Source organism: Flavivirga sp. 57AJ16, from assembly GCF_028736925.1.
Taxonomy (GTDB): domain Bacteria; phylum Bacteroidota; class Bacteroidia; order Flavobacteriales; family Flavobacteriaceae; genus Flavivirga.
In genome coordinates this window covers 1-57,671 of record NZ_JAQZAT010000021.1, presented here as the reverse complement: position 1 = coordinate 57,671, position 57,671 = coordinate 1, and the positions used below count along the sequence as shown (strand labels likewise).

Sequence of the window (57,671 nt, the reverse complement as noted above, 5' to 3'; positions counted from 1 at the left end):
CATATCTTGGATGCCAATGATGCAAATGCCAACCATGCAACACACTTGTCCAAAATCTGCAATTGTAAAAGTTACAGATAAAAACACACTCTACGAGGGCTTTATAATATATCAAATGACTAATACCGATGGTTCAGGTTGGTCATTAACATTTAATTACACAATAAATAATGAAGATTACACTGCTACAGATACCATTTCTGTAATACAATCCGAAAAGCAAAATGTAACAAGCTTTATGGGGAGTGATGATACAAAATACATCGCAGCGCTTATTGAACCAAAAGACCCTATAATTGGTATTAATAATCTTATGGTTGGGCTATATAAAATGGAAAACATGATGTCTTTTCCAGTAGTACAAGACTACAAAATACTATTAGACCCAAGAATGCCAGGCATGGGAAATCACAGTTCTCCCAACAATACAGATTTAAGCTACAACACAGCAGATAGTATGTATCATGGTGATTTATCTTTAACAATGACCGGTTATTGGGTGCTTAATTTAAAATTAAAGAATAGTGAAAATACTGTTCTAAAAGGCGAAGATGTCACGGATCAAAATACACAAAGTTCTCTATACTTAGAATTAGAGTTTTAATTATTAAATAGATGATTTAGTATAAGGGTTCAAAAGTGTCATTCAGAGCATTCCGACAGCTGTCGGAGTCGAAGAATCTCGCTATCTCTAAGTTAAACGAAAAACAAAAAGTTTACTTTTAGATGCTTCAGTCGTTCCTCCCTCTGAATGACACTCACCCCTTTTTCATTAAAACACCTTCAACTTGATAACACATCTATCATGAAAAAATGCTTTATAATAGGTATTTGTTTCTTTTGTAGCCATATCCTTTTTTCTCAAGAAAATCGTTTAGAAACAAAAAAAGACACAACAATACTACAAGAAACCATTGTTATTGCTCAGCGCAAATTAAGTAATTACCGTCAAGAAAAAACCTTATCGAGTATCGATGCTTATTTAGAAAAAGCCAACCAAGTTACCATGATAAAACGAGGCAACTATGCTTGGGAACCCTCTTTAAATAATATGGTAAGCGACCGGTTAAACGTTACCATAGATGGGATGCAAATTTTTGGAGCGTGTACCGATAAAATGGATCCTATTACATCGTATGTAGATGTATCTAATTTGGAACAGGTAAGTATCAATTCTGGACAAGAAGGTGCTGAAAATGGACATTGTATTGGAGGTGGTATTGATTTACAAATGGCACCATCAAAATTTCATAATTCTGGACTAAAAACCAGTATCGATTTAGGCTACGAAACCAATGGTAATTATAAAACGACTGGTTTAGACGTGGAATATTCTGGAAATAAATTTTACTTAAATACAGATGGCATATTTCGTAAATCGGATAATTATGATGCTGGTAATGAAAAAGAAGTTATGTATTCTCAATTTCAGAAATATAATTTTTCACTTCAAAGTGGTTATAGCCTGTCCGACAACAATGTGTTAGAAGCCAATATTATATACGATAAAGCTACAGATATTGGCTATCCTGCACTACCAATGGATGTTTCATTGGCCGAAGCTTTAATTATATCTGTAACTCACAGGTATAAAAATGGTTCTGCTCGAATAAAATCATTGGAATCTAGACTATACTTTAATACCATAACCCATATTATGGACGATAGCAACCGTCCTGACGTACCCATTAGAATGGATATGCCCGGATGGAGTGACACCTATGGATTTTATAGTAAAGCGACCTTAAAAGAAAAAAAACATAGTTTACTTATCAACCTCAACGGATTTTACAATAAGTCGTTAGCAGAAATGACCATGTATCCTAATGATCCAAACCAGCCAGATATGTTTATGTATACATGGCCAGATATAAGAACCCTTTACACAGGCTTATATATAAATGATCATATCGCTTTAAACCCCAGTGAATCCGTTTCTACAGCATTAAGACTTGGTATCCATCGCAATAAAATTGCAAAAAGAGCAGGCGTAGAAAGTTTACAAATTTTTCATCCAAATGTAAAGGAGTCAAAAAGCTGCTTTATTTTAAGCCTTTCCGGAGCATATACCATTAAAAAAAATACATTTGATGCAACACTTGGTCTTGGTTATGGGGAAAGAGCCCCTTCTGTAAGTGAAGGCTATGGTTTTTTCTTGTTCAACAGTTTCGATAATTATGATTATATAGGAAACCCTAATTTAAAAAATGAAAAAGCCTTAGAGTTAAATACGAAAGTTAATTTTAAATTCGATGCGTTAAAACTTGGGATCACATCATCTTTCTTTCATATCTCAAATTATATTATTGGAGAAACCGACAATACAGCAAAACCCATGACTATTGGAGCCAATGGCGTAAGATTATATAATGCCTTAAACCATGCCTCCATTTTTGATGTTTACCTTAATACAACTTATAATTTCTCAAAGCAAATCTCATTTAATAGTTCCATCGGGTACAATTATGGCGTAGAAAGCAATAAGCAAAACCTACCTTTAATCCGCCCCCTTTCATATCTGGCCGAAATAAATTATAACACTCAAAAATTTAACGCCGCATTGCAACTAGAAGGCAACGGTAACCAAAGTAAATACAGCAGTTTTTATGGTGAGGACGAAACACCTGCTTATATCGTTTTAAACCTTAATCTGGGGAACATACTTTATCTAAAAAACAACAAATTAGTTTTTAAATATGGAGTTGAAAATATTTTAGATGCTAATTATTCAACTTATGCAGATTGGAATAACATTCCCAGGCAAGGAAGGAATTTTTATCTAAACGCTTCTTATATCCTATTTTAAATATAAAATTAACTGAATGTCCGTAATCATACATAATGATATTTTTGTCATTCTGAACGAAGTGAAGAATCTGTTGATAATCAATGGGATCCCTCGTTGCCTCGGGATGACAAATTCAATATATTTTTAGGTGTATGATAAATTACGGACAATCAATAAAATTATCTTGACTTTTTATGATTTGCCATAAAATGATACCCATTCTAAAACACAAAATGTAACAGTATAGTTAAGTCGATATAAAATGGCATAGAATATTTAGAAATAAAAAATTGAAGCTCAAGGCAAAAAACACAGGCATAGCCTAGTTCAATGTCATTAAGTTAAGGAAATTTGTTCTTTATTTGTCACATTGAGCGCAGTCGAAATGCTAATAAAAACTAGAACTCCAATTGGTCTTCGACTGCGCTCAGACTGACATTACGGCCTTAACTTAATGACATTGAGCCTAGTTACGGCGTGTATTTTTAACGAAGAAATTCGGTTTTTTACTCTAAAGGTCAAGGTATTTTATATTCATTTAGCTATATATAACTAATTTACAATGTCTCTTAAATTTAAAACCCCAGAAAGCAACAAGAATACCTTTCTGGGATTTTTCGGGTTTAACCAAATTGCTGTTCTAATTTAATAGCCTCAGGAAATAAAACATTATTTTCTAAATGAATATGCAAATGCAAATCCTTTTCAAATGCCTCTAGCATGGCATAAGTCACTCTAAAGGTATTGCAAGCATCGGCAGGAGGGGTATAGTCATTTGTTAATTTTGCAATCTCTCTAAAGCGTACCCCTTCATTATCGTGCTCACCCTTCATCATCGCTATGGGATTTTCAACGGTTCCAAAATGAGGTGCTTCTATAGCCGATTGGGAAATAGTAGCATGAATCATTTTTTTAATAAATGGAAACAAAATTAATTCTTCCTTTTTCATATGTGCAGCCAACTCTCCAGCTGACGCTTTAAAATGCGCATCAATTTTTAATAATTCAGGATGTTTCTCACCATGAACTTTACAAAGCTTATCTAAAAACTGAAGTAATACAGGTGTCTTCTCTTCTACATAACGATGATGTTTTTTTTCAATATAATCGATCAACAAATCCAATGGCCACGATTTATAATCTATATTCTGATGAGTGGGAGTACTTAAAACGTTCTGAAGCTTATCTAATAGTTCGGATGGATCTATACCATTTTTATTACACACATCTTCTAACGTTCTATGTCCACGACAACAAAAGTCTATACCATAGTCACTAAAAACTGCAGCAGTTCTAAAATCTTCGGCAACAAATTGTCCGATTTGTTTTTGTGAGCCTTTCACTATTGCTTCCATAAATAATTATTTTAATTTAATTTTTTTTACACTTTCAAAAAAGATACTGCCAACTTAATATTGAGCATTAATCCTTTAAGGTTTGTGTTTTGTAACATATATTTTAATTCTTACCTCACAGATTTAAGCTTATGGTGAACAGGGCACGGATGATTTTCATCACAAGTATCGAGTCCTAAACCACGACCACTATAAATAGCATCTCCATCAATAGCATTCACTCTGCCCGCTAATTTTATTGAAGAAATCAATTCTTTTTCAATTACAAATATAAGTTATTTTTTTAATTAGGACAATCTTATCCTAATTAAAAAATATAAAGCTATAAGGTTACCCGTCCGTGTTAGATAGATTCTTGCCCTAAATGAACAAAAACCTTTAAACATAAAAAGAAAACACTATATGATTTAGAAGCAGGGACCAGCCTTTCAACAAAAATTTTCGATTAATAGTTATTTCTAAACCACACCTTTTGCCATTCGCGCTTAAGGATTAAAAAAGAAACATCTTGAGATAGTTTTAAAATATCGTTCCCTTCTAATGCTTTAACCTGTTTTTCTGAAACATCAATGATATAAAGCAAATTTAAATATTCGGTAAATTTTTCCTGAATTAAATTGTAAACCGTTTCGTGAAGCAAAAGCTTTAAACTTGAAGGGAGTATTTCTTCATGAAAATCTAAATCGATATTGGCCAAAAGAAAATCCTTATTAAGCTGAAGGATTAATTTTTTATACAGATCTAAACGATCGGCTTCTTCAATGAGAGCTTCAAAAGTAACAGGTAACTTCATATTCAAAGATTCCCACCTCCGTGGAAATGGAAAAATTAATTTTTTATACGCTTCTATTCATTAAACCATTACCAAAATCACGTAAAAGTACTTTTTTCTCCTCAGATATATCTAAAGATTCTAAAACCAAAAAGGCTTTGTTCGTATAATTTTTAATTGCTTCCTGAGTAGCATGAGATGCGCCCGAGGCATTAAAAATTTGTTTTACTATATTAATCTTCGCATCATTATCTTCAGAGGTCGTATTAAATAAACCTCTTAACTTAGCCTGATCCTCCTTATTAGAAAACTCTAAGGCCTTTAAATACAGATAGGTTTTTTTGTTTTCGATAATATCGCCCCCAACCTGCTTTCCAAATGTTTTTGGGTCTCCAAAAGCATCCAGATAATCATCCTGTAATTGAAAGGCAATGCCCAAATTCCGTCCAAATTCATAAATATTATTTCGGTCATCGTTAGATGCATTGGCAACAATAGCTCCCATCATCATGGCAGCTCCCACCAAAACAGCCGTTTTGTATTCAATCATTTTTAAATATTCTGGAACGGTAACGTCGTTTCTAGTTTCAAAATCAACATCATATTGCTGTCCCTCACAAACCTCTATAGCTGTTTTGCTAAACAGTTTTGCTAAAGATTGAAAGGTTCCGGCCTCATAATTTTCGAACAATTGGTAGGCCATAATCAACATGGCATCACCAGAAAGAATCCCTGTATTAATGTCCCATTTTTCATGTACGGTTTCTGCTCCGCGACGCAAAGGCGCATCATCCATAATATCATCATGAACCAACGAAAAATTATGAAAAACCTCAATGCTTAATGCTGCATCTAAAGCCTTCTTATAGTCACTGTTAAAAATCTCAGCAGTCATTAAAGTCAAAACTGGCCGTAGCCGTTTGCCTCCTAAACTCAAAATATATTGAATGGGCTCATAAAGATTTTTGGGCTCTTTTAGTGTTGAATATTTTTTTAAATAAGCAACAAATTCTTCTTGATATTTTTCTATTGAAAGCATAAAACAAAAATAAAGTAAATAGTATTACTAAAAAGTTTAGGTGCAAATTATATGTTAAAAAATCATAAAACCTAGGAAACTTTTTTTGTTTTTAAAGTTTCCTGTATATATTTGCAGCCGATTATGAGAGAAAAGATTATACATAAAGCAGCCGAATTATTTCTTACACTAGGCTTTAAAAGTGTGACCATGGACGATATTGCTCAGGAAATAGGCATATCTAAAAAAACCATTTATGTCCATTTTGCCAACAAAACTAAATTGGTTGAAGCGGTAACATTTGAACTATTTGAAAATATTTGTGACGGTATCGATACGATTTGTGAAGCTTCAAAAAATCCTATTGAAGAATTATATGATATTAAAATGTTTGTGATGCATCACTTAAAAAGCCAAAAATCGTCCCCTCAATTTCAGTTGAAAAAATACTACCCACAAATATATGATGTGCTAAAACTTAGACGATTTGAAAAGATGCACGATTCGGTTAAGGAAAGTCTTCAAAAAGGTGTTGATACCGAATTATTTAGATCAAACATTAATGTAGATTTTATATCCAGAATGTATTTTAATGGTATGACCGGTATAAAAGATGCCTCCATTTTTCCGTCAGAGATATATACTTTGAATTACTTAATGGAAAGTTATTTAGAATATCACTTAAGAGCCATCGTTACCCAAAAAGGGCTTAATATATTAAACAAATTTATAACATCAAATCAATCATAAAATGAAGAACAAACTAATTTTAATATTTAGTTTATTATGCTCTATTGTTATGTTTTCTCAAGAAAACACTCAAAGTTTCTCTTTACAAGAGGCCATAGATTATGCATTAGAAAATAACCGAACTGCAAAAAACGCTGCACATGATATTAAAGCAGCAGAAAAACAAAAATGGGAAACCATTGCAACGGGGCTTCCCCAAATAAGTGCCAGTATCGATTATCAAAACTATTTAAAACAACAGGTTTCTGTTATCCCTGCCGAATTTTTTGGTGGTAATCCAGGAGAGTTCGCAGAAGTGGTCTTTGGCACAAAACAAAGTGTCAATGCGTTTGCTAAACTAGATCAGAAAATTTTTGATGGTTCTTATTTAGTTGGTTTGCAATCAGCTAAAGTATTTTTGGAAATCTCTAAAAATGCTAAAGAAAAAACCGATCTTGAAGTTAGAAAAGCAGTTATTAATGCCTATGGAAATGTTTTATTGGCCGAAGAGAGCGTAAAAATTTTAGAACGTAACATAGCTGTTTTAAAGAAAAACCTCAACGAAACGACCAAGATATATGAAAATGGCCTGGGAGAAGAAGAAAGTGTAGAGCAGCTGCAAATTACATTATCTGGTATTGAAAGTAACTTAAATAATACATCTCGTTTAAAAAATTTAGCATATCAAATGCTTAATATGACCCTGGGAACCGAGATCAACTCTAAAACCATATTAACAGATAATTTAGAAAGCTTAACTGCTAAAAATATTGTTCTAGATTTAATTGATACAGAAGATAACATAGAAAATAATATTGATTTTAAAATTGCAGAAAATAATAAAGTTTCAAAAGAATTACTTTTAAAATTAGAAAAGAGTAAAGCTTTACCAACCTTAAATGCTTTTGTTAATGCTGGCTATTCTACTTTTAGTAATGATTTTGTTTTTACAAATAGTGATCAAAAGTGGTTTGGTTCGTCGCTATTTGGTGTTAATATGAATATCCCTATTTTTAGTTCTGGTGGTAGAGGCGCATCAACACAACGTGCAAGAATAAACCTTGAAAAAGCAAAAGAGGATTTAACAGAAACTCAACAAAAATTAAAACTACAAATAGCCTCGGCAAAAAGTGATTATCAATTTGCCATTGAAGATTACGATAACAAAAAACAAAACCTGAACCTGGCAGAACGTATTGAACAAAAAAATCAAACGAAGTTTTTCGAAGGAATTGCTTCAAGTTTCGACTTAAGACAAGCCCAAACACAATTATACAGTTCTCAACAAGAGTTTTTGCAAGCCATGCTCGATGTCATAAATAAAAAAGCTGAATTAGAAACTGTTTTAAACACTATTAACAATTAATCAATCATAAACAATGAAAAATATATTAATCCTATCATTCGTAACACTTGTTTTAACATCTTGTGGAGCTGATAAAAAAATGTCTGTTGAAGATATTATAGCCTCTGGAAATTTAGAACACATAAGAAAAAAGAAAGCAGAATTAGATGTTTCTGCTCAGGAAATTTCTTCACAATTAAGGCAATTAGAATCAGAAATCAAAAAGCTCGATCCACAGGAAAGGATTCCTTTAATCACTACTTTTAAAACAAAGGAAGCTGTGTTTAATCACTTTGTGGAATTGCAAGGAAGTGTAAGTACAAAACAAAACCTTGTAATATATCCAGAATACTCAGGAACTTTAACAAGGGTTTATGTGAAAGAGGGCCAAAAAGTAGCTAAAGGACAAATACTGGCAAAAATTGATGATGGTGGATTAAGTCAGCAAGTAGCGCAACTTCAAATTCAAGCAGATTTAGCCAAAACAACTTTTGAACGTCAAGAACGTTTATGGAATCAAAAAATAGGAAGTGAAATTCAGTATTTACAAGCTAAATCTAATTACGAGGCACAGCAAAGAGCCGTGAATCAATTACAACAACAAGTTGAAAAAACAGCAGTTCGCGCCCCATTTTCTGGTACCATTGACGATGTTATTACAGAACAAGGAAGTGTTGTTGCTCCTGGACAATCCCAGCTTTTTAGAATTGTAAACCTTCAAGACATGTACATAGAAACAGATGTTCCAGAACGCTATATTTCTAATATAACAACAGGGAAAGATGTGCTAGTAGAATTTCCCATACTTGGAAAAAAGATGGATGCAAAAATTCGTCAAGCAGGAAATTTTATAAATCCAGCAAACCGAACATTTAAAATTGAAGTGGCTGTTTCAAATAAAGATAAATCTATAAAGCCCAATTTAACGGCTAAACTTAAAATTAACGATTACAGAAGCGAAAAAGCCATATTAATACCTCAAAGTATTATTTCTGAAAATGCTGAAGGTCAACAATATGTATACACTATAACCGATAAAACTGAAAATAAAGCAAAGGCTAAACGTGTTATTATCGAAACTGGTAAAACACAAGGCGATAACATTGAAGTTCTTTCTGGTTTAGAACATGGTAATGAGATTATCGATGAAGGTGCCAGAAGTGTTAAAGATGGACAAGAAGTAAAAATACTTGTTGTAGAATAATCAAACTAATTTTGAAGACCAATGAGTAAAAATTTAAAACAAAAAAAAGTAGATAAGGAGTTTGGTTTATCATCATGGGCCATTAACAATAAAACAACCATGTATGTTTTAATTGCTTTAATCCTTTTTCTTGGTTCTGGCGCTTACTTTAGTATGGCTAGAGAGAGTTTCCCAGAAATTAAAGAAACCAAAATCTATATTAGTTCTGTATATCCTGGAAATACTGCCGAGGATATTGAAAAACTGATAACAGACCCTATTGAGGACAAGCTTAAAACAGTTAGTAACGTTGTAGAAATCACATCAACGTCTCAAGAAGATTATTCTATTATTATTGTAGAATTCGATGAGAATATTTCTGTTGATGCTGCTAAACAAAAAGTAAAAGACGAAGTAGATACAGAAACTTCGGGTGAAGATTGGCCAACATTTAATGGGGCTAAAGTAGAACCTAATATTTTCGATCTAAGTATGTCTGAGGAAGTTCCAATCCTCAATATTAATATTTCAGGTGATTACCCAGTTGATAAATTAAAGGAATTTGGAGAATATCTGGAAGATGAAATTGAAAGCTTGCAGGAAATTAAGCAGGTTGATATTCGTGGAGCACAGGAGAAAGAAGTAGAAGTTGCTGTAGACATATATAAAATGATGGCTGCTCAGGTAAGTTTTGATGATATCATTAATACCATTAGCAAAGAAAACATGACGATGTCTGCGGGTAATTTAATTACTAGCGGACAGCGGCGTACTATTAGAATTATTGGTGAAATTGACACGCCTGATGCCCTCGAAAACTTTGTAGTAAAATCTGAAAAAGAAAACCCTATTTATCTAAAAGATATTGCTCAGGTTACTTTTAAGGATGAAGACAAAACAACTTATGCCAGAGAATTTGGCGCCCCTGTTGTGATGCTAGACGTTAAAAAACGTGCTGGAAAAAACATGGTGGCTGCGGCAGAGCAAATTGACGTTATTATTAAAGATGCTGTTGACAATGTATTTCCTCCTGATTTAATAATCACAGTAGCAAACGATCAATCTTCAAAAACGATAGGACAAGTTGATGACTTAGTAAACAACATCATATTTGGTATCATTCTCGTGGTAACCGTTTTAATGTTCTTCTTAGGTTTTAAAAATGCCTTATTTGTAGGTTTTGCAATCCCTATGTCTATGTTTATGTCTCTCATGGTTTTAAATATGTTGGGGTATACCATGAATACCATGATTCTTTTCGGACTTATTATGGGACTTGGAATGTTGGTTGATAATGGTATTGTAGTTGTTGAAAATGTATATCGTTTAATGAGCGAAGAAGGCATGAGTCGTATAGAGGCAGCCAAAAAAGGTATTGGAGAAATCGCTTTCCCTATCATTATTTCTACAGCAACAACTGTAGCAGCCTTTATACCTTTAGGTTTATGGCCTGGCGTTATGGGACAATTTATGATCTATTTCCCAATTACCTTGTCGGTTGTATTAGGCTCCTCGTTGTTTGTAGCGATCTTTTTTAACTCCGTTATGGTATCTCAGTTTATGACTACTGAGGATAAAGACATGCCTTTAAAAAATATTATCAAAATTTCTGTAATAGTTGGAGGTATTGGTTTGCTTATTATGCTTGTTGGAGGAAGCTATAGAGGTTTAGGAACTTTAATGATAGTAACTGTTATTTTACTTTGGATTTATCGTTTATTCCTAAGAAGTTGGGCCAACGGATTTCAAAATAAGATATTACCTAAATGGGAACGTTTTTACGAAAAAACACTTCGTACTGCATTAAGCGGAAGAAAACCGGTTATTATTGCTATTGGGACATTTGTTTTACTCATTGTAGCCTTTATGGGCTTTGGGGCCTCTGTTGGAAGCCAGCGTACAAAAGTGGAGTTTTTCCCAGATAATACACCCAATCAAATTATAGTATATATAGAATATCCAGAAGGAACGGATATTAAAAAAACCAATGCTATTACAAAAGATATCGAAGCACGAGTTTATAAAATTATAAACGAGGAAGCTTATATGCATGGTGATTTTAATTTCTTAACTGAAAGTGCTGTATCTCAAGTTGGTGAAGGTGCAGGAAATCCGCAAACAGATGGTGGTTCGCAAGCAGAAATGCCGCATCGTGGTAAAATAACAGCGACCATGCGTGAATATAAATTTAGAGAAGGAGCAGATAGTCAAGAGCTTCTTAAAAAAGTACAGGAAGATTTAAAGGATGTGTATCCTGGTGTTGCTATTTCGGTCGAAAAAGATGCTGTGGGGCCACCTGCAGGTTATCCTATAAATCTTGAATTAGAAGGAAACGATTATTCTGAACTTATAGCCACTGCTGAGAAAATGCGTGATTTTATCAATTCGAAAAATATTCAAGGTATTGACGAATTAAAAATTGATGTAAACAAATCTAAACCTTCCATGCTGGTTCAGGTTGACAGAAAAAAAGCTGGAGAACTAGGTGTCACTTCTGGACAAGTAGGGCAACAATTACGTAACGCTATTTTTGGAGCCAAAGCAGGCGTTTATAAAGAAGATGGTGAAGATTATGATATCTATGTGCGTTTTAATGAAGAAAACAGGTATAATACGAGTGCTATTTTCAACCAGAAAATCACTTTTAGGGATCCTGCTAACGGACAAATAAAAGAAGTTCCCGTTTCTACTGTTGCTAAACAAAATAACACGTCTGGTTTTAGTGCCATAAAACATAGAGATGTTAGGCGTGTGGTAACGTTATATTCTGCTTTAGCACCTGGTTTTACCGATGCCGGGGCCATTGTTTCAAAAATTCAAAATGAAATGCAGGGTTTTACAGAACAACCTGCATCGGTTAAAGTGGATTATACAGGACAAATAGAGGAGCAAAATAAGCAAATGGCATTCTTAATGGGTGCTTTCTTTACAGGTTTAGGCTTGATTTTCTTTATTCTAATTTTCCAATTTAACTCTGTTTCTAAACCGGGCATCATTATGATTGCCATTTTCTTGAGTTTAATAGGCGTGTTTGGTGGTATTGTTGCTACCGGTAGTGCATTCGTAATTATGATGACCATGATGGGAATTATTTCATTGGCAGGTATTGTTGTAAATAATGGTGTGGTACTCTTGGATTATACGCAGCTTTTAATAGACAGAAAGAAAGTAGAGCACGATTTGGAGGATGATCAATATCTTGAAACTCCAGATTTATTAGAAGCTATTATAAGAGGAGGAAAAGCACGTTTACGCCCGGTATTACTAACGGCGATCACCACTATTTTAGGGTTGATCCCTTTAGCAACCGGATTTAACATCAACTTTTTTACTTTATTTAGTGAGTTCAATCCTCACATATATATGGGAGGTGATAATGTTATTTTTTGGGGGCCTCTTGCCTGGACCGTTATTTATGGGTTATTTGTGGCAACGTTCCTAACATTAATAGTGGTTCCTATACTGTTCTTTTTAATAACTAAATTTAAAATGTGGTTGTATAATAATAGAGTGGCTAAATATTCAGAAAATGAACTGAGAGAGGTTTTAAGTACAAATAAACACCCTCAAGAAGTTTTTACGGATAAATGATTGGATTAATATTCTAATTAAACTGAAAACGAATTGTGAAATGCAGTCGTTTAAAAACCCTTTAGTCTGCCTAATATAGGCCTGATTAATAGCAGAAAAGCCTCGACGTCATGTCGAGGCTTTTCATTTTTATTTAATTATAAGTAAATATTATTGGCCTTCATTTTGCGGAATTGGAAATTGAGTCACAATATTATCGCCTGCCCTATCAATAACCAACTCGTCAAGCCTATCAAAACGTCTCATATCTATCCAGCGGTGCCCCTCGGCAAATAAGGAATAACGTCTTTCGTATAAAAGTTGATCTTCATCTACATTTCCAGCACCAATAGGCCCTAAACCAGCAGCATCCCTAACAGCATCGATCGCAGCTTCGGCTTCACTAGGGTTAGATACCATGTTGGCTTCTGCATATAATAATAAAAGTTCTTCATTTCTTATCATGCCAACTGGGTCTGTGCTTGATTGGTACACCCATACATCATGCGTTCCCGGGGTTAAATCTGCAATATTTAATGGATTAGGTTCCAACACCATAGTGTCCTCATCCTCCACTTCTCTAAAAACAGCTTTATTGACCCTAGTATCCCCTGCTTCTGCCGAATTCACAAAATCTGGATGTGCTATTCTGGCATTGGCTCCTGTAGAATTTAATGCAAAAAACAATTGGTTTAATGCATCACCTCCTGCAGACGAAAATTTATAGTATGCTCCTAAACTCATAGGCGCGTTTATGTCCATAAATGAATCTGCCAATGCTGTTAAAACCAATGTATAATCGCCTTGATAAGCAGCTGCTCTTGCTGTAATTGCTCTATTAAACTCTAAATAAGAAATTGGCATTGTTTCGAGACCTAAAGTATTAGGAGACACATTACCACCACCAGTCGTTAAATCTGTTGCAGCTGTATTTAATAGCCCTATAATGGTTGTTAGAGCGCCATCAAAACTTTCAAAAGCGCCTAGATTGTCCGGGTCTGCAACGTCTGTTCGGATCCCATTTTGATATAACATCATTAATACACTTAATAACTCATGTGCCTTAATCGTATTTGCAAAACCTCTAATAGCCGCTTTTTCTGCATCCGTAAAAGTTTCCGTAGTATTTTCCAAGCCCTCTAATAATAAATTACACTCTTTAACAACAGCATAGCGAGCCGAGTAAGGTGTCGTTAAGTAAAAGGCATTATCATCTAAAGTCCCTGTCATTAAATCCCCTACCCATCTAGGGTCAGAACTTTGATGTCTCCAATAATCCCTCCCTAATACAGATATAGCATCTATTTGCGTATGTAAACGGTCTCTCATATCTGCCAATATGCCCGACACCACCTGAGGAAGTTCAGGTCTTGAAAGTCCCTCTGAAATCGATGACGTTTGAGGGCCATTTAAGTCTTGCCCGTCTTCAATATCGCACGAATACCAAAAACAAATAGAAAAGACTAAAATTATTATTTTAAATTTATTTGTGTTCATAATATTTTTTTTTAATTATTAAAGTCCTACCGACAAGTGAAACATAAATCTTTTAGATGATGGAAAGGGTGCAACCTCAATTCCAATGCCTGCCGCAGCAGATCCAAAGTTCGATACTTCTGGATCATAACTGTTATAATCGAAAATATTGATCAGGTTTCTTCCTGAAAGACCAACCTTTACATCTGTTATATTTCCATCAAACCATTTTTCCAGACTCCTACTAGGGATATTGTAATATAGCCCTATTTCCCTTAATTTTAAATAAGAGGCATCTTCAACAAAAGGCTCTGCATTTCCTCCAAGAAAAGCCGCAATTCTATAATCCCCATTTGGCGTCGTGCCAGCAGGGTCAATGTTTATTTCATCATAGTCTGCACTTGTGCCTCCAAAATCTGAAAGTAGTCGACTTAAATTCACATTATCGCCTCCTTTTTTCCAATGCCATAAAAATGAAAGCGTAAAATCTCTATATGTCATGTTATTATTAAAAGACATTTGGAAATCAGGCTCAGCATCACCCAAAACCACCACATTTCCATTAACGTCGTTACCTACAATTTGAGTCGCACTTTTCCCTTCTTCTATTCTAAACGTCCCCAGACCTGTTCCAAACCCTTGAGTGTCAAAAGAGTTAACCTTCAACTCCGTGATCTCAGATTTATTTTTAAACCAAATAATGTTAGCATCCCAAGAGAAATCCTCGTCCTTAAAAATACTTCCATTTAAGCCTATTTCAATACCGTTATTTTCTAACGACCCAGCATTTACCCATCTAAAGGCATATCCAGAAGAAGGCTCATTATCGGCTTGAAGAATTAAATCTTCCACTTGCTTATTATAATAAGTAAACTCCAAGGTTACTCGGTTATTTAAAAAGCCGGCATCAAAACCAACCTCCAGCTCTTTTTGTCTTTCTGGTTGAATGGATGGGTCTCCTAAAGTTGTTGGTGTAATAATCCCCACATTGCCATCAATTAAGGAATTAATATAGGTGGTGAATAAAGCGCCATTGGGAGCAAAGTTTCCTGCCTCACCGTATGCTGCACGAATTTTAAATTGATTGACCGCCTCAAGATTCCAGAACTCAAAATTATGTAAGTTAAACGCTGCCGAAGCTTTAGGGTAATAAAAAAACTTGTTTGCATCGCCATTATTAGAAGACTTATCACCTCTTAACCCTAAAGTAGCAATTATTTTATCTTGATAATTTACTTCCTCCTGCACAAAAAAACCAGCATCTTCTTGCTCCAACCTAAATTGGTCAGCATCTACATTAGCAGCTTGATCGACATTGCTTTCTGAAGCAATAAGACCCGTTGAAGTTACCCTAATGGTATTTTGGGAAAAATGCTCGTTTGTAAGACCTGCCTGTGTTGTAAAACTCAAATGACTATCTGTTATATAGTTATGAACCAAAAAGGCATTAAAATTGGCGTCGGTATTTTGAGTGGTTCCTTCTGAGGACAAACCATCTACGCCTCCAACAGCTGGACTCATAAACTGTAAATTCCTGGGGAAAAACACATCGGTGACCAATGTATAAGTATCTACACCAGCACGTGCAATAAACTTTAAACTTTGTTTTTCATTACTGAACAAATTAATATCCAAAGTACCTCCAGCTATTAAACGCCTTGTAGATTCGCTATTAGTCATAACATCCCTGGTATGTATTTGATTGGATGAGTTCGCAGGGTGATCGGGATAGTTTCCGTCTGCATCTGGTAATAAATAATCCCAAGGTCTTGTGAATAACGTAGAAACCCCAATAGTTGTATTGGTATTATCATTATTAAAGAAACCTCTATCAGAATTGGAGTTTATATAATTACCTGTTAAAGCCAACTTAATGTTATCATTAATTTTATGGTCGACATTTAATCTTACAGACTTTTTGCCTGCTCCAGTACGCTTAACGATCCCATCTTCTTCATTCGTCGTAAAACTGCCAAAAAATGACGTCTTATCATTTCCTCCGGACACACTAACATTGGTATTGGTAATAAATCCTTTTTCTCCATAAATTTCCTTCTCATAATCAATTAAGGTGCCTGCGTTTTGGGCTGCAGTGAACAATGCTCCTTCACCATAAACACTTTCTGCCAAGTCTGCTGTCCAATTCCTTTGTCCCAATAAATTAACGGCCTCGTTCCAACCTATTGCCTGCGAGAACTTAACTTTGGTTTTTCCTTGCTTCCCTTTCTTTGTGGTAATGATAACCACACCTGCTGCGGCACGGGAACCATAAATAGCCGAGGCCGAGGCCCCTTTTAATATCTCAATATTGGCTATATCGTCCGGGTTAATATCTGCAATTCTGTTTGATGCATTATCTTGGGAATCTGTTGATGATGCACCACCTCCAGCAGCATTAGATATTTCGTTGAGCCCGCCAGCAAATACACTATTGTTATTTACATAAACACCGTCAATAATATATAAAGGCTGTCCATTACCGTTAATGGAAGTTACCCCTCTTAATTTCACGGAAATACCTCCTCCAGGCGCTCCAGAAGCCTGGGTTATTTGGGCACCTACAAATTTACCCGCCATGGCACCATCTAAAGTTTGCGGTGGTGTTCGCCCTGCCAGATCATCGGCAGAAACAGTTGCTACGGCATTTGCAGCGTTACTTCGTTTAACAGAAGATGCCAAACCTGTAATAATCACCTCTTCTAATGCCTCGGCAGACTCTTGAAGCGTCACATTTATAGTTTTGGCTTCGTTCACTGGGACTTCAAGGGTTTCAAACCCTAAAGAAGAAATTTCTAATGTTACTGGAAAACTGTTGACATTTAAGCTAAATCGTCCATCAAAATCGGATGTTGTTCCAGTTTGTGTTCCCTTAATAATAATATTTGCGCCTGGTAAGGGCAAATTTGTTGCTCCATCTGTTATCGTTCCCGAAATCTGCTGTGAAAAAGCAATTACCGGAATAAGGCATAACAATGTTAGGAGCAGTTTAAATTGTAAAACTTTGCTCATAATTTGATTTATTTGAAATTAGTCAGCATTAAATATCTTAAAAAAATATGGATATTCATAAAAATAAACCACATAAATTAATAAATTAATAAAATGGAATGGTTATATTTAAGAATATGATAATACAGGTTCAATACAAAAAGCTCCACGAAGTACTTCATGGAGCTTTTTAATAGTTCTTTGTATATTTACTTCAACTTAAAACTAAGTCTGGCAAAAAGAAAACGTCCAGCTATACCAAATTGTTGGGAACGTCTTGACCAATCGAAACGGCCACTACTTCGGTTTGCTTCAATGGCCCTATCTGGATAAACATCCAACAAGTTATTTGCTCCTACTGTTAATGTCAAGCTTTCTGAGGCTTTATAGCCAAAAGATAAATCGGTCACTAATTTAGAACCGTACACTTGTTGATTGGCAACAGTTGTTGTAGCCTCTGAAACTTCACCAAACCAAACATTTCTCAAGAATATATTAAACTTATTGAACGTTAAATTGTTGGTCAAATTTATTTTTGTTCTTGGCACGGCTTCCTCCAAATAAATTCTACTATCCTCAGGGAAATAAGTATCTACTAAACCGGCATCTTCTAAAACCTGAGATGCTTTAATAGCACCTACTTTTTTTGTTTTAGAGAGTGTTCCCGACAAATCGGATTTTAATCTCATATTGGTCCCAATATCAGCTTTATGTGTTAATACAATATCCAACCCTTTAGATTCTGTATCGATAGCATTTGCAAAAAATGAGGCTGCCGAAGCATTGGCTTGAGCAAGCAAATTATCTAATTCGGTCCCTGTCCCAGGCCCTCTAAACTGTCCAGTATATACCACTCTATCATCAATGGCCACAAAATAACCATCAACGGTTATCGTTAAATTCGCATCAGGTAGTTTTGACGTAAATCCTATGCTGATACTTTGGGACGTTTCTTCTTTTAATTGTGGAATGCCTAAAAGATTTGCGGCTCTACTATCATTTGAAAACGTTCCTACCTCAACGGGGATGCCGTCTTGAAATATAGTAGATGTTGAGTTAAAATTTAACTGGTGCAATGAAGGTGCTCTAAAGCCTGTATTTAAAGCGGCTCTTATATTAACATTTTCGCTGGCTTTTAATCGCGTTGCTAATTTAAAATTGATCGTGGAGCCAAAATCTGAATAATTCTCAAAACGTGTTGCAAAGCTTGCTAAAAATGCTTCTGAAAAATCTGCTTCCAGGTCAAAATATCCAGCAATACTATTTCTATCCCTGGACAGCTCATTGGCAGGGCTAAATCCTGGAAATACCTGGGAACCGCCCGGTCTGACACTTCCAAAGAAATCTTCTGAAGGGCTTTGAGTAGGCAGGGTAATTAACTCGCCTTCACCTGTATATTGTCCATAAGAAGCTTCTTCACCAGCAACGATTTCATAGTTTTCAAGTCTATACTCAGCTCCAAACGCAATGTTCAGACCACTTAAAATATCATCAAAAAATTGATTTACATCTAAATTAACGGTGTTCTGCATAAAGTTAAACCCGCCAGCATCAAAGGTTGTTGGCGATGCATTTTGCCTTGAAGCGTTAAAAGTATTTCCAATAGTATACAAGAAGGCATTTTTACCCCAAGTATTACTCAAGTCGATATTCCAATCATTTATTTTCCCCTTGATCCCCACTGCTAAAGATTTGTCTGTAATCGTTGAGTTAATCTCTGGCAAAAAACCATTGATATATGCCGGTGTATAGGTTCTACTTTGGTTTGGCAACCTGTAAAACCCGGCAGAATTTCCTTTTCTGGAGCTTGCTCCTGCAAAGGAGTATAATGCTGTGCCATTATCATCCAATGGTAAAGAAAGATTAGCAAAAAACCGCCCGCCTCTTACCTCAGACTGCCCCACACGCATGTTAAAATCACTTCTTACCAATCCTCTGGCAGCTAATTCGGCCGCTGTATTATCTGCGCTTAAAATAGGTTGCAATTCTGCTTTAGTGCTTGCACTACCTATATCGATACCGGCTGCATTAGCATATTGTATAACATCGGCCACATCATCATCCAACAAGTTAGATAAGTTATAACCATCATTATCGGCAAACCTTTCAACGGTGTTGTAAAGGTTGAAAACAGCGTCTTCCCATTCTTTCATTCTACCATAATCCTCTCTAAAATCAAAATCACCGGTGAAATTAATAAACCCGCCATGCTCCCCTAAAGGTAAGCCATAATTAGCACTGATGTTAATGGTCTCGCCATCAACGCCCCCAGTTTGATCGTTGGCATGCTTTGTGAAATTAGCACCTGTAGTCATATTTAATGTAAGTTCGTTTACATTATTATGCAACACAATGTTAATAACTCCAGCAATAGCATCCGATCCATATTGGGCAGCCGCACCATCGCGTAAAACCTCCAAGCGTTGAATGGCTCCAGATGGAATAGCATTTAAATCGGTGCCTACACTACCACGCCCAAAGGTTCCATTAACATTAACCAAAGATGAATTATGTCTTCGTTTCCCATTAATTAAAACAAGCACTTGGTCAGGCCCTAATCCTCTTAGAGAAGCAGGATCGATATGATCGGTTCCGTCTGAAATGGTTTGGGTATTCGACGTAAATGAAGGGGCTACAAAATTTAAAATTTGATTTAAATTAACCTGAGGCCCTTGCGATGTCAATTCAGAAATATCAATAACATCAACAGGAACTGGTGTGTCTACAGCTGTTCTACTGGGGTTTCTAGACCCGATTAATACAACCTCGTCTAAAGCAACACCTTCCTTTAGTGCTATAGTAACCTTTTGAGAAGAGGATACATTCACCTCTTGGGTATCGTATCCTACCGAGGACACCACCAAAGTTACCGGAAAGCTCTCTGCGTTTAAAGTAAAGTTCCCATCAAAATCTGAAATGGTACCAGTACCGGTCCCTTTAATAACAATATTTGCCCCTGCTAAAGGCAAATTTGTTCCTCCATCTGTTACTGTACCTGAAACCTGTTGCGAAAAAGCGATTACAGGCATAAAAAACAATAAAACCAGAAACAATTTAAATCGTAAAAATTTGAACATAATATATTTTATTTGAGTTAGTCTGCTTTAAATATCCAAAAAAAATATGAATATTCATACAAATAAGACAAGTAAATTCGTGGCTTAACAAAAAAACCTAGTAAATTTTAGGAAGGCAAGAAGCTACCTCGAAGTCAGCTCACGAAGATGATCATAGAAAAATCTTTATTTAAATCTTTACAAAAAAGGTTATACTACAAAGTAATATCTTCATAAATTTGCAATCTGTTTAATGCATTAAACTACTATTCAATTAACTTAGTAATTACTAATAGAATAAAGTAGGAGTGCACTTCAATTTTACAACAATGTATAGAAGTCATAATTGTGGTGAATTAAAAGCTACAAATATAAATAAAGAAGTAACCCTTGCTGGTTGGGTTCAAAAATCTCGTGATAAAGGATTTATTGTTTGGATAGACTTGAGAGACCGTTATGGTATAACACAATTGGTTTTTGATGAAGAACGTACTTCGAAAGAAATGATGCAACAGGCTCAAAATTTGGGTCGCGAGTTTGTCATTCAAGTTAAAGGCACTGTTATTGAACGCGCTTCAAAAAACCCTAATATACCAACTGGAGATATTGAAATATTGGTTTCTGAGTTGAATATATTAAACGAGGCCTTACTTCCGCCGTTCACCATAGAAGATAAAACAGATGGTGGTGAAGATCTACGTATGAAATATCGCTACCTGGATATTCGTAGAAACCCCGTAAAAGATAATTTGATCTTTAGACATAAAGTGACTCAGGAAGTTAGGAACTATTTATCTAAAGAAGGCTTTATTGAAGTAGAAACCCCTTATTTGATTAAATCGACTCCAGAAGGTGCAAGGGATTTTGTAGTGCCATCACGTATGAACGAGGGGCAGTTTTATGCATTGCCCCAATCGCCACAAACCTTTAAGCAATTGCTTATGGTCGGGGGTATGGATAAATATTTTCAGATCGTAAAATGCTTTAGGGATGAAGATTTACGAGCTGACAGACAACCGGAATTCACACAAATAGACTGTGAAATGGCGTTTATAGAGCAAGAAGATATTTTAAATACTTTTGAAGGATTAACACGTCATTTATTAAAAGAAGTAAATGGTGTCGAAATAGAAAAATTCCCAAGAATGCTATATGATGATGCCATGCGTTTATATGGTAACGATAAACCTGATATTCGTTTTGGGATGGAATTTGGCGAACTTAACGCCGTTACCCAACATAAGGATTTTGGTGTTTTTAATAATGCAGAATTAGTTGTTGGCATAGCGGTTCCTGGAGGAAATAGTTATACCAGAAAAGAGATAGATAAATTAATTGATTGGGTAAAACGACCACAAGTTGGTGCTTTGGGCATGGTTTATAGTCGTTGTAATGACGATGGTACTTTTAAATCCTCGGTTGATAAGTTCTATGACCAGGAAGACTTGGCTAAATGGGCAGAGGTTACCAATGCAAAAGCAGGTGACTTAATTTGTATACTCTCTGGTGATAAAAATAAAGTACGTGCACAATTAAGTGCTTTGCGTATGGAATTGGCAGAACGCTTGGGCTTACGTAAACCAAACGAATTTGCACCTCTTTGGGTTATGGACTTTCCTTTATTGGAATGGGACGAAGACACAAAGCGTTACCATGCGATGCACCACCCATTTACAGCGCCAAAACCTGGACAATTGGAATTATTAAAAACAAACCCAGGAGATGTAAAAGCCAATGCTTACGATTTAGTGTTGAACGGCAACGAAATAGGTGGCGGCTCCATAAGAATTCATGATAAGGAAACCCAATCCCTAATGTTCGATTATTTAGGGTTTACGCCAGAAGAAGCTAGAGCACAATTTGGCTTTTTAATGGATGCCTTTCAATATGGCGCACCGCCTCATGGCGGCTTGGCTTTTGGGTTGGATAGATTGGTAGCTATTTTAGGCGGGCAAGAAACTATTAGGGACTTTATTGCATTCCCAAAAAATAATGCGGGGCGCGATGTCATGATAGATGCGCCTGCTCCCATTGACGATGAACAGTTAACGGAGTTAAGTTTAAAGCTTCATTTGAAATCATAAAATTTAAATCCTGCTTTATGCAGGTTTTTTTAGTAATTTTATAGCATGCCTCTAAGTACTAAAAGTCTTTTGCGCAAGTTCTTAATCTGGAAATACAAACATATTTCTGAACTCCAGTTTATTTACATCCTTAGTATTTTAGTTGGTTTTTTAGCGGGAATGGGCACCGTGGTCCTAAAAAACCTTACGCATTATATCCGATTACTTTTTAAATTGGATTTCTTTAATAACTACCAGAACTCGCTTTATTTTATCTTTCCAATTATCGGGCTTCTACTTGTTTATATGATCAAACAAATCTGGCTCAAAAAACATATAGGCCATGGTATTTCCTCAACATTATATGCTATTTCCAAACTAAACGGGATTATCCCCAGATATAATATTTATGCTGCATTAATAACAGCTCCCTTAACAGTTGGTTTTGGTGGTTCGGTTGGTTTACAAGGGCCCGCAGTAAGTGTAGGGTCCGCTTTAGGATCTAATGCGGCTCGTTTGTTTCACATGAATACAAAAACAAGGATGCTTTTAATAGGTTGCGCAGCTGCAGGAGCCATGGCATCCATGTTTAAAGCACCTATTGCCGCTATTATTTTTGCTGTTGAAATATTTAGTTTGGATATTGCTTTCACCTCATTGGTACCTCTTTTGTTAGCATCTGTTTCGGCCGTTGTAACCTCCTATATGTTTTTGGGAACCGATGTGCTTTTACGATTTGAATTAACCGATAAATTCGAAGTTAACGATATCCTGTTCTATATCGTTTTAGGATTGGTAACCGGTATAGCATCTGTATATTTTTCAAAAGTATTTTTTGGTATTACTAATTTTTTTAAGCAATTTAAAAGTCGTGCCAAGCGATTGCTCATTGGAGGCATCGCCATTGGCTCTATGCTATACTTTATTCCGCCTCTTTACGGTGAGGGTTATGGTATTATGAATAACCTTTTAAAAGGGGATCACTTATCTGCCATAGGCACTACCCCTTTTAATTTAGATTTATCCAATATATGGATTGTCATCGCACTATTACTTGGTATAACCATATTCAAAGCCATAGCTATGACCACTACTTTTGGTGCTGGTGGTGTTGGTGGCGTGTTTATCCCAACGCTTGTTATGGGTAGTGCGTTAGGGAATGCCTTTGCAAAAATCATTAATAATATCGGCTTGGATTTTCAAGTATCCGAATCCAACTTTACCTTAATAGGTATGACAGGGCTCATGGCCGGGGTCCTCCATGCGCCGCTTACAGCAATCTTCCTTATTGCTGAAATCACAGGTGGCTATGAGTTGTTTGTGCCTTTAATGATCGTATCGACCATTTCATTTGCCATGACCAAATATTATATTTCACATTCTATTTATACACTTAAACTGGCAGAGCGCGGCGAATTGATGACACACGACAAAGACCAAAATGTATTAATGGTTTTGGATATCGATAAAGTCATAGAAACTAATTTCATTACCTTAAAACCAGAAATGAAACTTGGTGATATATTAAAAAAAGCAGTTGCAAAGTCTTCCCGAAATCATTTTCCTGTGGTTAATGATGACGATGAATTTTTGGGGGTTATACATTTAGACGATATTAGGCACATTATGTTCAACTCACACCTTTACGATAAAGTCGATGCCTCTAGCTTAATGCATGCAGACGCAGGTATTATTATTTACGAAGAAAATTCCATGAATGACATTATGGATAAGTTTAAAACCAGTGGGGCATGGAATTTACCGGTTATTAAACATGGTAAATATTGTGGATATATCTCGAAATCTAAATTACTAACTGCTTATAGACAACAATTGATTAATTTTACGAAATAAATCCTAAGGGTTATTTATACCAATTTGAATATTAATTATCGCACTCAAACTCAATGTTTTCATGAAATACCTTATTCTTCTTTTCTTTTTAGCTGCTTTAGGAAGTATAGCAACGGGTTATTTTTTAGAAAATGAGTGGTCGCAAAAATTAATCGGTTTTGGTGTTGCCGGATTATTTTTTATTGTGTTCCCTTTATTTTCTTATTACCGCTGGAAAGATAAAAATGTTAAAGACTACATGCTTACCAAAGAGAACTTGGATAAAATGCGCGAGCGTGAAAAAGAAAGTTAGCAGTGTTCAGTCTCAGCTTTCGACCCTTATATAAAACTCTGTGAATCTTTATTTTAACTCCGTGAATCTCTGCGTAACAATTTGAGTAAATTCATATTTTAATTTAAATTCCGTTTTTCAATAAAAAACCGCTTCATTAATTCCGAAGCTTCATCAGCCATGACCCCTCCTTTTATAACAGTTTTAGGGTGCAATTTTGTATTTAACGTTATGCAACCACGTTTCTGGTCCCTAGCACCATAAACAATATGGGAAATCTGGCTCCAATACAAAGCGCCCGCACACATCTGGCAAGGCTCCAAGGTAACATACAGCGTACATTTTTTTAGATACTTCCCTCCTAAAAAATTAGCCGCCGCTGTAATCGCTTGCATTTCGGCATGCGCCGTAACATCGGTCAACGTTTCCGTTAAATTATGTCCTCTGGCTATTATTTTATTATCGATAACGATAACAGCCCCCACAGGAATCTCTCCTTTTTCATAAGCAGCTTCTGCTTCCTGAAGTGCTTTTTTCATAAAGTATGTATCATCAAAAGGTTCAATCATAAAAGCAAAAATACAAATTCAAAATGGTGAAGCGGTTTAAACTTTTTAAATTGAAGTGAAAAAAAATTTAAACCACTTCAGTACATTTGTAGTCGCATGCAAAAACTTTTAGATACCGTTAACTCCCCTAAAGAACTCCGTCTTTTAAAACAAGAAGACCTGCCCAAACTTGCTCAAGAGTTACGTGCATTCATAATTAATATCGTTGCCACCAAAGAAGGGCATTTAGGAGCTAGTTTAGGCGTTGTGGAATTAACTATTGCACTGCACTATATTTTCAATACGCCCGAAGACCAACTTATTTGGGATGTAGGGCACCAGGCCTACGGACATAAGATCCTAACCGGTAGGAAAGACATATTTCATACCAATAGGCAAGTTGGTGGGTTAAGCGGTTTCCCAAAACGAGAAGAAAGTGACTATGATACTTTTGGGGTTGGGCACTCCTCAACATCCATTTCTGCAGCACTGGGTATGGCCATTGCCTCTCAATTAAAAGGAGATACCAAAAAACAGCACATCGCTGTTATTGGCGATGCTTCCATAGCCAGTGGCATGGCATTTGAAGGCTTAAATCATGCAGGGGTCACCAATGCCAATTTACTGGTTATTTTAAATGATAATGCCATTGGTATCGATCCAAGCGTTGGTGCTTTAAAGCAATATTTAACCAATGTTAAAAAAGGCACTCAAAAACAAGACAATATTTTTGAGGCTTTAAACTTTGATTATTCGGGACCTATAGACGGCCATGATATACATATTATTATTGCGGAATTGGAGCGTTTAAAAACGATTAAAGGCCCTAAATTTTTACATATCATCACTACAAAGGGCAAAGGTTTAAAGCAGGCTGAAGAAGATCAGGTTAAATACCATGCTCCAGGAAAATTTAATGCACATACGGGCGATTTAATTGTAAAGTCCGAAACCATCCAACCTCCCAAATATCAAGATGTATTTGGACATACCATCGTCGAATTAGCGAAACAAAATAAAAACATTGTTGGTATTACACCAGCCATGCCCACTGGAAGCTCATTAAAATATATGATGGCTGAAGTTCCTGAACGCGCTTTCGATGTTGGCATCGCAGAACAGCATGCCGTTACATTGGCTGCTGGCATGGCAACACAGGGCCTCATCCCTTTTTGTAATATTTACTCCACTTTTTTACAGCGTGCTTACGATCAGGTTATACATGATGTCGCCCTTCAAAAACTACCTGTTATTTTTTGTTTGGATCGTGCTGGATTGGTTGGAGAGGATGGTGCTACACATCACGGTGTTTATGATCTATCATATTTAAGATGCATTCCAAATCTTATTATCTTTTCTCCAAGAAATGAAATCGAGTTACGTAACATGATGTATACTGTACAGTTGGGTTTAGAGCAACCTATAGCCATTCGTTATCCTCGTGGGCGTGGCGTTACTATTGATTGGAAGCAACCCTTTTCAAGAATAGAGATAGGCCAAGGTATTCAACTAAAAAAAGGAAGCAACATGGCCGTTTTAAGTGTTGGGGCCATTGCCAGAAATGTTACTGAAGCTATTGAAGAACTGAGCAACACAAAAGAAATAGCACATTACGATATGCGCTTTATAAAACCTTTGGATGAGATTTTGCTTCATGCGATATTAAAGAAATACAACACTGTTATTACGATTGAAGATCATGCAGTTAAGGGTGGATTTGGATCTGCCATTTTAGAATTTGCTTCGGCTCACAATTATAAAAACACTATTAAAACGCTTGGTATTCCTGATCATTTTATAGAACACGGTAAAGTAGATGAACTTCAAAAACTAATTGGATTAGATCCTAAAAGTTTAACAGCTTTTTTTAAGGCAAGTTTTGCAGACTGATGTTTTTTTGTAAAACCCTCTAGTTTCGTTCATAACTTATTCAATCGTTCAAAATCAATAAATCAAAGTGGATTTTAATTATATAATAACTATAAACTAAAAATGATCGGTTGTTTTTGGTTTGATTTAAACAGAAAAATCTTTTTTAACGTTTACATAAGTACATGACAAAAATAATGTATGATATAACCAATAACTTTTTGCCCAGACCTGTCAGGTTTTAAAACCTGACAGGTCTAAGCCTTGCATTAGGCATTGATGCGGCATGTTTTTAAATTTCCATCCCCTTTATCTTTTTATAATCGAGAATAGCTTTACTGTCAGACAGCAGCGACACATGGTAACATACACTCATTAAACGTTGATATAAACTAGGTGTATCTGTTTTTATAGTTTTTGGCAAACCTTTTAAAATGAGCTTATCATAATTAGAAGTAGTGTTATTGAATCCATTATTTATGGCACTAGTATAGGTATTTAATAAGGTGTTGATCACCCCATAACCCGCAATTTCTTTATCGACAACTTCGGTAGATTGGTATATGTTTTCAACACTTATTTTAATAATATCGTTTATTTGGGCTTCGTATTTACTTTTATCCAACAACGCACAATCAAACTCACCATTTAAAATAGCTTCTTCATTTGCCATAAAAACATCCACAGCTTCGCTTATAAGTGATCCTATAGCGAGCGCTCGTAAATAACCCACACGATCTTCTTTGGTTGAAAGGGCATAATAGTTTTCGGGTCTAATAGTGTTCCTAATAATTTTCGATAAATATTCAAGCGCGAATTCTTCTTGAATCAACCCCAGATTAATACCATCTTCAAAATCGATGATCGTATAGCAAATATCATCTGCAGCTTCTACCAAAAAAGTAAGCGGATGTCGAGAGAAACTAATATCTTTTTCTCCTCTTTTTAACAAACCTAATTCATTGGCTACATCCACAAACGCTTCTTTTTCACTTTGAAAAAAGCCATACTTTTTATCGGCAATATGTTTTGTTGGTTTTTTAGGCAAAGACTCTTTAGGGTATTTTATAAAGGCTCCTAAAGTCGCATAACTCAACCGTAAGCCGCCATCACGCCCCGCTCTGCTCTCGGTTAAAATCTTGAAGCCATTGGCATTCCCTTCAAAATCGCATAAGTCCTGATATTCCTTTTCGGTCAATTGATCTTTAAACTGTTTTCCGTTTCCTGTTTTAAAAAACTCCCCAATCGCCTTTTCTCCAGAATGCCCAAAGGGCGGGTTTCCAATATCGTGCGCTAAAGCAGCTGCGGCAACAATCGCTCCAAAATCGTTGGCTTGGTATCCATGTACACTATACAAATGGGGGTGTTTTTCTAATAGTTTCTTACCAACTAACCGTCCTAAAGAACGCCCCACCACACTTACTTCCAAACTATGCGTTAATCTGGTATGCACAAAATCGGTTTGCGATAAAGGGATCACCTGTGTTTTATCTTGTAGGCTTCTAAATTCTGAAGAAAAAATAACCCGATCATAATCTACCTCAAACCCCAAACGGGTTTCATCTTGTTCTTTTCGTATACGTTTATTTGTGTCGCCAAAGCGCTTTAAGGATAATAATTGTTCCCAGTTCATTTTATATTTTTAAGAACAAGCAAGATAATTAAATTCGATAATAATTGGCCCTCAAAAATTTGATAACATTAAGATAACATTTTAATCACTGTTCTTTAATAATTAGGTAACATACGGTTGACTCAAAAATTGGTTCTTTGCATGTGTTATTTTACATAAACCCATGAAACAGTTAATCACTTTTTTTATCCTTCTTTTTGCTTCTTTTTGTTTTTCACAAAACACAGGTTTAATAACTGGTAAATTAACAGATCAAGAGTTTGACAACAATCCTTTAGTCTTTGCTGATGTCTCTATTAAAGGAACTTCTATAAAATCGACCACAGACCAAACGGGGTTATTTGTTATTGAAAATTTAGAAGATGGAGACTATACCCTAGTATGCAGTTTTGCAGGTTACGAAACTAAAGAACTGAAAGTAAAAGTGGTGTCTGGAGCATCTAAGTTTATCAAAACGTCTTTAGGCGCAAGCACAGTCTCTTTACTTGAACTCGCTTCAATTGCTAATACTAGCGAGAAAAACAACAAAACAGCTTCTCGGTTAAATTAATTAAGTGTAAAAAATTGCTCAAAAGGCATACGCTAATTATTTAAATCCTTGTTGTTTTCCAACTTCCCTTTAATACAACTACCACGTGTACGCATCTTTAAAAAAGACACGAATACCACAAATTTTCACTAATCATTCTGTCTATTGATAGGTTTCAAGCCTATATAGGTCAGGGATTTATGTTCATACTAAGTCCAATCTATACTATAAAGTATTGGATTCGCTTGGATTTGCACCATTCGCGTCCGATCTTTTATTATGCAATATTTGTGTACTCACTATAGTTAACACAAAAGGAGACAAAACATCTATATAGACCTTTGGTTAATAACCTACCTTTTATGGTTTATAAAAAAACTTCTTTTTAAAGTATTTTCAATGTTAACTTATTGTTTACAAATTAAAAAACAGACCCGTTTCAGGTAACATTTAGATAACCCTTTAGTTACTGTTGTTTAATCTAAAGGTAACATAGTCTTTACATAACCTACCGTTCTTTGCAGCTAGAAATCAAATGAAATAATGAAAAAAATTTTAGTATTATTAGCAGTACTTACTGCTACATTTTCGCATGCTCAAAGTACTGGTTCTGTGGTTGGAAAGCTAACAGATAAAGAGTATAACAATGAGCCTTTAGCCTTTGCTAATATAATAATAAAAGGGACTACCAAAGGTACAACCTCAGACTTTGATGGTCATTATATGCTGGAAGCCTTAAGTCCTGGAGCTTATACATTAATTTTTAGTTTTGTTGGATATGAAACCCAAGAAATAAATGTACAGGTAGTTGCAGGTAAGGTCACCGAAGTAAATGTACCTATGGGTGCCAGTGCGGCAGCTTTAAGTGAAATTGTGATTACTACAACGACTAAACGAGACAGTGAAACGGCGCTTTTAATAGAACAAAAGAAAGCTGTTGTTATTAAAGAAAGTATTGGAGCTGAAAGATTAAGCAAAATTGGAGTTTCTAATGCCGCAACAGCAACAACTAAAATTTCTGGAGTTACACAAAGTGAAGGAACTGGAGAAATATACATAAGAGGTTTAGGGGATAGATATTTATCTACTACAATGAATGGCTTACCGATACCATCTGATAACGTTGATAATAAAAATATCAATCTAAACTTATTTTCAACCAATATGATCGAAAATGTTGGAATAAGTAAAACTTATACTACCTCTGGTTATGCCGATCAAACTTCTGGAAATGTGGACATCTCTTCAAAAGGATATTCAAAAAAGGAGTTTTCTGTTAGTGCAGGTTCAAGTTATAATACTAATGTTTTAGGATTGGATGGTGATTTTAAAAGAAGTGTAGCTTCTAATGACGTTACACTTGGTTTTCATAAAAAACAATTCGCTCTTGTAGACTTAATTACAAGACAAAGTTGGGATCCATTAAATCAAAAAAACACTGGAAACTATAACCTGTCTCTATCTGGTGGATATAAGTTTGATGTTTTCGGAAAAGAACTATCGATCTTTGCTTCTGGTTCTCATTCAAAATCTTTTGGATATCAAGAGGGGATCTTCAGAAGTTATAGGTCAAATATTTTAGACAATGAATTTACAGATGTTGAGTCATTTACAACGAATACAAATTCTACTGGATATGTGAATTTAGGACTCAAATTAGATAATAACAATAACATAAAAATAAGCAGTTTATCCGTTAATAAAAGTACAGATAATGTTTATGAGCAAGGTAGAAATGGTTTAGGCTATGTTTTCGATCAAGACCCTCAAGAAGACGGCGCCTTTGTAAGAGACCAAAATTTCAAACAAACCAGGCTGCTCGTTAATCAAATAATTGGGGATCATAAAATAAGTGAAAACAATGCATTAAATTGGGCAGTTGGCTATAATTTTGTATTAGCTGAAGAACCTAACAGGATTAGAAACGAAGCAAACATTTTAGATGCCAATACGGTTCAATATGCTCATGTTGGTGATTTTCAACAAAGAAAGTCTAGCCAAAAAATTGAAGATACTGAATATAACGCCTATCTAAAAGACGAGATAAGTTTTGGAAAATTAGATGAAGATGAGAAAAAACCCTTCAAGCTTAATGTAGGTGTTAATATCCGTAAAAAAGAAAGAGTATTTAGTTCTTTATTTATTGGTGTTAGAGCTAGAGATTTTCAAGTTCCATCTGTAGATGATTTTTCAATCACTTTTACTGAAGCTAACTTTAACAATGGCTTAGTTTTAAGAGAAAGTGATCCTGATAGATATGATGCAGACCTAGCTATTATGTCTGGTTTTGCCAACCTAGATTTTGGTCTAAACAAAAAATTCTCTGGAAATATTGGCGTGAGATATGAAAGAGATGAAATAAATGTATTATGGGATGTGGCAAACTTTGTTGGGCGTGTTGGTTCCATTGCAAAAGAGTATAACGAAATATACCCAAGTGTTAATTTAAAGTATGAGTTAAACGAAAAAAACTTTTTACGTTTTGCTTCAAGTTTAACCCAAACCCTACCAGAATTTAAAGAGTTATCTCCTTTTGAGTATGTTTCGCCAACTGGTCGCGTTACAAGAGGTGATCCTAATTTAGAAAAATCCGATGTTTTTAATGTTGATTTAAAATGGGAGTTTTTCCCTAAGCAAGGAGAATTAATCTCGGCTACGACATTCTACAAACAAATAAAAAACCCAATTAACTTAGCTTTAACCAGAGGCTCTGCCGGGATTTTTGAATTCTCGAATACAGGTAAAAAAGCTAACGTTTTTGGTGCCGAGCTAGAAACACGTTTAAACTTAATTGAAAATGAGGAAGAAAAACCCATCCTTAACTTTAATGCCAACATAACTAAAATGTGGTTTAATCAAGATTTATTAGAAGAGTTTCAATATAAAAATATTACAGAATCCGATTTACAAGGCGCTTCAGATTTAATCTTAAATGGATCATTAGGATACAACAATCAAAAAGAAAAAGAATTTATTGCTACCATAACTGGCAATTATTCATCAGACAAAATATTTGCATTAGGGTCTCCTGAAGATTTTGCTAATAGCAATACTCTTTATAATGATGAAATTATAGAAAAAGGATTCTTTACTATGGATTTGGTTGTTAGTAAAAAAATAACAGACCATTTATTATTAAAATTTATTGGAAGAAACCTTCTTAATCCAGATATAGAACAAACACAGTTAATTAGAGACATTAACACAAGTGTTGAGACAAACGAAGTTGTAAGCTCATATAAAAAAGGAAGTTTATTAAGCTTGAGCTTAAAGTATACGTTTAAATAAACATACAATTAAATCGTAGAACCGTCTAAAACCTCAAGGAAATCTTTGAGGTTCTCTTTTTAATAAATATTACAAAAACACAAATAAAAATTAATTTAAAAGAACAAAAAACGAAACATCAAAACATCGGTTATACATAGTTAACCTTTTGGTAACAAAAGCACATAATTTAACAACAAAACGTAACCTACGTTTAATATTCTAGTAAACAAAAGGAGAAATGAATCGATTTTCTTTGCATAACTATTATAAAATAATAAAAATCAAAAATGAAAAAATTATCTTTAAAATTAATTGCTGTGGCATTAGCATTTACTGCTATTAGTTTAACCAGCTGTAGCTCTGATGATCCAGCGCCAATAGCTCCTTCTGAGGCTAAAGTTATTGAAAACTTAGAGGCTGGGGTTATGAATGGTACTTTAGAAGAAAACTATACTCTTAAAGCTTCAACCGTTTATAATTTAACAGGTCAATTTATTATAGCAGACGGCGCTTCATTAAGTATTCCTGCTGGCACTAAAATTCTTGCCGATAATGGTGGTACAGATGTATATATCGCTGTTTTAAAAGGCGGGGAAATTAACATTAATGGTAATGCAGGAAATCCGGTTGTAATGTCATCTGCTGATGGAAATCGTGGTGACTGGGGAGGTTTAACCTTGTGTGGAAAAGCGACTACTACTGCTGGTGTTGATGCTCAAGCCGAAGTTGGTGGTTTTATTTACGGAGGTACTGACGATACAGATAGTTCTGGAATTATAAGATATTTACAAATTGTTGGTACTGGAGCGCAAATCAATACACAATCTCAATATAACGGGGTTTCTTTTTATGCAGTTGGTTCTGGCACATTAGTAGATAACGTAGCAGTAATAAATGGTTCTGATGATGGCGTTGAGTTTTTCGGTGGAACTGTTTCTGCAACGAATTTATATTTAGAGAACAATGATGATGATTCTATCGATTGGACTGAAGGGTGGAATGGGTCTGTAACAAATGCTTATATATCTCATACTATCGCTAATTTCTCAACTGTGTTTGAAGGAGACAAAACAAATGGAAATCCAAAATTCACGAATATAACGGCAATTTCAACTGTAGGTGGTACTGCATTACAATTCAAATTACAATCTGGAGCTACTATTGATGGACTTTCTTTAAGTGGTTATGATGTAGATTTAGATATGAAAGACGGTGGAGATACTGCAAATGTCATTTTTAACGATGGTTACTCACCTGTTGCTCATGCAACTCCTGAAAAACAATTAGAAACAGGAGAATACTTTTATTCTTTAAATACTTCTGTTGTTCCTACTGTAGCTGCTTCAGACTTTGATTGGGTAGATACAAATTTATCATTTGAAAGTAGCCTTTTACAAGGTGCTGTTACGGGTAACGTTACTTTAAACGCTTCAGTAAACTACACATTAAACTCTTCTTATATTGTTCAAAGTGGTGCTAAATTAACAATTCCTGCAGGAACTAAAATTACTGCCAGAGACGGTGGTACTGGTGTTTACATTGCAGTTTTACAAGGTGGTGAAATAGATATTCAAGGTACCGAATCTGATCCCGTTGTAATTTCATCTACAGCTGCAAATGGTGGAGACTGGGGAGGTTTAACTATTTGTGGTAATGCTACAACTACTGCTGGCATTGATGCTGTAGCTGAAATAGGTGGTTTTGTATATGGTGGCACAACTGATAATGATAACTCTGGTTCTATAACATATTTAGTACTTAAAGGAACCGGAGCTCAAATCAACTCTGAGTCTCAATACAATGGTCTTTCGCTATATGCAGTTGGTTCTGAAACTGTTATAGAAAACATTTCCGTTATAAATGGTTCTGATGATGGGGTTGAGTTTTTTGGTGGAACTGTTTCTGCATCTAACTTATACTTAGAAAACAATGATGATGATTCTATCGACTGGACCGAAGGGTGGAATGGATCTGTAACTAATGCTTATATTTCTCATACGGTTGCCGGTTTCTCAACTGTTTTTGAAGGAGACAAAGACAATGGAAATCCAACTTTTACTAATATCACGGCTATTTCTAGTGTAGGTGGAACTGGTTTACAATTTAAAAAACAATCTGGTGGAACCATTACTGGTTTACATTTAACTGGTTATGACGTAGATTTAGACATGAAAGATGGTGGTGCTTTATCTAATGTACAAATAGAAGGTGCCAATGCTGATGCAACTCTACTATCTGGAGAGACTGATAAATATACACTTAATTCTGGAAAAGATGCTACGGCATTAGATATTTCTGGATGGACTTGGAGAAATGCTGGTCTATAAATAGTAATAAAATATATCTTTTTAGACAAAAAAGCATCCCAAATGGGGTGCTTTTTTACTATTTGTCCCGTCCTAAAATAGGTTGACAGTTTTTAATAAAATAAAAGAGGTCTGAAAAGTGTCATTCTGAATATTACCGAGAAACAAAAAATATTTTGTTAAGAAGGTAGCAGCGAAGCTGTGAATAATACCTTAAAAACATAATATAGGATCAAGCAATATTCTTGGGGAGGTCATAAATTACGCATATAATTTAGTTAGTCTAAAGAGGAAGAATTTCACCTCCCTAACGCCCCTGAATTGAGCTCTGAATTCTTTGATCTTGGCATTGAAAGCTTCTGCGGAAGCATTAGTACTTCTAATATTAAAATAGTTGTTCAATTTTTCCTATTATCATTTTGTATCGTACTTCCTGTGTTTCATAGTACAGATTACCTAATATGGCTTCTTGCATCCTGCTTGATTCTAAAATATTTTGAAACTGTTCTAGCAAATAAGACTTAACATCTATATCTGTATTTTTAATAATCTCATGCCAATCCGCTCTATTATCTAGGATATATATAATATCCTCAAAATCATGACTCATTCTTGGATCATTACCTCCTCGGTCTGAATGTGCAACAAATTTACTTGCAAAAAAGTATGGCAATGTCATTATATTTATGGTTTGTCCTTCAACATCTATTTGTTCTCTATTTTCGAACCCTGCTTCAAACCACGGGTTTGCTGGCGCTCATCCAATTGGTTTTGTTCCCATGACATCTATTAATATATCATCTAATTTGAATCTACAAATGACATCTAAATCAGCGGTTTGCTTAAATCCTTTGGCTACTAGTTTTTCTCTAATTTCTTCAAGATGTGAGAGTGATGCTATTTTAATACTGATATCAATATCTTTTGTAGGTCTTACATCATCCGCAGCAGGATCATTTACATATAGGCTGTGGCTCCACCAACATAAATAACTTCATTATTTAATTCTCCAAGTGCTTGAGCGACACGCTCTATAATCTTTCTATTTATTATGGTGTTTTTCAATTGAAATGTTTTTCAAGTTCCCCTATCGCAATTTTTTGTTCTCTAACATTGCCTAAACGGATTGCGTCGACTAAGGCTAATAATTCATGTAATACTTTATCTTTTAAAGCTGCTTCTGGAACATTATTATGTAGTGGTTCTATTGAAAACCCTCTATCATTACTTTCAGCATATGGCCAAACATAAACTTCATCACTTTGAATAATATTTACTAAAGGAGCTGCACTATGGGCTGTTACTACACCACGTACTAATCCACCTGGTCTTTGTGGGTAAACATATTTTAATCCAAATTTCAAAAACTCCAATAACGCTAATTTCATCACCATTTTCTTATCACTAGCAATTAAACCAGCTATAACACTACGGTTGAAAGACTCACTAACTTCGCTATTACTTATTCTTAACTCATAAGCTATATCTTTCATTATCCAATCTTCATCTCCTTTAGCTATGACCTTAAGTAAAATAACCAAATCCTGAGGTCGCATACCATTATGTTTTTTCATAATTCTTGTCTTTATTAATTCGCGATTCGCGATTCGCGAATCGCAAAATACGAATTTAAATAATTAAAATAAAATATCCTATTTAATACATATTAATGTTAGAAAGGAAGATGTATAGCTAAGTCGATATAAAATGGCATAGAATATTTAGAAATAAAAAAATTGAAGTTATAGGTAAAAAGCGTAAGCATAGCCTAGTTACGGCGAGTATTTTTAACGAAGAAAATCGGTCTTTTACTGTGAAGGTTCATGTTATTTTATATGGATTTAGCTATATAGACTCATACACTGATTCTAATGGTAGAGCATACGTATATATTGTTGTTGATAACAAAAATCATGTTAACGAAGGGCTTCAGGCTGAGAGGACAATAATAGATTTTTATCCATCCCAGTAATATCATATTATAATAAACAAAACAATCACGGTATCCGAAAATAGTCAAAAAAGGTATGAAGTAAACGTCCATGATGCAACTGGGGTTTTAATTAAATCAACCAAAGCCAACTCAATCAAACAAGAAAACAACATGATCAATATGCTTCCTTCGGGCTTATATATTATTAAAACGCCTTCTGGATTTAGAAAAATAGCAAAGTAAACAAAAAGTATGTCGCTCTAAAATAGGTTGGCAATTTTGAACAAAAAAGAGGCAGTCAGAAAAGTAATATATTTTCATTCAGAAGCCTGTCGGCAGACAGGGAGGAACTGACTGAAGAATCTAAAAAACGGTATATTAATAGGTAAATATCTAGTGCAAATATAGAGAGATTCTTCATTGCATTCTGAATGACACTTTTCAGACAGCCTCTTTTTTTTGTTGTTTCTTAAATTTAATCCTTTCTTAAGTCCGATATAATTATTTATGACAAGACTTTTTTATTAGTTTTTTGGCTGTGCTGCTTGCGTCTGCATCACCTGCTTTTGCCTTAACAATTCATTTTTTGTTAATTGAATTAAATTAAAACTAGGGGCCATTTTTAAAGTTTCATCTAGAATATCGACAGCTGCATCGATATTTGCTTTTTTGTCCTTATTATAAGTCGTTAGTGCGTTTAAATACATAAATGCCGCTTTTAAAGAGACCTCATAAGGTGTTTGGGTCTCGTAAAAAGCTTTCTTCATATCGTCCTTAGCGTTTGCCAAACCATAAGCAATATGTTTTTCTGCTTCTGCCATGTTTTGAATCTGCAAATTAAGTTCTGCCAGTTCATATGCAATTAAAGGGCTTGGATTTCTTTTAAACATTTCCTCAAAAAATCCAATGGCCAATTTTGGTTGTTTAACCGATTTTAAGGACAATGCCTTTACCTCAACCGCAATATCAGAATCTGTAGTACTTTTTTCTATTCCAATGGTATTGAGGGCTTGCATATATTTACCTTCGCTCATATATAAATAAGCCAAAGTATCCTTTCTTGCTTTAGATGGTGCTAATAAATTTAAATGCGTCATCCCATTTATAATACCCTGTACATCCCCTTGAGCTTTCATTTGCTTGTAATAAGCTTCGTAATGTTTTATTAATTCCGGGTTACTTTGTGCATTTAACATCAAGCCGCTCGCCAATAAAATCAAACCAAATAGTCTTTTCATCTTCTTATATTTATTTTAACGTGCTAAAACTATAAAAAATTAACATTTAAACCCTTAAAAGAATGCTAATTATTTTAAATTAAGAAAAGTAGCTGTCTACTCTGGAAATTATATGGCATCTTTATGATACCATGGTATATCATTATTTATTAAAATTCCCCTGACATGAAAAAACATCTTTAGGAAAATCTAAAAATAATAACTATATTTAAGTTTACTAAATTCAGTTATCATGGGAATAAAAAGTTTTCTAGCTTCACGAAAAAAAACAAAAAAGGCTACAGCTACCCCCAACACCCCAATTAAGGTTAGTGATTATATGACCACAAATTTGATTACATTTAGATCAGACCAAAGAGTCGAACAGGTCATTGATGCTATAATAAAATATAGAATTTCAGGAGGTCCCGTAATAAATGAAAAAAACGAATTAATAGGTGTTATATCTGAAGGGGATTGTATTAAACAAATAAGTGAAAGCAGGTATTATAACATGCCTATGGACAAAGACGCCACCGTTGAAAAGCATATGGTTAAAAATGTTGAAACTATTGATGGCAATATGAATATTTTTGATGCTGCCAATAAATTTCTCGAATCTAAGCGAAGACGTTTTCCTATTGTTGAAAATGGTAAACTAGTCGGGCAGATAAGCCAAAAAGATATCCTTAAAGCCGCCCTGGCCTTAAAAGGACAAAACTGGAAATAGAAATCAACTGTCTCTTTTCACCAATGCATAATAATCCCCTTCCAGGGGTAAATACCCCTGATCGTACACAAAGTAATAAACAGTGCCCGCCTTTGTTGTATAGATACTCGTAAAATAGTTAAAATCGAAACCGGCTTCTATAAGCTTGGCGCGGGATGTTTTTGTTTTTTGTGCTGGATTGAGCGTTTCTAAAATTCTATAATTTTTGCGTAACCTATTATTGGTATTGCGTATTAAATTTTTACTGTCTTTGTTTACCTTATTGTTATAAGCATTTCGACAACCATCACTACAGAATTTCTTATCTATTCTGCCAACTAGATTATCTCCACATTCTAAACATTGTTTTTGCATAGCTCTTTGTTTTCAATTTTATACCAACGAAGTTTTAATTTTTCTTTTTCATAATAAAAATCTTCGACATACTTTAATCCTAATTTTAAAAGGGCCTTGTGGGAGGCTTGGTTTCCCATTTCTGTGATGCCATATAATTCTGGAAGTTTTAAAACCCTAAAAGCATAATCGACTGCTGCTTTACCAGATTCTGTTGCATACCCTTTACCCCAAAAACGTTTTATTAATCTGTAGCCTACATCGTAAAATTCGGTAAAACCGTTCATATGGCCTTCTGTATTGAGCTTTAGCCCAGACCATCCCATAAACTCCTGGGTTTCTTTATTAATCAAAGCCCATCGGCCAATACCGTGTTTTGTATATTGATTGATAACATCCTCTAAAATCTTTAGGGATTCCTCTTTGGTTTTTATAGGCTTATTACCTAAATATTTATGTACTTCCGGATTAGAATCCAACTCGAACATACCTTCTAAATCAGATAGTCTTAATTCCCTTAAAATTAATCGTTGTGTTTCTATACGAAATGTCATAATAACTTCATTTTTTACCAGCTCCCTGCATATCCCAAATCAATATTGGTTTTCTGTTTTAAATAATTATAATGGTACCTTAAAATTTGTCTAATATGTAAATAATCGTGAGCCAACCAATTCGTTAAAAATAACTTCGCCGACATATCGCCCAACTTGGGATGTGTTAATTGGTTATCCCAATTGGCATGTATTTGACTTTTTAACCACGTAACGGATTTATGGCGTTCTTCTAAAAAAGCTTGAAGTGTTTGATTATAATCCCTGGTTATATAGGCTCTTTCTTTAACCCATCCTTCGGGATCAATAGGTATCAATGCCTTTAAAGGGGTTTCAAGAACGTGTTTTACACGGGCTTTAAAATCGTCCCGTTCCTCATCTAATAAATGGCACACAATTTCTAGCAAGCTCCATTTTACAGGCTCGGGTTTCCATAAATATTGTTCCTCTCCTTTAGATATTAAAAGACTTTTAAATACTTGTTGGTTGTTTTCCAATGCTTTTATAATCTCTTTAATAGACATATTTTTATTTATTTAAAATAGGGATAAAAGCCTCCCATGGTCCCACCTCATCTTTATATTGTTTTGCCATAACTCGGGCAATTTGAGCCATATGGCCCAAATCGTGTGCGACCCAGGTTGCCAGTAATTCCTTTAAGGTTACCTCGCCCAATTCCGGATGGGTAGCCTTCATATCCAATTGGGATTCTGTAATTTCCAACTGCTTCAATGCCTTTAAGTTTTTTGCCCGTAATTCTGAAAACGCTTCCAATAACTGTTGCAATGTTTTCCCTTTCGAATTTTCAAATTGTGCAAACCTATCAAAAGACTCAAATGTTTTATTTTCTGAATCGCTTAATATCATTTTTGCTCGAATTATCCAATCTGTTTTTTCACCATGTATTAAATGCCCAACAATATCAAAAACACTCCAGGTATTATCACCTTCATTAGTATAAATCCATGCATCCGATAAATTCGAAAGCATTGCATTAAGTGTATTTGGCGTACGCTCTAAAATTTCCGAGGCTTGTTTTAAATGATATGCCATTTTGTTCTGTTGTTTTATATAATTGCCTAATATACAAAAATATAACCATTTACAAACGACTACAAACATTTACAAGCGATTTTAAATAAGTAAGTACCGAATAAAATTTGGAAGCCGTTTCATATTTGCAGTGTTGAATTTGTATTGGCTTGCTTCAGTACTTTTCACAAAAAAAATTACATTGAATTTAAAAGACCCTGAAATGAGTTCAGGGTTATACATTAACTGTTTAACGATTAAAATTTAAAATTATGAACACGCTTAGAAACAAAGTACAGTTGATTGGTAACTTAGGAAACGATCCGGAAATCATCAATCTAGAGTCAGGTAGAACTTTAGCCAAATTTACTATGGCAACAAATGAAAGCTACACCAATAGTAACGGTGAAAAAATCACGGACACCCAATGGCACAATGTTGTAGCCTGGGGCAAAACGGCAGAGATCATTGAGAAATATGTAACGAAAGGAAAAGAAATCGCTATTGAGGGCAAGTTAACGTCCCGTAGCTATGATGATAAGGAAGGAAATAAAAGATACATCACCGAAGTCGTTTGTAACGAACTATTAATGACAGGAAATAAATCACAATAAACTTTCCTAATAAGGCGCCCTAAAAAGTATTGGAAACGAAAAATTATCCTACCGAGTACTTTTTAGAGCGTCTCTTTTTCATATATAGCTAAGTCGATATAAAATGGCATAGAATATTTAGATATAAAAAATTGAAGTTCTAGTTAAAAAGCGTAGGCATAACCTAGTTACGGCGAGTATTTTTAACGAAGAAATTCGGTTTTTTACTCTGAAGGTTCATGTTATTTTATATGGATTTAGCTATATCTACAGGAACAATTGAGTGCCAACTGAGCAATAGGCTTTTAATTTCCAAGCTTAGTTTTTTGGTGCTCCTACCCGCATTTAAATCAAAAATTGCAGATTCAAGACATTCATCCCATTCAACTATTTTTCCATATCCAGAGGTAAAAAGAAAATAATTTTCTCCTACTTTTTTTAATTGAACGTTATCATTTTTATTTCGTAACCGATAACTTAAAGCGGTATCACCATTTTTATTACATAATCTGGGCAATTCGTAAAACCCAAACCCCGAAGCATGTTTAAGCCAATTTTGCTCCAGTTCTTCTAAAAACTGATGGCTTCCAATAATAGTCTGAAGCATTTTCTGCGTTATTTTTTCTAAAGGCGGGATGGCTAACAAGTTTTTAATGGAAGTAGCCCCCATATGCTCCCGAGATAGTGTATCGAAAAGATCGTTTACCATGTCCCTTACGATGCCATCTTCCTTTTGGAAATGAAAATACCCAATATTAAAGGCCAAGCTATAATCGAAGGCCTCTACAGAATAATCATGTAGCCCAATATGCCAATAAGAAGCAGGCCAATATAACATGTCTCCTGTATTTCCTTTTAAAATTATGGCGTCCTTCATGTAAGGCTCAATCTCGTCAACCAGTATCGTTTTATTCAACCCCTCCCCGGCAATAGCAACATACTTATCATCAAAATATTCTTTTGGCCATAAGGCAATGGTTTTTGGCCCTTTTATTACATGCATAAATGTTTCTGCTGCATCTGTATGTATACCTCTTGGGGTCTTTTTATAACAGCCCAGAAAAATATCGGTATCCAGCTCTCCAGCTGGTATACCAACAATTTCTATCAGCCCTTTAATAAAATCCTTAGCAGCATCCCATAAATCAAGAGCATAACATTGCATATTAAATTGTGCATAGCAAAACTCGTCATGACCGCTACTTAATATGCGCTTTAGGTAATTTTCCAGATTATCATCTGAATCCTGTGCAAATAACCGTCCATAATTAACCGCTGTATGGCCATCGACCCATAATCCAAAATTCACATGCTCTTTGGTTTTAAAACTTTTCCCTGCTTCTTTTAATGCAGAAAATATAGTCGCTTCATCCGTTATTTTTTCCGAAAATGGGTTTTCAATCTTTAATGGCCGTTTTGTCCAATGGTTTTTTACAAACCGCAACCAAAATTCATGGTTAAAGTGAACGATCTCTTCAATATGATCCAACTTATAGTCCAAACCTATTAATACGATTTATGGGTTTTACGATCTCCAAATAAAAAAGTAGTATTTACTCTCCAATCCTCATAGTTTGAACCAAAATCTACTGAATCGCTTGCATGAAAAAGAGCCGCATTAAAAATAATGGCCCTATTTTCCTTATAGGGAATTATATATTTTTCGGCCCCAGAAATAAAATCTTCTATTTGGGTCTGATCACCATTATAATCATCAAAATCCCATTTGTCCGGGCATATGGAACGATATATTATCAAACCACCACTTTCTGGCGAATAATTGGCCTTATTTGGTGTTATCCAAATATTTAAATTAACAGCTGAAAAGTCTGCATGAGCCCCTATGGCATGATCTCCGGTAACATTACGGTATGCCCAAAGTTCCCTTAAAGGGTGATCCTTAACAATGTCTCCATATCCCTCTTTAAACTCTTCGATAATCTGTTCCATTAAGGGGGTATACAGCCCCATTTCTTTATAGGCTCCTATATAATTTCTACCTTTCTGGGAATCATTGTGCCAAATAGTCGACTTTAAATAATACGCTTGTAATGACTTTAATGCTTCGGGGTTTAAAAAATCATCAATCACAACAAAGGAATATGGCTTTTTTTGCTTCCATTGGTCCAAAATCTTTTGCTTGCTGTTAAATGGGTTAATTGCTAAGTCTTTTACACGGTCGCAAGGCTCTATATGTAATGATCTCCTGTAAAAAGGAGCTATACAAAGAAGGTCTGATGAGCACAATGCCTGATCCAGATCTTCTGTCCAATCATTTTTCTTTTTCGGTTGTGGCGAATTTTCAAGAAGACGTTCGTATTGTTTGATAACCTCATCGTAGAAAGGATCAAGAATGCCTTGTGATTTCATGTACTTTATTTGTTCTAGGTCATTTTTTAGGCGTGGCGCTGTAATGGTTCCATAAGAAAGCATTCTTGATAAACGTTGTGGAATACGTGCATTTAAACCACGATCAAACCAGTCATTGGCCTTTTTGTATTTACCTCTTCTTAAATATATGGTTCCTATCCGAAAAGCATTATCGGAAAGTCCAGGAACCACTTTTTCCAGCTTTAAGGCAGCCCGTAGGGCCCCTTTAAGGTTGTTCTGGGTAAGGCGTACATTAGCAAGATTGTCGATAGCCGGATCAAAATATGGATTTAATAAAATACATACTTCAAAATATGCTGCTGCAACATCCAACTGCCCTTGTACATGCCTAATTATGCCTAAGTTATGGTAAAACTCAACACTGGACGGAAAAAAAGATATGGCTTTTTTAGCAATTTCCTCGGCATCATCATATCGCGCTTCTTTAATAGCCAAAATACATCCATAGCTTAAATCTGCATTATCTTTATGCTCTATTGCTTGATCGGTAAAATGTAATGTTTCGCCAAACAATAAAAGTTTGTTTTCTATTGCCGCCAAAACTCCTGTTTTAAGTTCTTTAATATATGCCATAATTAAAATTATTTAGTTAACCGGAACACGTCCAATTTCATTAAAATCAAAATCACGTGAGTATAGGGCCTGTTGATGTTCAGGCATTAAAAAGTATAAAAGGGAAGGAATCCATTTCCATCCTAAATCTGTAAGCAAGTACTTATTGGAATCGTCAAGAACATAGCCGTTTTTTATTAATTCATTTATTTTACTTACATAATAATCATCTTGATCATTAACAAAGTGCTTACTTACCCATCCTCTTCTAACCCACGATGTTGCCTCCCGTTCGTTTGTGTCATAATTTCCAAGAACCGATACCGGAAGTGTTCCATTCTCAATTAACGTTTTATGTGTTTCGGGCAAAAGTGAGCAAGACCACATATAACCACCGTACCAAGATTGTGCGCCTCTCCCAAAACCTAATACTGTGGAGGCATTATAGCCATAAAAACAGGGTAAATAATTAGATGATTTTTGTGTGGGCATGAATGTGCTATTGGCAAAAATTGTAAATGATTTACGTGAAAACCCTCTATGCCTTAACGCCGTTTCCAAGACTTCCATTTGTTTTTGGAGCTCTTCTGTAGATGCATCCCTTAGGCCACTATTGTATAGATGATTCAGAAAAGATGGCGAAGCATCAGATTTCTCAAATTGAAAAACTTCAATGACAGTAGGCTCTAGCTTTTCACACAACTCATTAATGTCCGTTAGGACCATATCGGTTGTTTGTCCTGGCCAGCCATAAATAAAGTCTACAGCAACTTCTTCAAATAATGCCTTTCCCTTACGGGTCAAATCGACTAGCGATTTAATTGTTGGTTTTAAATTTAAAGCCTTTCGCGCACCAACATCCATGGTTTGAACTCCAAAAGAAATTCTATTAAACCCTAATTTAGCTAAACCTTCAACAAACCCAGTCTTTATCATACTTCTACATTCGCCTTCAAAGCTTAACTCTGCATTATCTTTTACATTAAATGTCGCATATATATGCTTAAAAATTCTTTCCACTTGATTTATGGATAATACGGATGCCGTCCCGCCTCCAAAATAAATAGCATCAATAGAGCGATCAAAAATTTGAAACTTATCGGCAACCAAATCTATTTCAGCACAAGTAATTTTAACAAAATCATCCAAATCAGATTTATTAAAATCATCTGTTTTTGTAAAGCCACAAAACTGACATAATGTATAACAAAATGGTACGTGCACATAAATAGCAGTGGGTCCATTATCCAAACGAAAATTTTGTGCTTCTTCTAATTTAGAAATTGACTTATAGTGCCCGGAAATATGCCAATTTGGGTATGCATAAACGGTTTCTTTTGGAAAATTATTCAGCATCATTTCATGTATAATAATAAAGGCTAGGTAAAATACTTGGTACTTTCCCCTAACCTTATTAGTTTAATAATTATTTTTTATCATTCTTTCCGTTCCCATCATTTAAGTCATTGCTTTTATCTTTTCCTTCATTACCTAAACGTAATTCCTGTACAGCAAGTCTTAATGCAGGCCACCTTTCCATTAACTCAGGAACATTGGCCAATTCTGGATATAATGCTAGCATTTGAGCGCCAGCGCGATGTGTCCATCCCATAATAATTAGATTTTTTTAAGTTAAACATTAAACAACATTGGAGCATAATACCCAATGAATCCCAAAAGGATCTCTAAAGTGGAAGTTTTCCCGTGTTTCCCAGACTTTACGATAACGTTCCAAAAGTGCTGTGTTACCATGAATAATGCTGTTTTTGGAAGCACTTACTTGATGTGGTTTAATCGGGCTGAGCTTTTGAGGCGGTGCCGATATGGATATATTATCATATGAAGGATCTTGTGCAAAGCTTAGAATATGCTTATAAGCAGCATCTAAGTCTTCCACTAAAAAGGAAATGGGCGCTACACCATATCCTTGAAAACCACCGGTTATTTCATTTGTATTACCAAATGGGTGCCATTTTTTGTGCCTGCCATCTTTAAATTCTGGCTTCATTAGAGCCAAAGTCATTACTTCTGGAATGAACATAAATCTAATATTTATGTCCAATTCTTTTGGCCTGTCACCGAAACCAAACCACGATGTAAGTACTGGATCATTGATTTTTTCATGCGACTGCATTTCAATGAAACCAAAAACATCACGGTAAAATTCCGAGGCTGCATCTAAATCTGAAACTACAAGTCGAATGTTTTGTAGCTCAACAAACTTAAGGTGTGAACTCATTATTGAATTAGTTTTTGAGGTTCTAAAAAATGATTAATCTCCTATAAAAAATAAAGAACCCTTTATTATTTTTTATTGAGCAATATGGTATGAATTGCAAATGTTTATAAATTAAGCGACCAAAGTAACAGGAAAAACACCCTACGTTACAGGGTGTTTTTCCTACAATTTAATGAAATGATAAGAAAAATTAATCAAGAGGATGAAGACCCAAATAATATGAGTTCTTGTTTAATATTTAATTTGATGGATTCTCTTCCTGCAGCAAGGCAGGTACAGGTACATTCACATTCTAAATGACGCTTTTTAGACACTCTCTTTTTAACATGTTTATCGACGAAATGCGTTTTTATTAGACGAAAACAATGTTTTTTCCGTTAAAAAGTCTAAAACCAACAATTTTTAGTTATGTTTGGAAGTACCCAAAGCCCCAAACATGAAACGTTTACTATTACTAGTATATATTCTCAGCTATAGTTTATTTGCTCAAAATGATGTTTTCAGCATTCAAAAAAGTAAAGGGGGGCTTTATGAATATGCCGAATTTACAAATGTTGGGGATTCAATACGAACTATCACCGAAATTTTAGAAAATCCGTTAATCGAATATCAAAATCTGAAATCCGATAATCACAGTTTGGGATTCACTTCAGATAATTATTGGGTAAGATTCAAGTTAAAAAATGACTCGGACAATCCAGATAATTACTACTTAGAAACTGCAAGACCAATTACCGATATAGTTAATCTTTACCAGATAAGTAATGGCACCATTAAACATTATAAAAGTGGCGACCTTATTCCTTTTAACAAAAAACAAGTCAAACACAGGTCTACTATTTTTAAATTAACGCTTCCGCCACAAGAAACCCAACAAATATACATACATCTTGCCAGCGATGGAGAAACCATAAACCTCCCCTTAAAGCTTTATGACGAGCCTTCCTTCTGGATGGCTAATTATAATCAACAGCTATTCCTTGGTCTGTTTTATGGTTTGCTTTTCCTGGCAAGTGTTATTTATTTGTTTTTCTATTCGAGCTTAAAGGAAAAAGCATTTTTGTATTATGGTTTTTATGTTTTATCCATTGGGTTTATGCAAGCCGCTCTAGATGGTTTAATACACGAATATATATTCCCTGGAGCTGGATACCTGGACCATAGAGCCGTGCTGATTACCGCACTGTTTTCAAATTTCTTTTTATTGAAATACTGTCAACATTTTCTAAAAGTAAATAACAAGTTAAAAGGTTTTAAAAAGGGGTTCAATATAATCTATTATGTTCTGGCAGTTTTGTTTATAATGCTCTTTATAAACCAAAATACGCTTAAAATAGCATACCCACTTAGTAATATAAATGGTTTATTTAGCCTACTATTAATTTTAGCAACCATTTTTACTATGCAGTTTAAGCGTATAAAAATTGACCCTTACTTTTCATTTGGTATCCTCTTTTTGGTGATAGGGTTACTAGGTTTTGTAATGAATAACCTAAGCCTTTTACCCAATAGCTTCATCATTCTTAATAGCGCAAAATTTGGTTCTGGTTTTGAGGTTATTTTTCTTTCTTTATCAATGACCAATTTAATTAAACAATTAAGACTTGAAAAAGAAAAATCTCAAGAAGAAGCACTAAATAAATCCGAAGAGATCAGCAAGTTAAAAACCTATTTCATGTCCAATATGAGCCATGAATTAAGAACACCTATTAACGCTATTATGGGAATAGCCGAACATGAATTGGAATCCCAAAAAAGCGAAAAGAATAAAAAGTCTTATCAAATTATTAAAAATGCTTCACTAAGTTTATTAAGTAATGTGAATGACATTATAGACTTTGAAAAAATTGAAAAGAACGAACTCGAGCTGAGTTCTTCAAACTTCAACCCCTCAATAAAGTTAAAGCAAATAAGCAATAACTGGAAAAATGAGGCAGAAAAGAAAGCGTTGAATTATACTTTTGAGATGGATCCCGACATACCTTTTGAAGTATATGCCGACTCCAAACGATTTGTTCAAATTATTAATAACGTTTTGGCAAATGCCGTTAAATTTACCGAAACAGGAACTATTTTTTTCAGACTAACATGCTTAAAATTATCCGATGATTTATGCCGTTTTTCTTTTCAGGTTTCTGATACTGGTGTAGGAATAAAACAAGAAACCAAAGCGCATATTTTTGATAGCTTTAATCAAATGAAGCTTAACCATAAACGACAATACGGTGGTATTGGCTTAGGCTTAACTATAGTAAAACATATTGTGGAATTATTTAATGGTACTATAAAAATTGAAAGCGAATTAGGTGTTGGTACCGATGTTTTTATTGATTTAACATTAAAAAGTGTGGCAAAAGAAAGCATGGTTACTTCTTCTGGTCTAAATAACAAAATGCCATTGCATGTTCTTGTGGTTGAAGACAACAAGCTTAACCAATTGGTCATGAAAAAAATATTGGGCAACGCTTCTCAAATAACTTTCTCTATTGCTAATAATGGACAGGAAGCCATTGAGGCTCTAAAAAAAGATGTTTTCGATATGGTCTTGATGGATTTACAAATGCCCATTATGGATGGCTATGAAGCTACACATATAATAAGAAGTGGTGAATTGGGAGCCTCTATACATACCATCCCTATTATTGCTATTACTGCAGACACCATGCAGGAAACCAAAAAAAAGGTTTTAGATTTAGGGATGAATGACTATATGACCAAACCCGTAAACAAAGAGTTGCTTTTTAAAAAAATATACGCTTGTAATTTTAATAAAAACACTAACAACAATTCGCCTAACAAGGACCTTAGGATTGCTTAAATATGACTCACCTTGTACTTTTAACATTATCAACATTAAAATACCCCCCTTTGTTTTCCTTTCTATCTAAAGATTGCCTGATAATTAAGTGAGATACATTAATCATATTTCTTAGTTCGCAGAGCGATGTGGTTATCTTGGATTCTTTATAAAGATCTTCAACTTCGTTATAAATTAAATCTAAATGTTTTATGGCTCTTTTTAAGCGTTTGTTACTTCTTATGATACCTACATAGTTCCTCATCAAAGCTTGTAGCTGTTTTAGGTTATGTTGTATTAAAATATGCTCTTCGGTAATGGTCGTCCCTTCATCGTTCCAATCTGGAATTATAATATCTGGCGACTTATAATCGTGTTTACTATGGTGCTTAAAAATATTATGGGCATACACCAAAGCCTCCAAAAGCGAGTTTGACGCCAACCTATTTGCGCCATGCAAACCCGTTCTAGAACACTCACCACAGGCAAATAAACGACTAATAGTTGTTTTTCCTTTTTTATTGACCTTGATCCCCCCGCACAAGTAATGGGATGCAGGGATGACAGGAATCCAATCGGTTTCTATATTTATATGGCGCTCTAAACACTTTTTATAGATATTGGGAAAATGACCTTTAAATGCTTCTATATCTAAATGCGTACAGTCTAAATAAACATGGGGTTCTCCCGATTTTTTTAATTCACTATCTATACTTTGTGATACAATATCCCTAGAAGCTAATTCGGCGCGCTCATCATAATCTGGCATAAAACGATGGCCTTTTTTATTACGAAGATATGCACCAAACCCTCTAACAGCTTCTGAAATTAAGAACGAAGATTCTCCTTTTTCTTCATATAAAGCCGTTGGATGAAACTGAACAAACTCCATATCTTTAATTCGCGCTTTGGCTCTATAGGCCATCGCAATACCATCTCCAGTTGCAATAACCGGATTCGTTGTATGCCCATATACACAACCTATACCTCCAGAAGCGAGCAGTGTACTGTTCGCTTTTATGGTGAAAATATCACCTGTATTTTGATTAAATATGTAAGCTCCAAAACAGGATAAGGTTTCAGATTTATAGCTTTCTATATGATGATTGGTAACCAGGTCTATAGCAAAATGGTGTGGTAGAATGGTAATATTTGATAATTGGTGCGCGCGTTCTAATAGTGCGCGCTCTATCTCGTAACCCGTAATATCTTTATGATGGACCACTCGGTATTCCGAATGCCCCCCTTCTTTTCCCAAATCAAATTTTCCGTTGGCATTGACATCAAAATTGGCCCCCCAAAGCAATAATTCCTTCAGTCTTTTTGGGCCTTCTTTTATAACCAGTTTAACAACGGCTTCATGGCACAGACCATCACCGGCAATTAGGGTATCTTTGATATGTTTTTTAAAGGAATCCTGTTCTTTATCTAAAACTATGGCAACACCGCCTTGGGCATATTTAGTATTGGACTCGTCTTCGTTAGCTTTTGTAACAATAATGACCTTTCTATCTGGAAATTTTTCTGCAATTTTAACCGAAAACGTTAAACCCGCTATACCAGAGCCAATAACTAAATAATCTGTAGTAACCATTTTTATTTAGATAATTCCAGCATCCGTTCAATAGGCAACAACGCTCTTTTTCTAATAGGTTCTGGAACTTCAATTTGCGGTGATTCGTTCAATAAACAATCATATAGTTTCTGCATGGTGTTCATTTTCATAAAGTGACACTCACTACAAGCACAGGTGTTATCTTCTACAGCGGGTGCAGGAACCAGTTCCGTGTTTGGCATTTCTTGTTGCATTTTATGTAAAATACCTGCTTCTGTAGCCACTATAAATTTTTGGTCTTGGTGTTCTTTTACATAATTTATCATACCAGATGTAGATCCAATATAAGTGGCAGTATCTAAAATATGTTCTTCAGATTCTGGGTGCGCTATAATTTTATAATCCGGGTGTTTTTTATGCAATTCAATTAATTTGTCCATTGAAAAGGCTTCATGTACAATACAGCTGCCATCCCAAAGCAACATATCTCTTCCCGTTTCTTTAATAATATATCGCCCAAGGTTCTTGTCTGGCGCAAAAATAATAGGTGTGTCTTTTGGCACCGATTCAACAATTTTTAAAGCATTTGAGGAAGTACATACAATATCACTTAAAGCTTTAATCTCAGCCGAACAGTTTACATAAGTAATAACAACATGGTCTGGATGTTGTTTTGTAAACGTCTCAAAACTATCTGGAGGACAAGAATCTGCCAAAGAGCACCCGGCATTTAAGTCGGGTAACACCACTTTTTTTGAAGGATTTAATATTTTGGCCGTTTCTGCCATAAAATGCACTCCTGCAAAAACAATAATATCTGCATCCGTTTCGGCCGCTTTTTGTGATAAGCCCAAACTATCCCCTACGTAATCTGCTATATCCTGTATTTCTGCAACTTGATAATAGTGTGCTAGAATCACAGCATTCTTTTCTTTTTTAAGACGTTTTATTTCTTTTACTAAATCCATTTTATTAATCTTCAGCACATGATACAACCAATTTATTATCTCTATAATATCATTGTTTTGCAAATATCTTAATTAAAACTGTATTGAAAATCACATTGTATTAAAAATTGTGAAGAAATTAAGCATCTTCAAAAAAATCATGGGATAAAGGAACCTAATTCAAATAAACACTTTAATATTTTATGAAAATAGAATGAGTTTATGAACCCGTTCTATCTAAAAATCACATTCTGCAACAAGATTTCATCTTTTTATTGATAAACTTTCAATCTCAACTTTAATTAAATTTAGAGTTCTTTCACTTGTATCTAATTCATTTAGAACAACGTCTTTAATATCTTCAAAAGTATTTTTTAATTCACAAAACATCTTTTTATAATAAAAAACCCCAGCTTTCATATTGTCCGTAAAAGTCAGTAGGTGTTTTTCCTCTTTTTTTGTTATTGTCTTTCTTGCTTCATCCAATTTAGTCTTTAAATAATCTATATAAATATGTAGTTCCTTAATAAAAAAATGGGGCCTATCCTGTCTAGAGACCATATTATCCCTACCATAAATATGATCCGTAATATTTTTTAAGCTCATAATATTGGAATAATATGCCATATTAGGACCCGGGCAAATAGATACGCCTTTACCTTCTACTTTCGTATCTAAATTGTATGCCAACAATGCAGAAGTTCCTAAGCCCACACAAGTACAAGATTTCTCGATTATATTATTATACCTAGCTTGATACACTTCTAATGGCAGCCCTTGTTTTTCTAATTCCTTTATTTTTAAATGTTGATATTCCCTAGAAGCGGTACAAATTCCTTTTTCTTTAAATTCTTTGTTTAAAGCCACAAACTTCTTTGGACAGGCACTCCCTGGCCTTCCCTTATTAATATTCCTTTCCTTTTCGAGGTCTTTAGTATTGCCTTTAAGGTTATTGAATGGAACACCCAATGGCGAAATATTGCTTAAATACAAATCGGACTCTTTAGCTTTAGTTAACCTATTTAGTGTTTTTTCATCTACAGTAGTGGCTTCTGGGACCAATAAAAAGGGGGTCCCCCAACCAACAGAGTCCAATTGGTATTGGTTTAATAAAAACGCATGTTCCTCTTGAGTTCCAACACCTCCTTGTGCGGAAATCTTTAAAGTTAATGGCTTTTTAGGAACAACACGCCCTTGATTTATTAATTCTTGATTTAACAGCGCTTCAATTGAGCTTTTTAATACCTCTCTTTTTTCTTTAAATTCTGCTAAAACAGGTCCTAAAAGATACCCGTTAGTAGCAAAAGCATGACCGCCACAATTTAGCCCGGACTCCACCCTATACTCTGAAACCCACAACCCTTTTTTTGCTAAAAACTTACCTTGAATTAATGCCGATTTATAATCACTTACCTTTAAAATGATTCTTTTTTTAAAGGTTCCTTTTTCTGAAGGATAAAAATCATCAAATTGCCCCATATAGCTATACAGTCTGGGGTTCATCCCTGCGGAAAGCACCACAGAGGCGTTCAGTTTGCTATTCACAAAACCTCTTAAAGCTGCATGCGCATCATTATATTCAATAGGTAACTTTTCATTATTAATATAATTGTCTTTATCAACTTTGGTCATGATATTAACATCAATACTGCCCTTGACCAAGTTTTTAATGGCCCATTTCTTAATTTCTGGGATATTGAATCCTTTTTCTGTAAGGTTTTTAAATTCCGTTTTTAACGAAGCTCCATTGGGGAGCATGTTTATATAGGCTTTTAAGTCATCACTTTTTTTGATGCCTATATTCTTTAAATCTTCAAACTTTTTATCGGCTAAATCATGAATCAAATTTAAATACGATGTGATTCGTTTTGCCCTAAAATCCTGTACTTTATTCGTGATTTCGCTATAAGGAATTTCAAATTTTTCGCTATACATCTTTCTTAACTTCTCAAGTAAAATATCATCTACTAAAGAAATAACAGAATCCATACCAAATTGGGCCACTTTTAAAGGGGTATCGACCGTAAAGCCAATCCCCATAACCGGGATGTGAAATGAATGTATTTTTTTCATACGTTTAAATCTTTATAATTATTTGATTTGATGTTAGTTATAAAATTGAGAGCGTATGCAACCGCTACGCTCTCACATTAAACCTGCCCGGCAGGCAGGTTTAATGCTCGTTTCATCTATTTATATTTATTAAACGCCGAAGGTATTGGTTTAACATAACACCGAGTATGACTTTTATCATACTATCCTTAACGGAATTAATATAGATAAACTAAAAGTTATTGCTATTTAAAGCGCTTTACGAATTATAAAGATTATGATTAAGCAGGTATTTTTTTTAATTATTCATAATTAGAGTTCAACAAAGTAAAAAAATCAATAAATCTTAATCTAGTCTGCATATTTTCATTAAAGCTTCACTATTTTTACAGTTAATTTTCAACAGAACGAAATATATGTCGGTAGAGCCTAAATTAACACGATTTAAACAAAGTGTACTGTCTAAATATCAAATATACAACAGTATATTTATGACATTACCTTTTGATACTATTACAAAAACCGGAATACTGCTTCCTTTATTTCACGAGACCTGTGTAAAAGGGTTTGCAAAGGAAGACGATCCCACTACTATTGTAGATACGTTTTTTAAAAAATACCAAGGTAGGCGCTCTAAAGAAAGCCAAATAAACTTGTTATTTCGTTTTATTCAATATATAGAAAGACAAGTTGTATTGTTTGATGCTATTGAAGACGCTGCATTTCCAATAGTCAACAATATGGAAGGTATTGGTACTTTAAGAAACCTTAAAGAAACTGCTACCTCAGAGAATACATTAGAGGAGCTAAAAGATTATCTAGAAGAGTTTAAGGTCCGTATTGTTTTAACAGCCCACCCAACACAATTTTATCCTGGGTCTGTTTTAGGGATCATTACAGATTTAACAGAAGCCATTAAAGAAAATAATCTGTCTAATATTAATAATTTATTTGGACAATTAGGAAAGACCCCTTTCTTTAAACGTGAAAAACCAACACCGTACCACGAGGCAAAAAGTTTAATTTGGTACTTAGAAAATGTCTTTTACCATTCATTTGGAGAAATCTACAATTACATCCAGCAAAATATTTATGATGATGGTAAAAAGCATAACGAAATTATAAATATTGGTTTCTGGCCTGGAGGTGATCGTGACGGAAATCCTTTTGTAAAACCAGATACTACTTTAAAGGTTGCTAAAAAATTAAAGCAGGCTATCTTAAAAAAATATTATACCGATCTTAAAAAACTAAGGCGTAAACTTACTTTTAGAGGTGTGGAAGAACGTATTATAAAACTAGAGACTATACTATATAACTATAGTGTTGATTTAAATACAAAAAAGACCATTACATCTAAAGAACTCATCTTAGAATTGTTAAGCATTAGAAACCTTATAGTAAAAGAGCATCAATCTTTATATGAAGGTGAAATAAACAACTTAATAAATAGGGTACGTCTTTTTGGTTATTATTTTGCTACGCTGGATATAAGACAGGATAGCAGGATTCATCATAGTGTTTTTACAACAGTCATAGATCATTTAATTAAAACAGGAAACGCTTCGTTCCCTAAAAACTATCACGATTTATCTGAAGAAGAACAAATTAAAGTATTGTCTGAAGTTTCCGGTACTTCTATTGATATTAGTGTTTTTGAAGACGAGATGGTTTCTAATACTTTAAAAACTATTGAAGCTATTAAAGAAATTCAAGAAAACAATGGCGAGCGAGGTGCTAATAGATATATTATAAGTAACAACCAAACAGCTTTAAATGTGATGCAGCTTTTTGCCATGCTTAAACTCGTTACATTTAAAGATAAATTAACGGTCGATGTGGTGCCACTTTTTGAAACTATTACCGATTTAGAAAATGCTCCTAGTGTTATGGAACAATTATATACCAACCCTGCATACATGGCGCATTTAAAGAGTAGAGGCAATAAACAAACTATCATGTTAGGGTTTTCGGACGGCACTAAAGATGGCGGCTACTTAATGGCCAACTGGGGTATTTTTAAAGCCAAAGAGTTACTAACGGAAATGTCCAGAAAATATGATATTACTGCCATATTCTTTGATGGCCGCGGTGGTCCCCCAGCAAGGGGCGGTGGTAAAACACATCAATTTTACTCTTCGCTAGGCCCAACAATTGAAGACAAAGAAGTACAATTGACCATTCAAGGACAAACCATTAGTTCTAATTTTGGAACTTTGGATTCTTCCCAATACAATTTAGAACAACTAATAAGTTCTGGGGTTTCCAATCGTCTGGACAAAAATAAAGCCATGTCTCCCGATGACAAGGTCGTTATGAACGATTTAGCCGAAATAAGCTATCAGACCTATAAAGACTTTAAAGGACACCCCATGTTTATTCCATATTTGGAAAGAATGAGTACTTTAAAGTATTATGCCAAAACCAATATTGGTAGTAGGCCTTCAAAACGATCTAATTCCAGCGAGTTGGTATTTTCAGATTTAAGAGCTATTCCGTTTGTTGGTTCGTGGAGCCAATTAAAACAGAATGTCCCTGGTTTCTTTGGTGTTGGTACGGCTCTAAAAAAGTATGAAGACAATGGCCAATTTGATAAAGTGGAGCAGCTTTATAATAATTCGAAATTCTTCAAAACTTTATTGGAAAATAGTATGATGTCTTTATCGAAATCGTTTTTCGATTTGACTAAATACATGTCCAAGGATCCTGAATTTGGTGAGTTTTGGAACATTATCCATACAGAATATATCACCACGAAAAGACTTCTTTTAAAGCTTACTGGATATCAATATTTAATGGAAAACGAGCCTTCTGGAAAAGCTTCTATTGAAGTTAGGGAATCTATTGTTTTACCGTTATTAACGATACAACAATATGCTCTTAAAAAGATTCAGGAATTGGAAAAAGCAGAGGTAAAAGATGAAGAACAGTTAAAGATTTTCGAAAAAATAGTGACACGTTCTTTGTTTGGCAATATTAATGCCAGTAGAAATTCGGCTTAAAAAATGATTAAAAATCGTAGGCATGAATGGCATGCTGAAAACAAAGCCTTCGATTATAGAAGGCTTTGTTTTTTTGTAATCTTATCAAAGTCCTAATTAGCAAACTCAAACTAGTGTATATGAGAACTTGATAGGAAAAGATAAAATCCAATCTGTTATTGATGCTTTAATCAGGGATTGTAAAACCAAAAAAGCTTATGTATAAAAAACTATCATTGTAAACCAATAATTAGGACTAAGGGTAGATTATAAATCTATTTTAGGATTAATATAAAATAGGCAAAATTAAAAATTTTGCAGCCCTCCGTTCCCTAAATATTTCATGCAGGGCCCATTAAAACGGGCCCTGGTCCATAGAAGGCGAACCTTGCCTTACCTGTGCGTATAACTCGTTCAATTATAGTTTTTTACGTTTGTTCAAACGGCCCGGGCCACCAGTGTGCCAAGCCCCCCCTCGTCCAAAATAATCGCCGGACCCATAAAGATATAATTTTTTTACCTGTTTATTTTTGTTTAAACTTGTAGGATAATTTGGACCGTTGAAAGAAGTATTCGTTCCCCCTAAGGACGGTACCGCGGGCGTTCCCGATCAAAGGGGGACGCGCGCCCAAAAACCCTATACAGACAAATGCGCCAGGACAGGAAATACAGGCTGACCCAGAACGAGTTCGAGGACATTTTCGAGCGCCTATATGACCCGCTCTGCCTTTTTGCCCATAGGTATGTCGGCGACCTGGGGCTTTCCGAGGACATCGTCCAGGATGTCTTTACGAAGGTATTGGCGGAGAGGACCGCCTTTCCCGATAAGGACAAGGTCGAGGGCTTCTTCTATACGGCGGTCAAGAACAGGTCCCTCGATGTACTGAGGAGCAAGTATGCCAGGGACGTCAAGGCCCGTACCCCGCAGGACCTGGAGGCCCTGCAAAGCGGGGCATACTTTTTATGGGAGGCCGTAACGATAGAGACCTCCGGTATTATCGAAAAAGCAATAAGATCGCTCCCCGACAGATGTGCCGAGGCCATCAGGCTGAGCATGGAGGATTGCCCCAACAGGGAAATAGCCGAAAAAATGGGCATATCCGTCCATACGGTCAAGGAGTACAAGAAGACCGCCTATAAAA

The 57,671-nt window shown here is 35.0% G+C and carries 44 protein-coding genes (1 of these 44 running past the window's edge); 19 read left to right on the top strand and 25 right to left on the bottom strand.

Going from position 1 to position 57,671, the window contains the following annotated elements; all coding sequences use genetic code 11:
* Positions 1-604 carry the 3' portion of a hypothetical protein gene (locus tag PQO00_RS18250; RefSeq protein WP_274186297.1) on the top strand. It extends 242 nt beyond the left edge of the window, so 604 of the gene's 846 nt are visible here — the last part of the coding sequence; its start codon lies beyond the left edge, outside the window; its stop codon occupies positions 602-604.
* A 201-nt stretch (positions 605-805) separates the two neighbouring features.
* The gene (locus PQO00_RS18245; RefSeq protein ID WP_274186296.1) at positions 806-2,806 is read left to right on the top strand and encodes a TonB-dependent receptor; all 2,001 of its coding nucleotides are present in this window, start codon (positions 806-808) and stop codon (positions 2,804-2,806) included.
* Positions 2,807-3,411: 605 nt separating this feature from the next.
* Here PQO00_RS18245 and ric read toward each other — a convergent pair.
* The 4 genes from ric to PQO00_RS18225 form a co-directional block, all read right to left on the bottom strand.
* Positions 3,412-4,143: an iron-sulfur cluster repair di-iron protein gene (gene ric / locus PQO00_RS18240; RefSeq protein ID WP_274186295.1), complete on the bottom strand. Its 732-nt coding sequence runs from the start codon at positions 4,141-4,143 to the stop codon at positions 3,412-3,414.
* A gap of 110 nt (positions 4,144-4,253) precedes the next feature.
* Positions 4,254-4,394, bottom strand: a complete 141-nt coding sequence (locus PQO00_RS18235) for a hypothetical protein (RefSeq protein WP_274186294.1) — start codon at positions 4,392-4,394, stop codon at positions 4,254-4,256.
* A gap of 194 nt (positions 4,395-4,588) precedes the next feature.
* Positions 4,589-4,936 carry a hypothetical protein gene (locus PQO00_RS18230; RefSeq protein ID WP_274186293.1) on the bottom strand — a complete coding sequence of 116 codons (348 nt, stop codon included), beginning with the start codon at positions 4,934-4,936 and terminating at the stop codon, positions 4,589-4,591.
* Between the two features lie 43 nt (positions 4,937-4,979).
* Positions 4,980-5,954: a polyprenyl synthetase family protein gene (locus PQO00_RS18225; protein WP_274186292.1), complete on the bottom strand. Its 975-nt coding sequence runs from the start codon at positions 5,952-5,954 to the stop codon at positions 4,980-4,982.
* 123 nt (positions 5,955-6,077) lie between these two features.
* On the opposite strand from PQO00_RS18225, the gene PQO00_RS18220 reads away from it, so the two are divergent.
* The 4 genes from PQO00_RS18220 to PQO00_RS18205 are packed head-to-tail and all read left to right on the top strand — an operon-like array spanning position 6,078 to position 12,781.
* Positions 6,078-6,683, top strand: coding sequence for a TetR/AcrR family transcriptional regulator (locus tag PQO00_RS18220; RefSeq protein WP_274186291.1), 606 nt, complete (start codon positions 6,078-6,080; stop codon positions 6,681-6,683).
* 1 nt (position 6,684) lies between these two features.
* On the top strand, positions 6,685-8,028 hold the full coding sequence (locus tag PQO00_RS18215) for a TolC family protein (protein ID WP_274186290.1): 1,344 nt from the start codon (positions 6,685-6,687) through the stop codon (positions 8,026-8,028).
* A 13-nt stretch (positions 8,029-8,041) separates the two neighbouring features.
* Complete coding sequence (locus tag PQO00_RS18210) at positions 8,042-9,211, top strand: efflux RND transporter periplasmic adaptor subunit (RefSeq protein ID WP_274186289.1); 1,170 nt, start codon at positions 8,042-8,044, stop codon at positions 9,209-9,211.
* A gap of 21 nt (positions 9,212-9,232) precedes the next feature.
* Positions 9,233-12,781 (top strand): efflux RND transporter permease subunit, encoded by a 3,549-nt coding sequence (locus PQO00_RS18205; protein ID WP_274186288.1) that lies wholly within the window; start codon positions 9,233-9,235, stop codon positions 12,779-12,781.
* 150 nt (positions 12,782-12,931) lie between these two features.
* On the opposite strand, the gene PQO00_RS18200 is transcribed toward PQO00_RS18205, so the two are convergent.
* The 3 genes from PQO00_RS18200 to PQO00_RS18190 all read right to left on the bottom strand — a co-directional run bounded on the left by PQO00_RS18200 (position 12,932) and on the right by PQO00_RS18190 (position 20,301).
* Positions 12,932-14,257 carry a RagB/SusD family nutrient uptake outer membrane protein gene (locus tag PQO00_RS18200; protein ID WP_274186287.1) on the bottom strand — a complete coding sequence of 442 codons (1,326 nt, stop codon included), beginning with the start codon at positions 14,255-14,257 and terminating at the stop codon, positions 12,932-12,934.
* Positions 14,258-14,275: 18 nt separating this feature from the next.
* Positions 14,276-17,245 carry a SusC/RagA family TonB-linked outer membrane protein gene (locus PQO00_RS18195; RefSeq protein ID WP_274186286.1) on the bottom strand — a complete coding sequence of 990 codons (2,970 nt, stop codon included), beginning with the start codon at positions 17,243-17,245 and terminating at the stop codon, positions 14,276-14,278.
* A 188-nt stretch (positions 17,246-17,433) separates the two neighbouring features.
* On the bottom strand, positions 17,434-20,301 hold the full coding sequence (locus PQO00_RS18190) for a TonB-dependent receptor (RefSeq protein WP_274186285.1): 2,868 nt from the start codon (positions 20,299-20,301) through the stop codon (positions 17,434-17,436).
* A 308-nt stretch (positions 20,302-20,609) separates the two neighbouring features.
* On the opposite strand from PQO00_RS18190, the gene aspS reads away from it, so the two are divergent.
* The 3 genes from aspS to PQO00_RS18175 all read left to right on the top strand — a co-directional run bounded on the left by aspS (position 20,610) and on the right by PQO00_RS18175 (position 24,489).
* A complete protein-coding gene (gene aspS / locus PQO00_RS18185; protein WP_274186284.1) occupies positions 20,610-22,364 on the top strand; it encodes an aspartate--tRNA ligase in 1,755 nt (584 codons plus the stop codon).
* Between the two features lie 45 nt (positions 22,365-22,409).
* Entirely contained in the window at positions 22,410-24,197 is a 1,788-nt protein-coding gene (locus PQO00_RS18180; RefSeq protein WP_274186283.1) for a chloride channel protein, read from the top strand.
* A 61-nt stretch (positions 24,198-24,258) separates the two neighbouring features.
* A complete protein-coding gene (locus PQO00_RS18175; RefSeq protein WP_274186282.1) occupies positions 24,259-24,489 on the top strand; it encodes a hypothetical protein in 231 nt (76 codons plus the stop codon).
* Positions 24,490-24,587: 98 nt separating this feature from the next.
* Here PQO00_RS18175 and PQO00_RS18170 read toward each other — a convergent pair whose 3' ends face one another.
* Positions 24,588-25,037, bottom strand: a complete 450-nt coding sequence (locus PQO00_RS18170) for a nucleoside deaminase (RefSeq protein WP_274186281.1) — start codon at positions 25,035-25,037, stop codon at positions 24,588-24,590.
* 96 nt (positions 25,038-25,133) lie between these two features.
* Here PQO00_RS18170 and dxs point away from each other — a divergent pair, with 96 nt between their 5' ends.
* Positions 25,134-26,906 (top strand): 1-deoxy-D-xylulose-5-phosphate synthase, encoded by a 1,773-nt coding sequence (dxs, locus tag PQO00_RS18165; RefSeq protein ID WP_274186280.1) that lies wholly within the window; start codon positions 25,134-25,136, stop codon positions 26,904-26,906.
* A gap of 271 nt (positions 26,907-27,177) precedes the next feature.
* Here the strand turns inward: dxs and dgt are convergent, their stop codons facing one another.
* The gene (gene dgt, locus PQO00_RS18160) at positions 27,178-28,518 is read right to left on the bottom strand and encodes a dGTP triphosphohydrolase (RefSeq protein ID WP_274186279.1); all 1,341 of its coding nucleotides are present in this window, start codon (positions 28,516-28,518) and stop codon (positions 27,178-27,180) included.
* Between the two features lie 163 nt (positions 28,519-28,681).
* On the opposite strand from dgt, the gene PQO00_RS18155 reads away from it, so the two are divergent.
* The 3 genes from PQO00_RS18155 to PQO00_RS18145 all read left to right on the top strand — a co-directional run bounded on the left by PQO00_RS18155 (position 28,682) and on the right by PQO00_RS18145 (position 34,644).
* On the top strand, positions 28,682-29,068 hold the full coding sequence (locus tag PQO00_RS18155) for a carboxypeptidase-like regulatory domain-containing protein (protein ID WP_274186278.1): 387 nt from the start codon (positions 28,682-28,684) through the stop codon (positions 29,066-29,068).
* A gap of 522 nt (positions 29,069-29,590) precedes the next feature.
* On the top strand, positions 29,591-32,335 hold the full coding sequence (locus PQO00_RS18150; RefSeq protein ID WP_274186277.1) for a TonB-dependent receptor: 2,745 nt from the start codon (positions 29,591-29,593) through the stop codon (positions 32,333-32,335).
* A gap of 269 nt (positions 32,336-32,604) precedes the next feature.
* Positions 32,605-34,644 (top strand): hypothetical protein, encoded by a 2,040-nt coding sequence (locus tag PQO00_RS18145; RefSeq protein ID WP_274186276.1) that lies wholly within the window; start codon positions 32,605-32,607, stop codon positions 34,642-34,644.
* Positions 34,645-34,884: 240 nt separating this feature from the next.
* Here PQO00_RS18145 and PQO00_RS18140 read toward each other — a convergent pair whose 3' ends face one another.
* The 3 genes from PQO00_RS18140 to PQO00_RS18130 all read right to left on the bottom strand — a co-directional run bounded on the left by PQO00_RS18140 (position 34,885) and on the right by PQO00_RS18130 (position 36,197).
* The gene (locus PQO00_RS18140; RefSeq protein WP_337992862.1) at positions 34,885-35,025 is read right to left on the bottom strand and encodes a transposase; all 141 of its coding nucleotides are present in this window, start codon (positions 35,023-35,025) and stop codon (positions 34,885-34,887) included.
* Positions 35,009-35,296, bottom strand: coding sequence for a hypothetical protein (locus PQO00_RS18135; protein WP_274186275.1), 288 nt, complete (start codon positions 35,294-35,296; stop codon positions 35,009-35,011). The genes PQO00_RS18140 and PQO00_RS18135 overlap by 17 nt, the downstream gene beginning before the upstream one ends.
* A 388-nt stretch (positions 35,297-35,684) precedes the next feature.
* On the bottom strand, positions 35,685-36,197 hold the full coding sequence (locus tag PQO00_RS18130) for a hypothetical protein (RefSeq protein ID WP_274186274.1): 513 nt from the start codon (positions 36,195-36,197) through the stop codon (positions 35,685-35,687).
* Between the two features lie 404 nt (positions 36,198-36,601).
* On the opposite strand from PQO00_RS18130, the gene PQO00_RS20435 reads away from it, so the two are divergent.
* Positions 36,602-36,799: a T9SS type A sorting domain-containing protein gene (locus PQO00_RS20435; protein ID WP_369128019.1), complete on the top strand. Its 198-nt coding sequence runs from the start codon at positions 36,602-36,604 to the stop codon at positions 36,797-36,799.
* A gap of 281 nt (positions 36,800-37,080) precedes the next feature.
* On the opposite strand, the gene PQO00_RS18125 is transcribed toward PQO00_RS20435, so the two are convergent.
* Positions 37,081-37,794, bottom strand: coding sequence for a hypothetical protein (locus PQO00_RS18125; RefSeq protein WP_274186273.1), 714 nt, complete (start codon positions 37,792-37,794; stop codon positions 37,081-37,083).
* 232 nt (positions 37,795-38,026) lie between these two features.
* On the opposite strand from PQO00_RS18125, the gene PQO00_RS18120 reads away from it, so the two are divergent.
* Complete coding sequence (locus tag PQO00_RS18120) at positions 38,027-38,503, top strand: CBS domain-containing protein (RefSeq protein ID WP_274186272.1); 477 nt, start codon at positions 38,027-38,029, stop codon at positions 38,501-38,503.
* A gap of 3 nt (positions 38,504-38,506) precedes the next feature.
* Here the strand turns inward: PQO00_RS18120 and PQO00_RS18115 are convergent, their stop codons facing one another.
* From PQO00_RS18115 to PQO00_RS18100, 4 genes are read right to left on the bottom strand one after another with little or no spacing between them, the layout of a single operon-like run.
* On the bottom strand, positions 38,507-38,857 hold the full coding sequence (locus PQO00_RS18115; RefSeq protein WP_274186271.1) for a hypothetical protein: 351 nt from the start codon (positions 38,855-38,857) through the stop codon (positions 38,507-38,509).
* Positions 38,839-39,390: a GNAT family N-acetyltransferase gene (locus PQO00_RS18110; RefSeq protein ID WP_274186270.1), complete on the bottom strand. Its 552-nt coding sequence runs from the start codon at positions 39,388-39,390 to the stop codon at positions 38,839-38,841. Before PQO00_RS18110 ends, PQO00_RS18115 begins: the two co-directional genes overlap by 19 nt.
* Before the next feature lie 14 nt (positions 39,391-39,404).
* Complete coding sequence (locus PQO00_RS18105; protein WP_274186269.1) at positions 39,405-39,914, bottom strand: DinB family protein; 510 nt, start codon at positions 39,912-39,914, stop codon at positions 39,405-39,407.
* Positions 39,915-39,918: 4 nt separating this feature from the next.
* Positions 39,919-40,443 carry a DinB family protein gene (locus PQO00_RS18100; RefSeq protein ID WP_274186268.1) on the bottom strand — a complete coding sequence of 175 codons (525 nt, stop codon included), beginning with the start codon at positions 40,441-40,443 and terminating at the stop codon, positions 39,919-39,921.
* A 251-nt stretch (positions 40,444-40,694) separates the two neighbouring features.
* Between PQO00_RS18100 and PQO00_RS18095 the strand changes: the two genes are divergently transcribed.
* Positions 40,695-41,036, top strand: a complete 342-nt coding sequence (locus PQO00_RS18095) for a single-stranded DNA-binding protein (protein WP_274186267.1) — start codon at positions 40,695-40,697, stop codon at positions 41,034-41,036.
* A gap of 226 nt (positions 41,037-41,262) precedes the next feature.
* Here PQO00_RS18095 and PQO00_RS18090 read toward each other — a convergent pair whose 3' ends face one another.
* The 5 genes from PQO00_RS18090 to PQO00_RS18070 form a co-directional block, all read right to left on the bottom strand.
* Positions 41,263-42,516 carry a cupin-like domain-containing protein gene (locus PQO00_RS18090; protein WP_274186266.1) on the bottom strand — a complete coding sequence of 418 codons (1,254 nt, stop codon included), beginning with the start codon at positions 42,514-42,516 and terminating at the stop codon, positions 41,263-41,265.
* 5 nt (positions 42,517-42,521) lie between these two features.
* Positions 42,522-43,979 (bottom strand): tetratricopeptide repeat protein, encoded by a 1,458-nt coding sequence (locus PQO00_RS18085; protein WP_274186265.1) that lies wholly within the window; start codon positions 43,977-43,979, stop codon positions 42,522-42,524.
* A 12-nt stretch (positions 43,980-43,991) separates the two neighbouring features.
* Positions 43,992-45,317: a radical SAM protein gene (locus tag PQO00_RS18080; RefSeq protein WP_274186264.1), complete on the bottom strand. Its 1,326-nt coding sequence runs from the start codon at positions 45,315-45,317 to the stop codon at positions 43,992-43,994.
* 67 nt (positions 45,318-45,384) lie between these two features.
* Positions 45,385-45,570, bottom strand: a complete 186-nt coding sequence (locus PQO00_RS18075; RefSeq protein WP_274186263.1) for a hypothetical protein — start codon at positions 45,568-45,570, stop codon at positions 45,385-45,387.
* 27 nt (positions 45,571-45,597) lie between these two features.
* Positions 45,598-46,197, bottom strand: coding sequence for a VOC family protein (locus PQO00_RS18070; RefSeq protein WP_274186262.1), 600 nt, complete (start codon positions 46,195-46,197; stop codon positions 45,598-45,600).
* 436 nt (positions 46,198-46,633) lie between these two features.
* Between PQO00_RS18070 and PQO00_RS18065 the strand changes: the two genes are divergently transcribed.
* Positions 46,634-49,015: a hybrid sensor histidine kinase/response regulator gene (locus tag PQO00_RS18065; RefSeq protein ID WP_274186261.1), complete on the top strand. Its 2,382-nt coding sequence runs from the start codon at positions 46,634-46,636 to the stop codon at positions 49,013-49,015.
* A 7-nt stretch (positions 49,016-49,022) separates the two neighbouring features.
* Here PQO00_RS18065 and nadB read toward each other — a convergent pair whose 3' ends face one another.
* From nadB to PQO00_RS18050, 3 genes are all read right to left on the bottom strand, one after another.
* Positions 49,023-50,588: an L-aspartate oxidase gene (nadB, locus tag PQO00_RS18060; protein WP_274186260.1), complete on the bottom strand. Its 1,566-nt coding sequence runs from the start codon at positions 50,586-50,588 to the stop codon at positions 49,023-49,025.
* Between the two features lie 2 nt (positions 50,589-50,590).
* Positions 50,591-51,517, bottom strand: a complete 927-nt coding sequence (nadA, locus tag PQO00_RS18055; protein ID WP_274186259.1) for a quinolinate synthase NadA — start codon at positions 51,515-51,517, stop codon at positions 50,591-50,593.
* A gap of 243 nt (positions 51,518-51,760) precedes the next feature.
* Positions 51,761-53,569 (bottom strand): hypothetical protein, encoded by a 1,809-nt coding sequence (locus PQO00_RS18050; RefSeq protein ID WP_274186258.1) that lies wholly within the window; start codon positions 53,567-53,569, stop codon positions 51,761-51,763.
* Between the two features lie 395 nt (positions 53,570-53,964).
* Between PQO00_RS18050 and PQO00_RS18045 the strand changes: the two genes are divergently transcribed.
* Together PQO00_RS18045 and PQO00_RS18040 are read left to right on the top strand one after the other, a co-directional pair.
* Positions 53,965-56,550 carry a phosphoenolpyruvate carboxylase gene (locus PQO00_RS18045; RefSeq protein WP_274186257.1) on the top strand — a complete coding sequence of 862 codons (2,586 nt, stop codon included), beginning with the start codon at positions 53,965-53,967 and terminating at the stop codon, positions 56,548-56,550.
* Between the two features lie 628 nt (positions 56,551-57,178).
* Positions 57,179-57,671: sigma-70 family RNA polymerase sigma factor (locus tag PQO00_RS18040; RefSeq protein ID WP_274186256.1), on the top strand; the 493-nt coding region annotated here is incomplete at its 3' end.

Coding starts and splice junctions, on each gene's coding strand:
- PQO00_RS18200 (WP_274186287.1), bottom strand. CDS start 14,257: ATGAACACAAATAAATTTAAAATAATAATTTTAGTCTTTTCTATTTGT.
- PQO00_RS18215 (WP_274186290.1), top strand. CDS start 6,685: ATGAAGAACAAACTAATTTTAATATTTAGTTTATTATGCTCTATTGTT.
- PQO00_RS18075 (WP_274186263.1), bottom strand. CDS start 45,570: ATGGGATGGACACATCGCGCTGGCGCTCAAATGCTAGCATTATATCCA.
- PQO00_RS18210 (WP_274186289.1), top strand. CDS start 8,042: ATGAAAAATATATTAATCCTATCATTCGTAACACTTGTTTTAACATCT.
- dgt (WP_274186279.1), bottom strand. CDS start 28,518: ATGAACTGGGAACAATTATTATCCTTAAAGCGCTTTGGCGACACAAAT.
- PQO00_RS18120 (WP_274186272.1), top strand. CDS start 38,027: ATGGGAATAAAAAGTTTTCTAGCTTCACGAAAAAAAACAAAAAAGGCT.
- PQO00_RS18070 (WP_274186262.1), bottom strand. CDS start 46,197: ATGAGTTCACACCTTAAGTTTGTTGAGCTACAAAACATTCGACTTGTA.
- PQO00_RS18115 (WP_274186271.1), bottom strand. CDS start 38,857: ATGCAAAAACAATGTTTAGAATGTGGAGATAATCTAGTTGGCAGAATA.
- PQO00_RS18175 (WP_274186282.1), top strand. CDS start 24,259: ATGAAATACCTTATTCTTCTTTTCTTTTTAGCTGCTTTAGGAAGTATA.
- ric (WP_274186295.1), bottom strand. CDS start 4,143: ATGGAAGCAATAGTGAAAGGCTCACAAAAACAAATCGGACAATTTGTT.
- PQO00_RS18205 (WP_274186288.1), top strand. CDS start 9,233: ATGAGTAAAAATTTAAAACAAAAAAAAGTAGATAAGGAGTTTGGTTTA.
- PQO00_RS18105 (WP_274186269.1), bottom strand. CDS start 39,914: ATGTCTATTAAAGAGATTATAAAAGCATTGGAAAACAACCAACAAGTA.
- PQO00_RS18150 (WP_274186277.1), top strand. CDS start 29,591: ATGAAAAAAATTTTAGTATTATTAGCAGTACTTACTGCTACATTTTCG.
- PQO00_RS18190 (WP_274186285.1), bottom strand. CDS start 20,301: ATGTTCAAATTTTTACGATTTAAATTGTTTCTGGTTTTATTGTTTTTT.
- PQO00_RS18195 (WP_274186286.1), bottom strand. CDS start 17,245: ATGAGCAAAGTTTTACAATTTAAACTGCTCCTAACATTGTTATGCCTT.
- PQO00_RS18125 (WP_274186273.1), bottom strand. CDS start 37,794: ATGAAAAGACTATTTGGTTTGATTTTATTGGCGAGCGGCTTGATGTTA.
- PQO00_RS18155 (WP_274186278.1), top strand. CDS start 28,682: ATGAAACAGTTAATCACTTTTTTTATCCTTCTTTTTGCTTCTTTTTGT.
- PQO00_RS18225 (WP_274186292.1), bottom strand. CDS start 5,954: ATGCTTTCAATAGAAAAATATCAAGAAGAATTTGTTGCTTATTTAAAA.
- aspS (WP_274186284.1), top strand. CDS start 20,610: ATGTATAGAAGTCATAATTGTGGTGAATTAAAAGCTACAAATATAAAT.
- PQO00_RS18080 (WP_274186264.1), bottom strand. CDS start 45,317: ATGATGCTGAATAATTTTCCAAAAGAAACCGTTTATGCATACCCAAAT.
- PQO00_RS18180 (WP_274186283.1), top strand. CDS start 22,410: ATGCCTCTAAGTACTAAAAGTCTTTTGCGCAAGTTCTTAATCTGGAAA.
- PQO00_RS18050 (WP_274186258.1), bottom strand. CDS start 53,569: ATGAAAAAAATACATTCATTTCACATCCCGGTTATGGGGATTGGCTTT.
- PQO00_RS18100 (WP_274186268.1), bottom strand. CDS start 40,443: ATGGCATATCATTTAAAACAAGCCTCGGAAATTTTAGAGCGTACGCCA.
- PQO00_RS18230 (WP_274186293.1), bottom strand. CDS start 4,936: ATGAAGTTACCTGTTACTTTTGAAGCTCTCATTGAAGAAGCCGATCGT.
- PQO00_RS18045 (WP_274186257.1), top strand. CDS start 53,965: ATGTCGGTAGAGCCTAAATTAACACGATTTAAACAAAGTGTACTGTCT.
- nadA (WP_274186259.1), bottom strand. CDS start 51,517: ATGGATTTAGTAAAAGAAATAAAACGTCTTAAAAAAGAAAAGAATGCT.
- nadB (WP_274186260.1), bottom strand. CDS start 50,588: ATGGTTACTACAGATTATTTAGTTATTGGCTCTGGTATAGCGGGTTTA.
- PQO00_RS18245 (WP_274186296.1), top strand. CDS start 806: ATGAAAAAATGCTTTATAATAGGTATTTGTTTCTTTTGTAGCCATATC.
- PQO00_RS18110 (WP_274186270.1), bottom strand. CDS start 39,390: ATGACATTTCGTATAGAAACACAACGATTAATTTTAAGGGAATTAAGA.
- PQO00_RS18095 (WP_274186267.1), top strand. CDS start 40,695: ATGAACACGCTTAGAAACAAAGTACAGTTGATTGGTAACTTAGGAAAC.
- PQO00_RS18065 (WP_274186261.1), top strand. CDS start 46,634: ATGAAACGTTTACTATTACTAGTATATATTCTCAGCTATAGTTTATTT.
- dxs (WP_274186280.1), top strand. CDS start 25,134: ATGCAAAAACTTTTAGATACCGTTAACTCCCCTAAAGAACTCCGTCTT.
- PQO00_RS18085 (WP_274186265.1), bottom strand. CDS start 43,979: ATGGCATATATTAAAGAACTTAAAACAGGAGTTTTGGCGGCAATAGAA.
- PQO00_RS18145 (WP_274186276.1), top strand. CDS start 32,605: ATGAAAAAATTATCTTTAAAATTAATTGCTGTGGCATTAGCATTTACT.
- PQO00_RS18220 (WP_274186291.1), top strand. CDS start 6,078: ATGAGAGAAAAGATTATACATAAAGCAGCCGAATTATTTCTTACACTA.
- PQO00_RS18170 (WP_274186281.1), bottom strand. CDS start 25,037: ATGATTGAACCTTTTGATGATACATACTTTATGAAAAAAGCACTTCAG.
- PQO00_RS18130 (WP_274186274.1), bottom strand. CDS start 36,197: ATGAAAAAACATAATGGTATGCGACCTCAGGATTTGGTTATTTTACTT.